Origin of the sequence: Caballeronia telluris (assembly GCF_001544495.1) — a bacterium.
In the GTDB taxonomy this organism is placed as follows: domain Bacteria; phylum Pseudomonadota; class Gammaproteobacteria; order Burkholderiales; family Burkholderiaceae; genus Caballeronia; species Caballeronia telluris.
In genome coordinates, this window is the sequence record NZ_FCNZ02000001.1 from 1 (window position 1) to 57671 (window position 57671).

General features: G+C 64.2%; 46 protein-coding genes and 5 pseudogenes (1 of these 51 running past the window's edge). 17 read left to right on the top strand and 34 right to left on the bottom strand.

Annotation, left to right across the window (positions count from 1 at the left end):
* Both AWB66_RS00005 and AWB66_RS00010 read right to left on the bottom strand, forming a co-directional pair.
* A pseudogene (locus AWB66_RS00005) lies at nt 1-171 on the bottom strand (alcohol dehydrogenase catalytic domain-containing protein); the annotation flags it as partial.
* A gap of 317 nt (nt 172-488) precedes the next feature.
* Nucleotides 489-2036 carry an EAL domain-containing protein gene (locus tag AWB66_RS00010; protein ID WP_087628219.1) on the bottom strand — a complete coding sequence of 516 codons (1548 nt, stop codon included), beginning with the start codon at nt 2034-2036 and terminating at the stop codon, nt 489-491.
* A 345-nt stretch (nt 2037-2381) separates the two neighbouring features.
* Here AWB66_RS00010 and AWB66_RS00020 point away from each other — a divergent pair, with 345 nt between their 5' ends.
* Both AWB66_RS00020 and AWB66_RS33920 read left to right on the top strand, forming a co-directional pair.
* Nucleotides 2382-2642 (top strand): hypothetical protein, encoded by a 261-nt coding sequence (locus AWB66_RS00020; protein WP_087628221.1) that lies wholly within the window; start codon nt 2382-2384, stop codon nt 2640-2642.
* 15 nt (nt 2643-2657) lie between these two features.
* A complete protein-coding gene (locus AWB66_RS33920; RefSeq protein ID WP_200818915.1) occupies nt 2658-2933 on the top strand; it encodes a hypothetical protein in 276 nt (91 codons plus the stop codon).
* On the opposite strand, the gene AWB66_RS00025 is transcribed toward AWB66_RS33920, so the two are convergent.
* The 13 genes and pseudogenes from AWB66_RS00025 to AWB66_RS00080 form a co-directional block, all read right to left on the bottom strand.
* On the bottom strand, nt 2862-3134 hold the full coding sequence (locus tag AWB66_RS00025; protein ID WP_087628222.1) for a UBP-type zinc finger domain-containing protein: 273 nt from the start codon (nt 3132-3134) through the stop codon (nt 2862-2864). The two genes, AWB66_RS33920 and AWB66_RS00025, sit on opposite strands and share 72 nt — an antisense overlap.
* A gap of 56 nt (nt 3135-3190) precedes the next feature.
* Entirely contained in the window at nt 3191-4600 is a 1410-nt protein-coding gene (locus AWB66_RS00030) for an NAD(P)/FAD-dependent oxidoreductase (RefSeq protein WP_327353196.1), read from the bottom strand.
* Nucleotides 4601-4736: 136 nt separating this feature from the next.
* Nucleotides 4737-4979, bottom strand: coding sequence for a hypothetical protein (locus AWB66_RS00035; protein ID WP_087628224.1), 243 nt, complete (start codon nt 4977-4979; stop codon nt 4737-4739).
* A 147-nt stretch (nt 4980-5126) separates the two neighbouring features.
* The gene (locus AWB66_RS00040) at nt 5127-6272 is read right to left on the bottom strand and encodes a glutathione-independent formaldehyde dehydrogenase (RefSeq protein ID WP_087628747.1); all 1146 of its coding nucleotides are present in this window, start codon (nt 6270-6272) and stop codon (nt 5127-5129) included.
* Nucleotides 6273-6346: 74 nt separating this feature from the next.
* A complete protein-coding gene (locus tag AWB66_RS00045; RefSeq protein WP_200818894.1) occupies nt 6347-7561 on the bottom strand; it encodes an alkene reductase in 1215 nt (404 codons plus the stop codon).
* A gap of 117 nt (nt 7562-7678) precedes the next feature.
* Complete coding sequence (locus tag AWB66_RS00050; protein ID WP_087628225.1) at nt 7679-10504, bottom strand: ATP-dependent Clp protease ATP-binding subunit; 2826 nt, start codon at nt 10502-10504, stop codon at nt 7679-7681.
* 282 nt (nt 10505-10786) lie between these two features.
* Nucleotides 10787-11392, bottom strand: coding sequence for an Hsp20/alpha crystallin family protein (locus tag AWB66_RS00055; RefSeq protein ID WP_087628226.1), 606 nt, complete (start codon nt 11390-11392; stop codon nt 10787-10789).
* 78 nt (nt 11393-11470) lie between these two features.
* Nucleotides 11471-11893 carry a PRC-barrel domain-containing protein gene (locus tag AWB66_RS00060; RefSeq protein ID WP_087628227.1) on the bottom strand — a complete coding sequence of 141 codons (423 nt, stop codon included), beginning with the start codon at nt 11891-11893 and terminating at the stop codon, nt 11471-11473.
* A 52-nt stretch (nt 11894-11945) separates the two neighbouring features.
* Nucleotides 11946-12521: an HdeD family acid-resistance protein gene (locus tag AWB66_RS00065; RefSeq protein ID WP_087628228.1), complete on the bottom strand. Its 576-nt coding sequence runs from the start codon at nt 12519-12521 to the stop codon at nt 11946-11948.
* Nucleotides 12522-12695: 174 nt separating this feature from the next.
* Nucleotides 12696-13541 carry a helix-turn-helix domain-containing protein gene (locus AWB66_RS00070; RefSeq protein ID WP_087628229.1) on the bottom strand — a complete coding sequence of 282 codons (846 nt, stop codon included), beginning with the start codon at nt 13539-13541 and terminating at the stop codon, nt 12696-12698.
* A 306-nt stretch (nt 13542-13847) separates the two neighbouring features.
* Nucleotides 13848-13976: pseudogene (locus tag AWB66_RS34165) on the bottom strand (phosphate-starvation-inducible PsiE family protein); the annotation flags it as partial.
* A gap of 358 nt (nt 13977-14334) precedes the next feature.
* A pseudogene (locus AWB66_RS34170) lies at nt 14335-14466 on the bottom strand (CoA ester lyase); the annotation flags it as partial.
* Nucleotides 14463-14606, bottom strand: a pseudogene (locus tag AWB66_RS00080) (MmgE/PrpD family protein); the annotation flags it as partial. The pseudogenes AWB66_RS34170 and AWB66_RS00080, both read right to left, overlap by 4 nt.
* A gap of 497 nt (nt 14607-15103) precedes the next feature.
* Here AWB66_RS00080 and AWB66_RS00085 point away from each other — a divergent pair.
* Complete coding sequence (locus AWB66_RS00085) at nt 15104-16657, top strand: DHA2 family efflux MFS transporter permease subunit (RefSeq protein WP_087628231.1); 1554 nt, start codon at nt 15104-15106, stop codon at nt 16655-16657.
* 45 nt (nt 16658-16702) lie between these two features.
* Here the strand turns inward: AWB66_RS00085 and AWB66_RS00090 are convergent, their stop codons facing one another.
* Both AWB66_RS00090 and AWB66_RS00095 read right to left on the bottom strand, forming a co-directional pair.
* Entirely contained in the window at nt 16703-20410 is a 3708-nt protein-coding gene (locus AWB66_RS00090; protein ID WP_087628232.1) for a DUF748 domain-containing protein, read from the bottom strand.
* Between the two features lie 147 nt (nt 20411-20557).
* Nucleotides 20558-22045 (bottom strand): DUF1254 domain-containing protein, encoded by a 1488-nt coding sequence (locus AWB66_RS00095; RefSeq protein WP_087628233.1) that lies wholly within the window; start codon nt 22043-22045, stop codon nt 20558-20560.
* A gap of 266 nt (nt 22046-22311) precedes the next feature.
* Between AWB66_RS00095 and AWB66_RS00100 the strand changes: the two genes are divergently transcribed.
* Both AWB66_RS00100 and AWB66_RS00105 read left to right on the top strand, forming a co-directional pair.
* On the top strand, nt 22312-22962 hold the full coding sequence (locus tag AWB66_RS00100) for an FMN-binding negative transcriptional regulator (protein ID WP_087628234.1): 651 nt from the start codon (nt 22312-22314) through the stop codon (nt 22960-22962).
* Nucleotides 22963-23057: 95 nt separating this feature from the next.
* Nucleotides 23058-25310, top strand: a complete 2253-nt coding sequence (locus AWB66_RS00105) for a heavy metal translocating P-type ATPase (protein WP_235020932.1) — start codon at nt 23058-23060, stop codon at nt 25308-25310.
* On the opposite strand, the gene AWB66_RS00110 is transcribed toward AWB66_RS00105, so the two are convergent.
* Together AWB66_RS00110 and AWB66_RS00115 are read right to left on the bottom strand one after the other, a co-directional pair.
* A complete protein-coding gene (locus AWB66_RS00110) occupies nt 25250-25744 on the bottom strand; it encodes a thioesterase family protein (RefSeq protein WP_087628235.1) in 495 nt (164 codons plus the stop codon). The genes AWB66_RS00105 and AWB66_RS00110 overlap by 61 nt on opposite strands.
* Nucleotides 25745-25757: 13 nt before the next feature.
* Nucleotides 25758-26008: pseudogene (locus AWB66_RS00115) on the bottom strand (L-carnitine dehydrogenase); the annotation flags it as partial.
* 145 nt (nt 26009-26153) lie between these two features.
* On the opposite strand from AWB66_RS00115, the gene purU reads away from it, so the two are divergent.
* Complete coding sequence (gene purU / locus AWB66_RS00120; protein ID WP_087628236.1) at nt 26154-27035, top strand: formyltetrahydrofolate deformylase; 882 nt, start codon at nt 26154-26156, stop codon at nt 27033-27035.
* Between the two features lie 60 nt (nt 27036-27095).
* Here purU and AWB66_RS00125 read toward each other — a convergent pair whose 3' ends face one another.
* From AWB66_RS00125 to AWB66_RS00170, 10 genes are all read right to left on the bottom strand, one after another.
* Nucleotides 27096-27953, bottom strand: coding sequence for a glycine betaine ABC transporter substrate-binding protein (locus AWB66_RS00125; protein ID WP_087628237.1), 858 nt, complete (start codon nt 27951-27953; stop codon nt 27096-27098).
* A gap of 123 nt (nt 27954-28076) precedes the next feature.
* Entirely contained in the window at nt 28077-29264 is a 1188-nt protein-coding gene (locus AWB66_RS00130) for an FAD-binding oxidoreductase (RefSeq protein WP_407642237.1), read from the bottom strand.
* Nucleotides 29265-29298: 34 nt separating this feature from the next.
* Nucleotides 29299-30594, bottom strand: a complete 1296-nt coding sequence (locus tag AWB66_RS00135) for an aromatic ring-hydroxylating oxygenase subunit alpha (protein ID WP_087628238.1) — start codon at nt 30592-30594, stop codon at nt 29299-29301.
* Nucleotides 30595-30665: 71 nt separating this feature from the next.
* Complete coding sequence (locus AWB66_RS00140; RefSeq protein WP_087628239.1) at nt 30666-31424, bottom strand: drug:proton antiporter; 759 nt, start codon at nt 31422-31424, stop codon at nt 30666-30668.
* Nucleotides 31421-32584, bottom strand: a complete 1164-nt coding sequence (locus AWB66_RS00145) for an electron transfer flavoprotein subunit alpha/FixB family protein (protein ID WP_087628240.1) — start codon at nt 32582-32584, stop codon at nt 31421-31423. The genes AWB66_RS00140 and AWB66_RS00145 overlap by 4 nt, the downstream gene beginning before the upstream one ends.
* Nucleotides 32585-32587: 3 nt before the next feature.
* On the bottom strand, nt 32588-34504 hold the full coding sequence (locus AWB66_RS00150) for a (Fe-S)-binding protein (protein WP_087628241.1): 1917 nt from the start codon (nt 34502-34504) through the stop codon (nt 32588-32590).
* A 2-nt stretch (nt 34505-34506) separates the two neighbouring features.
* The gene (locus tag AWB66_RS00155; RefSeq protein ID WP_087628242.1) at nt 34507-36570 is read right to left on the bottom strand and encodes an NADH:flavin oxidoreductase; all 2064 of its coding nucleotides are present in this window, start codon (nt 36568-36570) and stop codon (nt 34507-34509) included.
* Nucleotides 36571-36604: 34 nt separating this feature from the next.
* Nucleotides 36605-37141, bottom strand: coding sequence for a DUF5943 domain-containing protein (locus AWB66_RS00160; RefSeq protein ID WP_087628243.1), 537 nt, complete (start codon nt 37139-37141; stop codon nt 36605-36607).
* A 27-nt stretch (nt 37142-37168) separates the two neighbouring features.
* Complete coding sequence (locus AWB66_RS00165; protein WP_087628244.1) at nt 37169-38140, bottom strand: dipeptidase; 972 nt, start codon at nt 38138-38140, stop codon at nt 37169-37171.
* 19 nt (nt 38141-38159) lie between these two features.
* On the bottom strand, nt 38160-39434 hold the full coding sequence (locus AWB66_RS00170; RefSeq protein ID WP_087628245.1) for a serine hydroxymethyltransferase: 1275 nt from the start codon (nt 39432-39434) through the stop codon (nt 38160-38162).
* Nucleotides 39435-39847: 413 nt separating this feature from the next.
* On the opposite strand from AWB66_RS00170, the gene AWB66_RS00175 reads away from it, so the two are divergent.
* Nucleotides 39848-40843, top strand: a complete 996-nt coding sequence (locus AWB66_RS00175; RefSeq protein WP_087628246.1) for a GlxA family transcriptional regulator — start codon at nt 39848-39850, stop codon at nt 40841-40843.
* A gap of 34 nt (nt 40844-40877) precedes the next feature.
* On the opposite strand, the gene AWB66_RS00180 is transcribed toward AWB66_RS00175, so the two are convergent.
* Nucleotides 40878-42077: a glycosyltransferase gene (locus AWB66_RS00180; RefSeq protein WP_087628247.1), complete on the bottom strand. Its 1200-nt coding sequence runs from the start codon at nt 42075-42077 to the stop codon at nt 40878-40880.
* A 443-nt stretch (nt 42078-42520) separates the two neighbouring features.
* On the opposite strand from AWB66_RS00180, the gene ispH reads away from it, so the two are divergent.
* The 3 genes from ispH (at nt 42521) to AWB66_RS00195 (ending at nt 45094) form a co-directional block, all read left to right on the top strand.
* The gene (gene ispH / locus AWB66_RS00185; RefSeq protein WP_087628248.1) at nt 42521-43483 is read left to right on the top strand and encodes a 4-hydroxy-3-methylbut-2-enyl diphosphate reductase; all 963 of its coding nucleotides are present in this window, start codon (nt 42521-42523) and stop codon (nt 43481-43483) included.
* An 11-nt stretch (nt 43484-43494) separates the two neighbouring features.
* On the top strand, nt 43495-44649 hold the full coding sequence (gene hpnH / locus AWB66_RS00190; RefSeq protein ID WP_087628249.1) for an adenosyl-hopene transferase HpnH: 1155 nt from the start codon (nt 43495-43497) through the stop codon (nt 44647-44649).
* A 193-nt stretch (nt 44650-44842) separates the two neighbouring features.
* Nucleotides 44843-45094, top strand: coding sequence for a hypothetical protein (locus AWB66_RS00195; RefSeq protein WP_125469624.1), 252 nt, complete (start codon nt 44843-44845; stop codon nt 45092-45094).
* Between the two features lie 86 nt (nt 45095-45180).
* Here AWB66_RS00195 and AWB66_RS00200 read toward each other — a convergent pair whose 3' ends face one another.
* Together AWB66_RS00200 and AWB66_RS00205 are read right to left on the bottom strand one after the other, a co-directional pair.
* Nucleotides 45181-45375: a YbdD/YjiX family protein gene (locus AWB66_RS00200; protein WP_087628751.1), complete on the bottom strand. Its 195-nt coding sequence runs from the start codon at nt 45373-45375 to the stop codon at nt 45181-45183.
* A gap of 72 nt (nt 45376-45447) precedes the next feature.
* Nucleotides 45448-47538, bottom strand: coding sequence for a carbon starvation CstA family protein (locus AWB66_RS00205; protein ID WP_087628251.1), 2091 nt, complete (start codon nt 47536-47538; stop codon nt 45448-45450).
* Nucleotides 47539-47723: 185 nt separating this feature from the next.
* Here AWB66_RS00205 and AWB66_RS00210 point away from each other — a divergent pair, with 185 nt between their 5' ends.
* Together AWB66_RS00210 and AWB66_RS00215 are read left to right on the top strand one after the other, a co-directional pair.
* Entirely contained in the window at nt 47724-49145 is a 1422-nt protein-coding gene (locus AWB66_RS00210) for a cache domain-containing protein (RefSeq protein ID WP_087628252.1), read from the top strand.
* Entirely contained in the window at nt 49135-49773 is a 639-nt protein-coding gene (locus tag AWB66_RS00215; protein WP_087628253.1) for a response regulator, read from the top strand. The genes AWB66_RS00210 and AWB66_RS00215 overlap by 11 nt, the downstream gene beginning before the upstream one ends.
* Nucleotides 49774-49786: 13 nt before the next feature.
* Here AWB66_RS00215 and AWB66_RS00220 read toward each other — a convergent pair whose 3' ends face one another.
* Nucleotides 49787-50401 carry an MlaC/ttg2D family ABC transporter substrate-binding protein gene (locus AWB66_RS00220; protein ID WP_087628254.1) on the bottom strand — a complete coding sequence of 205 codons (615 nt, stop codon included), beginning with the start codon at nt 50399-50401 and terminating at the stop codon, nt 49787-49789.
* 262 nt (nt 50402-50663) lie between these two features.
* On the opposite strand from AWB66_RS00220, the gene hpnN reads away from it, so the two are divergent.
* A complete protein-coding gene (gene hpnN / locus AWB66_RS00225; RefSeq protein ID WP_087628255.1) occupies nt 50664-53324 on the top strand; it encodes a hopanoid transporter HpnN in 2661 nt (886 codons plus the stop codon).
* Nucleotides 53321-54256 (top strand): MlaA family lipoprotein, encoded by a 936-nt coding sequence (locus AWB66_RS00230; protein ID WP_087628256.1) that lies wholly within the window; start codon nt 53321-53323, stop codon nt 54254-54256. Before hpnN ends, AWB66_RS00230 begins: the two co-directional genes overlap by 4 nt.
* Nucleotides 54257-54361: 105 nt before the next feature.
* Here the strand turns inward: AWB66_RS00230 and AWB66_RS00235 are convergent, their stop codons facing one another.
* Nucleotides 54362-54838, bottom strand: a complete 477-nt coding sequence (locus AWB66_RS00235; RefSeq protein ID WP_087628257.1) for an acyl-CoA thioesterase — start codon at nt 54836-54838, stop codon at nt 54362-54364.
* A 250-nt stretch (nt 54839-55088) separates the two neighbouring features.
* Here AWB66_RS00235 and fae point away from each other — a divergent pair, with 250 nt between their 5' ends.
* The 3 genes in view from fae to AWB66_RS00250 are tightly spaced (at most 50 nt apart) and all read left to right on the top strand, a layout consistent with a single transcriptional unit that may run on beyond the window.
* Complete coding sequence (gene fae / locus AWB66_RS00240; RefSeq protein WP_087628258.1) at nt 55089-55616, top strand: formaldehyde-activating enzyme; 528 nt, start codon at nt 55089-55091, stop codon at nt 55614-55616.
* Nucleotides 55617-55666: 50 nt separating this feature from the next.
* On the top strand, nt 55667-56704 hold the full coding sequence (locus AWB66_RS00245; protein ID WP_087628259.1) for an aldo/keto reductase: 1038 nt from the start codon (nt 55667-55669) through the stop codon (nt 56702-56704).
* Nucleotides 56701-57671: the 5' portion of an NAD-dependent succinate-semialdehyde dehydrogenase gene (locus tag AWB66_RS00250; RefSeq protein ID WP_087628260.1), read on the top strand. Its footprint extends 466 nt past the window's final position; only the first 971 of its 1437 coding nucleotides appear in the window; its start codon is at nt 56701-56703; the stop codon falls past the right edge of the window. The genes AWB66_RS00245 and AWB66_RS00250 overlap by 4 nt, the downstream gene beginning before the upstream one ends.

The window sequence follows — 57671 nt, forward strand, 5'->3', positions numbered from 1 at the left end:
GATGTCGCCGGCTTCCATGCCGGGCATAAAGCCGTCGTAGAGATGTAGATCCGAGCCGCAGATCGCGCACGACGTGATTTTGACGATCGCGTCGCGCGGATGCTCAATAGTGGGGTCCGGCACCGTATCGCATCGAATGTCCTTCTTGCCATGCCATCTGAGCGCTTTCATGTTGCCTCCAGGTCGCCGATAAGGGGAGCTTGGCCGGCAAGCGCAACAGCGCGGCTCTTGCACGGCATCCGTTCTGCCAGCAATGGACGTACCGCATGAAGCCGATGCGCAGTGCTTGCGAGGCATGGCGCGCGCACGCGACCCCTTCGGCTGGTGAGCGATGACGCACGGTTTCTTGGAGTCGAGCGAGCGTCGGCGCCGGTCCAGACAAGTGAAGGGCGATGTACTGAATGCTCTTGATGTACTAATCTTCGCGATGGAACGTCCGCTCTGTTACCCTCGTTTTCGGGGCGCAAGGGTTCGCCATAGACTCGCCACTAGGCAGTCGCCTCGTGTTGGCACAGTGGCGCAATCTGTCCGGCTGCCACGGGCCGCTGATAAAGGTACCCTTGTGCGAATGGCACTCCCGCTGCCAGCAACCTGGCGTGCTGGGATTCCGTCTCAACCCCTTCCGCGATGACCTGTAACCCGTAGTGCTTCGCGACTGAGACGATGCCCCTAAGGAGTTCGGCGTCACCCGTGTCGACCTGATTCACGAACTGACGGTCAATCTTTACATAGTCGAACTGGAAGCGACCAAGCAGATCCAGATTGCTGTGCTCGGTACCAAAGTCGTCGATCGCAAAACTGACTCCTATGGCCTTGAGTGCGTTGAAGACGGCTGCCGTGTGTGCGCTCTTGCCAAGCAGAAACCGCTCGGTCAGTTCGAGAACGAGACTGACACCCGTTGGCAGCTGGGCGGTCAGGGCTTCGACCTGGGCGACGAAGCCCTTGCGTTGCAGGTCGCGAGCTGCAACATTGACTGCGATGCGCAGGGGCATCGCGGGCGGTCGCTGGCCCATCTCGGCAACTGCTGTTTCCATCACGAATTGCGTAACCGGCCCAAGCAACTCGCTCGCTTCCACTTCCCCCATGAATGAGGCCGGATTTATCGCGCCCCATTTTGGGTGTTGCCACCTCAGCAACGCCTCGACGCCAACCACTGCGCGGCTGGCAGTCTCGATAATCGGCTGGTACACAACATGGAATTCGTTGCGCCGAAGCGCCTGACCCACTGCATTCAGCAGCAGTCGCCGCGGGGCAAAAGTGAGCAGGTAGGTCGCTGCGATCAGGCCGTCAAGCAGCAGGCCGACAGCCAGGCCCGCGATTCGGTACTTCCAGCGCATGCCTGAAATGAAACCATCGGAGGACGACACCAGGATGGCGAACGGCCAATTACGCGATGCCGCGCGCGTCGCGTATGCAGCGAGCGGCGTCGAAGCTGGCATGAAGGCTCCACGGGCATCGATACGCCCCGTATCCCTCACCGATATCGACGCAATCTGCGCGCCGTATCGGACACCGTGCGCAAGCGCATCGGCGAGATATTCACCTTCGACAATCGACAGCACACCCTTACCGGGGGCCGTCCGATTAAAAATGACAAGCACCGGGACCCCTGGTTGGTACCGTGTCTGGGCGAGAAGACCGATGCTGTCGCCACTGCTCACCGAGAGCGGATAATCCGACAGGGGAAGGTCGATGGGTCCAAGGGCGGAAGAGCAATAAAGACGGTCGCCGGATACCAGCGTGACGGCGCGGACATACCGCAGATAGGTTTCCAGATTGGCCAGCGGCGCCGCGACCTGGCTGCACGGTTTACCGGCGAGCGCAGCAAGGCCATTCCGACGTCGCGAACTGACGCTGTCCAGAATCCGGTCGACCGATTCAACCAAATCGTCACCGATCAATTGCTCATGGTCGGCTATCTGTACCTTCGCCTGGTGTTCGCTGAAAAGGATGGCCGCGAGCATGACCGCCGCGCCGCAGACGACGCACAGGAGCAACGACAGGCGCGCTGACGTTCGGTAAAGCCGCTTAGGCATAGGCATCACCCGGCTTGTCACCCAGCACTAAGTCGCCAAACTCCGCCAGCCGTCGCACTACTTGCCTGCTCGCGCGCTGCTGCATTTCGCCATCCCTAAAAACGCACTGGTCCGCGCGCCCTGTTTTGGGCTGGCCTGCAGCAGGTTGTGCCGTGTTCACGTGATTTTCTCTACCGACCTCTAAGCCCAAACCGGTCTTACGCCGAGTTCGAACATCCTGCCCATGTTTTGTTCACAAGTAAACGGTTACTATCGGCACTGGAAGCGTTTACTTAAATAAGGTAAACCCTATCGATACGCGAATAGGATTACCTCTTTTGTCAAATATAAACAGGAGGCAAAACGATGAACGAGATTGACGGTCTGGGCACGCTGACCCGGCAGCTTGAGGAAGCATCCCGCGCCTTCCAGGCGCTGGGCGGGGAACTCGCGCACGTCACCGTCGTGCGGGGCGACCAAGCGAGTGTGCAGGCGGCCATCGTGCAGATTGAAGCGACCATCGATCAGAAGGCCTCGCCCTATCAGGGCAATGAACTGGTGGAATCGATGGTTCAGCAGCTCAAAAAGCGGTATCGCGACGAGATTATCCGGCGCGGTCGTGACTGACCGATGAAGCGCGACATGGACCTGATCCGGGCATCGATGCTGAAGCGAGAGAGGATGTCTGTTCCACTGACCGGACTTAAGGTGATTGATGGTCAAGAGCCCTCGGTGCAAGCCGACGGCTACACTGCCCAAATCGCTATCACCTGTTGCTGCTCGAATGTCGAGCACGGCCACGTCGGGGGCCGATCTGGCGACCCGCTTCACGCGGGCGTCGTGTTGTCACGATTCAAGTTCGCCTACGACGATCTCGTCGCGATAGCACCAGATCCACGTTTCGCCGGGTTCGATTGACCGCACCAGCGGATGGCCGGTCGCGTGAAAATGCTTGCTTGCATGCCGGTTGGGCGACGAATCGCAACAGCCGACGTGTCCGCAAGAAAGACAAAGCCTCAAATGGACCCACGGCTGGCGAAGCTTGATGCATTCCTCGCAATAGTCGATGGGCGTGTGGAGAATGCGGGCCTCGCCTAAATGCGCGCAACCAGGGGTCATGATCGTACTCCTCGTATAGGTGCGCGCAGACGTGCGGATCAAGGTTGCGCTTACGCTCACGCGCTATTTAAATAGCGATGCACCAGCGCGACCGCCATAGCCCCCTCGCCGACTGCCGACGCAACACGCTTGATCGACGCGTGACGCACGTCGCCCGCTGCGAACACGCCAGGCACAGAGGTCTCCAGATGTAGCGGCGCGCGCTCAAGCGGCCATCTCAGGTTCGACCGATATTCCTGCAGGTCGGGACCGGTTACAAGATAGCCGCCTTCATCGCGGACAATACCAACCTCCTGCGCCCATTCGGTCTGGGGCACGCCACCAATGCAGACGAATAGCCAATTCGTCTTTACCGTCCGTCGCCGACCGGTGTGCACATCGGTCAGCGTGATTTCCTGCAACATGTCACTGCCTGCGAGCGCGGTAACTTCAGTGCTCGTGCAAATTTCAATGTTCGGCGCCGACGTGATGCGATCCACCAGGTATTGGGACAGCGTGTTCTTAAGCGATGCGCCGCGCACGAGCATATAGACGCGGTTGGCGGACTGCGAAAAATGCATGGCGGCCTGTCCCGCCGAATTGCCGCCGCCCACCACATAGACGTCTTCGCCTTGGATCAGCACCGCCTCACTCGCGCCGGCGCCGTAATAAAGGCCCGCGCCGAAAAAGCGCTCTTCACCTTCCACGCCGAGCGTGCGATATGCCACGCCGGTCGCGCAGATCGACGTGCGCGCCGTAATACGTGTGCCATCCTCGAGATACACGATGCCCTGGCCGGGCGGAAATTCCGCGCGCACGCCGGCGCGCGCCATCAGGATGTCCGCGCCGAACTTAACGGCCTGGATGCGCGCGCGTTCTGCCAGCTCCGCGCCGCTCACGCCCTGTGGAAAGCCCAGATAGTTCTCGATTTTAGAACTGCTGCCTGCCTGGCCGCCCACTGCCCAACGCTCCACCAGTACGGTGTGCAGCCCCTCCGATGCTCCGTACACCGCCGCGCTCAATCCCGCCGGTCCTGCGCCGTAGATCGCCAGATCGTAGGCCTCGCGGGATGGACTCGCAAACCAGCCCAGCTTCTCGGTAATTTGCCGGATGGTGGGACATTCGAGCCGCGTGCCGTCGTGAAAGACGCAGACCGGCAAGCGCGAATCGGAAAGATGCTGTACGTGCGCCAGTTCCTCCGCTTCTTTATCGCTGCTAAGTTCGATCCATTCAAACGGTATGTCGCAGCGATGCAGGAAGTCGCGTATCGCGTAGCCGTTGGCGCTGCGCATGCGTCCATAGATCCTGACCATGAAGATCCGCCTTTGAGGACGTTCAGGAGTGTCTTTCGTTTCATGCATTACACGAGCAGGCAGCCCGCCGCTAAATAACAGCGGTTGGCTATATCCTTGCATCGTAAAAGCATCGTAGCGCGGCGTCTTTCGCGATCCTGCCGGGATTTGTCGGCTTGCTGCTGAAGGTTCCATCCCATCAGTCGTGCGCCTTCCGGCTTATCGGCATGACGGACACTCATCTTCGCCTGCCCCGCGTCGGAGCGCTTCTGTTCTGCCCGTACCACAATCTCGTTGCTCGATGTTCAAAGATGGATTTACATGAGCCTCTTCAATCCGGAAGCGCGAACTCAGTACGCATGTCTTCGATCACTTTCTGGACGTGATGTACGCAATCTGCGCCGAGGTCATTAAGCGGCACTATGTTCCAGTTACGGCCGGAAGCGTCGGGCGGATGTCGCTCTGGTAGCGGTATGCGCACGCGCAAAGCCCCCGGCACGTCAGCGGCCATGTTCGCCAAACGGTTCTCCAATTCGTCGCGAATCTGCTCAGCGGTTTGAACGGTCTTCGACATTCGTCTGCCTCCCTCGCTCGCGCGTCAGGATAGTGACTGAACAGGCGGCTCGCACGGGTCCGGTAAAAAGCGGCGACCGGGTCGATGAAACCGGTCTTTGAACCCAGGTTGCCGGCGGTATCCACATCAAGCTCATGAGAAATGCTCTCATCCTCCAGGCTTCAGGATTACTTTCGTCCAGCCTTGGTCACGCGAGTCGAAGTGCTGGTAGGCCTCCGGCGCCTTGCTCAGTTCGATCTCATGTGAAACGATAAACGAGGGCTTCGCCCTACCGGCATGAATCAGGTCGCGCAGCTGGCGGTTATAGGCTTTGACATTGCACTGCCCGGTGGCGATATGCTGGCCCTTAAACCAGCACATCCCCCAGTCGAACACGATCTCACCTTTCTTAGCCAGGTCATCGGATGCGCCGGGATCCTGCGGCGTGAATACGCCGACCACACCAATGCCGCCGGTGAACTTCACCGATTGGACGAGATTGTTCATGGTCAGATTCGGAATCTCCTGTCCGGCGGGATCATGGCATTGGTAGCCGACGCACTCGCAGCCGACATCGGCGCCCAGGCCATGGGTAAGCTCCATGACGCGATCGACCGGATTGCACTTCGAATCGTCGATGGCGACCGCGCCTATTGATTCCGCCAGCTGGAGCCGGTCGGGATGGCGATCGACGACCATCACATTGCAGGCGCCCTTGATCATCGCTGCATGCGCGGCCATCAGCCCCACGGGACCCGAGCCGTAAATGACGACGGCATCGCCCGGCCGCATGCCAGCAAGCTCGGTGGCATGCCAGCCGGTCGGAAAGATATCGGCAACCATCACATAGTCGCTCTGCTTTTCCTCGGCATCGGGAGGCAGCTTCAGGCAGTTGAAATCGGCCCAGGGAACGCGCAGGTATTCCGCCTGTCCGCCCTGATAAGGTCCCATGTCGGCGAAGCCGAAGGCGGCGCCTGCCATGCCCGGCTGAGGATTGGCGGTCAGGCAGAATGCGGTTAGTCCCTTTTCGCAATTCCGGCAATGGCCACAGCTGATATTGAATGGCATGCAGACCCAGTCCCCGACTTTAAGGCGCTCAACGGCCGGCCCCACTTCCTTGATCTGGCCGAGGTTCTCGTGTCCGAAAACCCTCCCTGTCTCGAAGTCGGTCCTGCCTTCGAACATATGCAGATCCGAACCGCAGATATTGGTGCTTCTGATCTGCACGATCGCATCAGTCGGCCGCTCGATCTTGGGATCAGGCACGTTTTCCACGCTGACATCGCGCGGCCCTCTATAGACGACAGCTTTCATCGCTTCCTCCAGTTTTACATGCGTGCCTGCCCGAATCGCCGCCTGACGCCAGCAAGCGCGGCAGTCAGCGACGGTCATCTCCAACGCCCATCGATGACGGACCGTGGCGTCTCCCCGCGCTCCTGCGCGAGCGATGGATAGTCGGTATAGCCGCGCTCGCCGCCTCCGTAGAACGTGGACGGATCCGGCGAATTGAGCGGAGCGTGCAACCGCAGGCGTTCCGGCAGGTCGGGATTGGCGATGAACAAGCGTCCGAACGCGATCAGGTCTGCGTTGCCGTCCTCAAGCCATTTCTCCGCACTGCCGCCGTCGAACCCGCCCGCGACCATCAATACACCACGATAGGTGCGGCGTATCATCTCGCTCATGCGTTTCGCGCGCTGTATGAAAGCGACATCCTCACCGGTCGCCGCTAGCGCGGGATTGACGATGTGCAAATAGGCCAGCCGGTATCGATTGAGCTTCTCGATAACGTAAGAAAAGGTCGCCTCGGGATCGTCGTCGTGCATGTCGTTGAAGGCGCCAAGAGGAGAGAGCCGTACCCCGACCTTTTCCGGCCCCCACACTTCGCAAACCGTTTCGATCACCTCGAATAGCAGCTTGGCCCGACGCTCGCTCGATCCGCCGTATTCGTCCGGGCGGCGGTTCGTGCCGGACGACAGAAACTGGTCGAGCAGATATCCGTTCGCTCCGTGCACTTCGACGCCGTCCATGCCGGCAGCCTTTGCGTTGCGCGCACCCCTGAAGTATTGGCGCACGAGATACGGCATCTCTTCGACCTGCAGCGCGCGAGGCGTGATGCAGGGAGCAACGACACCTTCGCCGCGCTCGTTCTCGATGAACGCCTCCGCTTTCGGCTGGACCGCGGAGGGCGCAACGGGCAACATTTCATCGGGCTGCAAGGAGGGGTGCGATATGCGTCCGACGTGCCAGAGTTGCATGAACATCAAACCGCCCGCCTCGTGCACGGCGTCCGCCACGAGCCGCCAGCCTTCGACTTGTTCGCGACTATGGATCCCAGGCGTCCACGCATAGCCCTGTCCTTGCATCGACACCTGCGTCGCCTCACTGATGATGAGCGCGGCCGCCGCGCGCTGCGCGTAATAACAGGCGTTGAGCTGCGATGGTATGTTGCCTGGTCGGCTCGCGCGCGAACGCGTAAGCGGCGCCATCACGACACGATGACGCAGGTTGTGCGGTCCCACCTTTAGGGGTTCGAAGAGCTTACGCAGCGGCGTTGGTCCGTCGTGTTGCCGGGCTTCCCCGGGCGCGATTTCCGTATCAGGCATAAATTCGCTCCTTCTGTTCTTGACGCGGCCCGAAAAGCGCTGCCATAGACGCATCGAAGCGTCGGCGTCAAATCACACCGGCAAGCCGCACAAGCGGTATCGCCTTAAAGCCTTCCATCACGCATGCGCCGGTTTCTGCTTCGCATGGCGTGCCGCTTGCGCATCGGCGGACTGCTTCTGCACACGCACGGCATTCGCACCCGAGTCGTAGGTCATTGTGACCGTGTCACCGTCGCGAACGTCGCCCCGCAGCAGCGCATCGGCGAGTTGCGATTCCACTTCCGCCCGGATCTTGCGCTTGAGCATGCGTGCGCCGAACTCGGGGTCATAGCCGATCTCCGCGAGATGATTACGCAATGAATCGTCGAACGACAACTCGATGTTTTGCCCGGCCGCAGTGCGCTGCACGCGCGCGAGTTGCAGATCGACGATGCGGCGAATCTGCTCCTTGCCGAGCGCATGGAACACGACGACTTCATCAACCCGGTTCAGGAACTCGGGCCTGAAGTGATGCCGCAGTACTTCCATCAAACGGTCGCGCAGCGCCGGGTAGTCGAGCTGCTTCTTGTCGGAGCGCACGTTGTCCTGGATCATCTGCGAACCGATATTGCTCGTCGCGATGATGATCGTGTTCGTGAAATCGACGAGACGGCCCTTGCCGTCGGTGAGGCGGCCTTCGTCGAAAAGCTGCAGCAGGATGTTGTGCACCTCCGAATGCGCCTTTTCGATCTCGTCGAGCAGCACCACGCTATACGGGCGGCGCCGCACCCGCTCGGTCAACTGGCCGCCTTCCTCATAGCCGACATAGCCCGGAGGCGCGCCCACCAGCCGCGCTACGGTATGCCGCTCGGAGTACTCGCTCATGTCGATTCGCACCAGCGCGTTCTCGTCGCCGAACACCGAGGCGGCGAGCGCTTTGGCGAGTTCGGTCTTGCCCACGCCGGTCGGTCCGAGAAAAAGGAAGCTCGCGGTCGGCTTGCCGCCTTCGGTGAGGCCGGCGCGTGACAGTCGGACCGCCTTCGCGACGGCGCTGACCGCCTCGTCCTGGCCGACCACACGTTCCTTCAGGCGGTCTTCGAGACGCAGCAGCTTCTCGCGGTCCTCAGCGGTGAGTTCGGACACCGGCACGCCGGTGAGCGACGCCACGATCTGCGCGATGTCCTCCGCCGTCACCTCTTGAGAACTGGTGCCGCGTTCCTTCTTCCACGCTTCGGTCGCATCGCTCAGGCGCTTCTGTTCGGAGACGAGCTTGTCTTCCAGTTCCTTCGCCTTGTCGAACCGCTTGGCGGCGCTTGCCGAGTCCTGTTCCTGGCGCGTGCGGCGGATGGTCGCCTCGATGTCGCGCAGTTGCGTCGGCCGGGAATTCGACGAGATGCGCACGCGAGCGGCCGCCTGGTCGAGCAGGTCGATGGCCTTGTCCGGCAGGAAGCGCGCGGCGATATAGCGGTCCGACAGCTTCGCCGCCGCCGCGATGGCTTCCTCGGTGATCTTGACCTTGTGATGCGCTTCAAGCCGGTCACGCAGTCCACGCAGGATTTCGATGGTTTCCGCGACGCTCGGCTCGGGTACGTTCACCGGCTGGAAGCGCCGCTCAAGCGCGGAGTCCTTTTCGATGTACTTCTGGTATTCGTTGAGCGTCGTGGCGCCCACCAGATGCAGTTCGCCACGCGCGAGCGCCGGCTTGAAGATGTTGCCGATATCGAGCCCGCCTTCGCCGCCGCCCTGACCGGCACCGACGATCGTATGCAGTTCATCGATGAAGACGATCAACCGGTCCTGGTTCTCGACGATCTCATCGAGCACCTGCTTCACGCGCTCTTCGAACTCGCCGCGATACTTTGCCCCCGCCACCACGCTGTTGATATTCAACTCGACGACGCGCTTGCCGCGCAGCACTTCTGGCACCTGGTCCTGGGCGATCCGCTGCGCGAGACCTTCGACGATCGCCGTTTTGCCGACGCCCGGTTCGCCGATCAGCACCGGATTGTTCTTGCGCCGACGCGCAAGGACTTCGATAGTCGTTTCGATTTCCTTGTCGCGGCCAATCACCGGATCGAGCTTGCCGCGCCGTGCAAGATCGCTCAGATCGCGCGCGTACTTGTCGAGCGTCGGCGTGGTGGAGCGGCCCTCGACGGTGCCTTCCTCGGCGCCCTTGCCGACCACCTTGACCGTCCTCTGCCGTAGCGCATGCGACGATAGCCCGTACTTGCGCAACAGCTCGCCCGCGAAGCCGTCTTCCTCTTCCACGAGCCCGATCAGGATGTGCTCCGGTCCGACGTAGCTGTGGCCGAGTTCCCGCGACGCGGTGAGCGCATTTTCAAGCGCGCTTTTCGCGCGCGGCGATACGCCGATGCGTTCCTCGTCCGTCTTTTCGGCGCGGGTGCCGCGCGGTGCGTTCTGATCGATGTTCTTCTTGATCTCTTCAGGATCGAGCTTGAATTCGCGCAGAATCTCCTGCACCACGTTGTTGTCGGCGAGTGCGAGCAGCAGATGCTCGGTATCGACTTCCGACTTGCCGAACTCGACCGCCTTTTGCGCGGCCGCCTGCAAGCGCTCCAGGCCGCTCTCGCTCAGGAACGTCTGCAGGTCGACCGCTTCGCGCGCTCGCCGATGCCGACGCGGCCGGCCGCCGGGACGCCGCTCGCGTTCGCCCCCCGCCTCGCCGCCGCCCCCGCCTTCTCCAGCACTCGCGCGCGTCTCGTCGGCCTCGCCGAGAGGCTGCCAGCCGCCGCGCCTGCCTTCGAGCGGCGACCACATGTCGTCGAAGAGACTTTCGAAGAGGCCGCCGTGAAAGAGCGATTCGAGCGGCGAGAGGCTGCGCTGGTTGCGGGCCATGAACTGCATGTAGTGCTCGTCGCACAGGGTCAACTGACGGCGCTGGCCGTTCTCGGTGATCGTGATCTGCGAGGTCGCCGGTTTGCCGCAAATGCTGCAAGTAGCCATGATGTCCTCCGTGGGGAGCAGGGGATGGTTGAAGGCGAGGGATCTTGAGGGTCGTGCTCCGCAGCGCGAACCGCAGCTTCACGCGATACTTGTCGCCCATGCGTCTCGCATCCTTCTCGTCACGGGCCACAGCCTGACGAGATTCGTTGCGAAGCACCGCAGGTGCCGCTTGAAACGATGCTCGCCCAGTTCCGCGATCCTGTCTTCGACGGCTTCACGCACGATACCGCCGAGGCGACGAAAGCTGACGAGCTGTCCACGATGTCTCTGTACGCAGTCGCGCTATTTGATCTCGAGGCGGCGCTTCGCCGCGGGTTCATTGGCCGCTTTGGGTAGCCGCACGGTGAGTACGCCGTTCTCGAACTTCGCTTCGGCGCGTTCGAGATCGACGCCGGAGGGAAGCGGAATCGCGCGCTGGAACTGTCCGAACGCCCGCTCCACTCGGTAGCAGCCCTTCTCGTCGCTCTTCGATTCGATGCGCTTGTCGCCGGTCAGCACCAGCATGTCCTCGACGACTTCGAGCTCTACGTCCTCACGCGACAGACCTGGCAACTCGGCCACGATCCGCAGTGCGTCGCCGTCGTCGACCACGTCGAGGCGCGGCTGGAAGCGGCTGGGACTGAAGTCGCCGAACCAGTTGCCGAGCGGTCCCATCCCGCCGAACGGATCGCGTATCAGATCGGTGAGAAGATGCAGGGGATCGGGCAGTGGCCAGCGCGCCGCTTCGAACGATGCCGGCCATGCGGACGCGGCCGCATCCGGGGTCGACGGCGCGGGGGCTTGCTGTGAGGCGGCGGGCGTGGCGTTCAGCTTCGCGCCCGCGCTTTTTTCTTCGGGGCTCTTGCGCAGGAAACGGAAGGGATTCCACTTATCGAGGTCCAATAGCATTGCTATGCTCCTTGTCTCAATGAGCCGCCAAAGCAGCCCGAATCTTAGTGAGTCGTGCCCCGGCGTTCGCGGCCGATGTCAGCCCTTGGCATATTCGAACTCCGGCAGTTTTTTCAGTGCGTCCTTGTTTGCGCCGACCAAGATTGCCTTCGGCGCCATCTGCTTGAACTGTTGAATGGGGATGGCGACGCGGTGCGCCGCCATCCCGAGAAAGCCGCCCACGTCGATAATCGCGGCCGACAGCGAGCCATTGGGTGCGACAATCAGGTCGTCGACGCGGCCTATCTTTTCGTTCTTTTCGTTGTAGACGTCCGTATGGATGATCTTCGATGCGCGCCAGCCCGTTGCGACCAGTTGCGCTTCGGTGACGGTCACGCCGAGCGTCGCCTTGCCGGCGACGGGCGCATCCTGCGCGGTTGCGTCGCCGCCCGCTAAGCCACCAGCGCATAGCGCAAGCAAGAGTGTCGACAGCCTTGCGGCCGATGTGAGGTTAGTCTTCATGGCGTTCTCCAGAATGCCCAACGGGATACAGGACACCGCGCGCAGGACGCGCTCACGAGTGCAGCGGCGTGTTTTGCTTGTCGCGAAGGACGGCGCTGCGCCAGTTCCGTGCGCCGAGGCCAAGGACGAGCAGAAGCGCGCCGGTCACGATCGCGTAGGTGCCGATCATCCAGACGAGGGCGAGCGCTCCAGCACCCGGAACGACCAGCACGACGATGCCGAACAACACCGACAAGATGCCGATGAAGAACAGCAGCCACTGTGTGCGGCCGCGCCTTTTCAGCCGGACCCAGGCGATGAGGTCGAGCACTCCGGTGACGATGGCGTTCGCGCCCATCACGGCGATCAGCACGAAGGCCGTGACGCCCGGCGCCGCGACGGCAATCAGGCCCGCAGCGATCGTGCACAGGCCGAGCAGCAAGGGGATCCACCAGTCGGTGTGCATCGAACGATGTCGGATCGCCGCGCTGACCGCCGCGACGCCGCCGATGAGTGCATACGCTGCGAACATCGCAACCAGAAGCAGCAGCGTGAGGCCAGGCCAGAGGAGCGCCAGGAGGCCGAATAGGATTCCCGCGGCGCCACGCAGCGCGAGCATCCACCATGCGCGTCCGAGCAGTTCGTCCATCGTTGGGTTCCTCGGTCGGATTGCCGGTATCCGGCTAATACACCGCGCGCAATTCTTAGGCGGCGCATATTCGTTAAGCCTACATCCGCAACCCACGCGCTTCTTTCGGGTTCTTGCCCAGAGGTGTCGGAATTCTGCGCTTGTCGGCTGCCCGCGGATCGATTCTTGAGAGCATCACCGGCTCGTCGGGAGTTGATGCGCAAGGCGGAAAGCGCGGGGCGTGCAACCCGTATATCGATGAAACACCTCGGTAAAGTGCTGCTGAGTCTGAAAGCCCGCGCGTGCAGCGACATCGATCAGCGGGAGGCTCCCTTCCGAAAGCATCGACTGCGCTAACCTCAACCTTTCGGTTGTCAGGTAGAAGTGCGGCGGATGCCCGGTCGCGTTTTTGAAAGCTCGCGCAAAATGCGACGCGCTCATGTGCAGAAGCGCGGCGAGGTGCTCGATCTGGATGTTCTCCGCAATGTGCTCATGTATGAAACGTTCCACGACGCTTAGCTTGGTCTGGGAAAGACTCGTACCCGCGCCGCCCATATCGGCGTTGCGCCCGTACCTGCAGGCAAGATGAAGTGCGATCACGTCGGCGTACGAGGCGAGGCACACGGGGTCGAATCTATTTCCGGAGCGCAACACAGTAAGCGTGCCGGCCGCTTCGCGCAGGAAAGGATCCCACGCCTTGAACCAGCACGGGATATTGCAAGCCGTTCTGCCGAGCGCCTTCCGAGCGGTGTCCCGCAGCCTGGCCGAATCGAGCGCGATGACAAGACCGCGCGGATCGTCGTCGTGCTCCAGTTCGATGCGAGCCCACGCCGGCACGATTGCGATGAACGGCGCACTGACGCTCATTTGCTGGCGGGCGCGCGCGCTGGCGCCAACGGTGCTCGCATGCGCGGTGGTCCGGTCGGCCGGGATGACACAGCAGATCCACTGCGCCGACCTCACGGCCCCGTCCGTGCGCGACGCGCCGATCGAGTGGCAGCGAAGACATTGCAACTGTGAAAAACGAGGAAGTTGCTCCATGGTGCGCGGTTCTCCAAGGAGGCGGGGCTCTAAGTGGTGACGGTCGAATATTAGCGTTCAGTTTCCGTCTACGCTAAGTTGGCTTTGTTATATGCATGTGAGCAGGCCCTGCATCGTCGTCGCCACAAATTCGGCTTAGGCCCGATGCACACGGCGCAGCGGCCAAGGCATCGAAAAGGAGCGGGTACATAAGGAACGGGTTACGGACGTTACGTAGCTCGCGGGCGTTAAGCGGGATCGCCCGCCGCCGCGCGACGATCGAGCAAGAACCCGTAAGTGATCAGTGATCGGAGCGAAAGTACGTAGTCAGACGGGATCGTCGCGCTGTCGCATCAGCCAGTAGACGCTGCCCGGCGCGACCAACGCGGCCGCGAGCGCGGCAATGCGAGCCGGGTCCGTGGCTGGATCGAGAATGATGAATTTCGTTCGATATGCCGCTCGATCAACTGCGCGCTATATGACACATCCGTGAATAACTCAGAGCGATTGCAGGACCGGCCGAGGCCGATGACGACGATGCCGGTACAACACTGCGTCCGCGTCTGGCGCCGTAGCGTCGCTTCGCCGTTTCGTTAGCTATCCTATCGTTGCGCAATTTTGTCTGGTGTTCCAAGCCTAGTCGTCAAGCCTTAACGGCGCGGCCATGCCTGATACAAATACCCCCTGCGAACTATCTTGCGCGCGTTAAAAAGCGGAGTGCCTCGAGTTTAGGCATTATCGCGTTTCGCCCCTTTCATCGCTCTCAAATCAAATCGATGAGCCAGTCGCCGGTCGTGTGATCGCCCGGCCTTCCTCAGTGCGCGCCCACAATTCGTCGCGCCTTCAAGATCACGGGCATATCGGCCATCTTTCCGTCTATAGCCACCACCGCACCGCCGCTTGCGTCCAACGCCCGCAGAACGCGTTCGGCCCAAGCCTGCTCGGCCGTGCGCCCTTGCCTCCCAGCGTCGATCCAAGCCAGTCGACATACAGGTTCACCGTGCGCTCCACGACGTGCTGCGGAATATCATCGAAATGAATGGATGCCGCGAAGGTAGCGAGCGTCCGGCTCGGATGATCGGTCATCATGGTGATCGCGTGAGAGGGTTAGATGGTGCCGGCTTCGCGTAACGCCTGGATCTGCGAGCTTTCGTAGCCGAGCTCGCGCAGGATGGCGTCGGTGTGTTCGCCCAGCGGCGGCAGGCCGAAGCCTGCGCTCCTTCGTGCAGCGTGGCGCGGTCCTTCTTCTGCGCCTCGGACGCGTGATCGCGCCGGTACTCGTTCCTGTAGTCCCGGTCCTTCGGTCCTGCCCCATTGCGTCCTCCGTGCTGTGAATGAGCAGTCCGTCAAGCCATCGACTGAACGGGCAATCCGTCATATTTCAGAAAGCAGGATCGGACCTGATCTGTCCCGACGTAAAAATGACAGCATGGGATGAACGATCCATCACGTCCTTTACGCGGACGGGTTATGCTTTTCCCTCGTCGCGCCGTGCGGGGAGTGGTGGGTGAACGGATTCCCCCACGTCAACAAAGCTGCTCCCCAGGCTGTTCCCCTCGGCCATACCGACATAGGGAAAATCCGTGCAAACGCAAGCCACACCACCGCCCCCGCTCCAAGGCGGCCAGCTCGTCCTCGCGACCTTCGCGGTGGCGCTCGCCACCTTCATGAACGTGCTGGACTCGTCGATTGCCAACGTCGCGATTCCGACGATCTCCGGCAACCTCGGCGTATCGGTCAACGAAGGCACCTGGGTCATCACCGTGTTCGCGGCGTCCAACGCCGTCTCCATTCCGCTCACCGGCTGGCTCACGCAGCGCATCGGCCAGATCAAGCTCTTTGTCGGCGCCATTCTCCTGTTCGTGATTTCGTCGTGGCTGTGCGGGCTCGCGCCGAACCTGCCGGTGCTGCTCGTCGCGCGCGTGCTGCAAGGCGCGGTCGCCGGGCCGCTGATTCCGCTTTCGCAGGCAATCCTGCTCGGTTCGTATCCGAAGGAGAAGTCGTCGATGGCGCTCTCGCTCTGGGCGATGACCGCGACGGTCGGCCCGATCGCGGGTCCGGCGCTCGGCGGCTGGATCACCGACAGCTATTCGTGGTCGTGGATCTTCTACATCAACATCCCGGTCGGCCTCTTCGCTGCGGCGGTGACGTGGATCATCTACCGCACGCGAGAATCGCCGACGAAGAAGGCCCCCATCGACACGGTCGGGCTCGCGCTGCTCGTCGCGTGGGTGGCGTCGCTTCAGGTCATGCTCGACAAGGGCCGCGACCTTGACTGGTTTTCATCGCCGGTGATCGTCGCGCTTGGGATCGTCGCGGTGATCGCGTTTGCGTTCTTCGTCGTATGGGAATTGACGGACGAAAATCCGGTCGTCGATTTGCGGCTCTTCGCCGGGCGCAATTTCTTTGGCGGGACGGTGGCGATTTCGGTCGCGTATGGCGTCTTTTTCGGCAATCTCGTGCTGTTGCCGCAATGGATGCAACAGTATCTGAATTACCGCTCGGTGGACGCGGGCCTCGTCACGGCGCCGCTCGGCATCTTCGCGGTGATCCTCGCGCCGGTGATGGGCAAGGTGCTGCCGCGCAGCGACGCGCGCGTGATCGCGACGATGGCGTTCGTCGGCTTTGCCATCGTGTTCTATATGCGTTCGAAGTACGTGATCGAGATCGACACGTGGCATCTCGTCTTGCCGACGCTCTTGCAAGGCATTCCGATGGCGCTCTTCTTCGTGCCGCTCACGTCGATCGTGCTGTCGGGCTTGCCGCCTTCCAAGATTCCGGCGGCAGCCGGGCTGTCGAATTTCGCGCGGGTGTTTTGCGGCGCGGTGGGCACGTCGCTGTTCGGCAATGCGTGGGACAACCGGATCGCGCTGCACCACGAACGGCTCACCGAGCAGGCGAATGTCTATAACCCGACGTTCCTGCAATCGCTCGGCACATCGCAAACCGTGCTCAACGTGAACGACGCGCAGGCGCGCGGCGTGTTCAACTTCAACGTCAGCACGCAAGCGGCGATGATGGGGCTCAACGACATTTTCTTTGCCTCGGCGGTGATCTTCCTCGCGATCATTCCGCTGATCTGGATTACCAAGCGCGCCAAAGGCGGAGGCGGCGGCGCGGCGGCCGGCGCGCACTGAAAGCGGCTGTCGCCCGTACCGGCGCATACGGGCGACGGCGCAACCCTATGACTTCAATCCGAAGTCCACTCGCGTGGCAGCGCCCTTGTCCTTGATGCCGTCGGTGTCCATCTTCGGCGCGACGACGAAGATCCGCTTGCTGTCGATCTTGCCGTCGAAGTATTCCTGCACCGCCGCCGCGCGGCTCTGCGCGAGCGCCCTGAGCGCGGCGTCGTCGACCGGCGCATTTTCGGCGAGCGCCTTCTTCATTTCCTCGTCCGGCAGCGTCTTGGTTAGCCCGATCATGTTGCGCGGCTTCTTGAAGTCCGCCGACTTGTAAACCTTCGCCAGATACTTGCTGTATTCGTCGCCCGACACTTTCATCGTCGACGGATCGACGCTCGCGCCGCCGCTCGCCTGATCGCGCAGCTTCGCGATCCGCACCTGCCGCTCGACATACGCGGCCCGCAGCGCCGGACCGTCGACCGCCGGGTCCACGCGCGCCGACAGATCGAGCCTGATCGAAGGCTTGTCGGCGAGCGCCTTTGCGATCGTGTCGAGCTTTTTCTTCGTGGCGTCGGTCAGGTCGTCCGAGCCGGGATCGAATTCGACGTAACCCAGTTCCTCGCCATTGCCGCCGAACGCGTGCGCGAGCAGCGTGAACGGCGCGGTCACGGCTTTCTGCACGAGATTGACGATGGCCTGCCAGACGAGCCCGCCGATCGAAAACTCGGGGTTCGACAGCGACCCGGAAATCGGAATGTTCACGTCGATTTCGCCGCGCGAGTTCTTCAGCAGCGACACCGCAAGGCGCACCGGCAGTTTGGTGGCGCTCGGGTTGTCGACGTGATCGCCGAACGTCAGCTGGTCGATGAACAGGTGATTGTTCGCGGTGAGCTGATCGTCCGCGAGCATGTAGTGCAGATCGACGTTCAGCTTGCCTTTCGTGATCGGATAACCCGCATATTTCGACGAATACGGTGTGAGGTTGGTCAACTCGACATCGTGCGCGCTCGCCGTCAAATCGAGCGACGGCTTCTTGATGAGCGGATTCACCTGTCCCTTGATCGACACCGGCCCGTTCGCGGCCAGCTTCGCGGCGACATCGACCGGCGCGGGCGTGGTCGAGTGCGTGCCAAATGCGCCAATCGTCCCGGTGATGCCCACCAGGTTCGCGGTGTAATTCGGCTTGATGAAGTTGTCGGTGTAGGTGACGCGCCCGTTCTGCAACACGAGCTGCCCGAAGCGCAGGTTCACCGGACTCTCGGGGCCGCTCGCGGCGGTCACGGTCTGCGGCGCGCTGGCCGGCGCCGGCGCCGAGGCTTCGGCGGGCGCGTCCTTCTCGCGCGTGACGGATTGCGCGGGCCCGCTGCGGCTCGCGACCACGTCGCGCAGGTTCAGCTTGCCCTGCGCGTTGAGAATCACGCGCCCGTAGAAGTTCGCGAACACGACGCGCGCCGCCTCGACGTCCGTGCCCCGCTCGCTGTAGTCGGCCTTGACGTTCGCGAGGCCGAGCAGTTTCCAGCCGGCGAACGGGTCGGAGCTCGCCTTGTCGATCATGCGCACGTTGGCGAGCGACACGTCGCCCTTGTACGACGCCTTCAGGTCGCGCCCGCTGCCCGCCATCGCGACGTCGCCGTTCGCGTTCACGAGCGCGCTTGTGATCGCGACGTTGAGCTTGTCGCCGAAATACGGCACGAACGCGGCGGCATCGACCTGATTGCCATCGACGTGCAGCGCCACTTTCAGCGGATTCACCGTCACCGTGCCGCCCACGCCGAGCGCGCCCTTGCCGTTCAACGTGAGCTTGCCGTCGACGGCGAGCGGCTTCGAGAGGTCCTCGCTCGCTTGCCTCACGTTCACGTTCAGCGGCGCGACATGCAGCTTGACGGGCTGCGTCGTGGTTTCGTCGGTGAAGTTCGCGCTCGAATCGGCGAGCGCGATCTGGCCGATCTGATAGCGCCACGCCGGCCCCGCCGCCTGCGCTTTCTGGATCTTGCGCGTGGCGCTCGGCTCGGGCGCCGCCTCGTGCGGGCCGCCGAGCGCAGCGAGGTCGATCGTGCCGTCCTTCCTGCGCGTGGCGTCGACGGAAAGGCCGCTCAACTGCACGCTGTCGATGGCGGCCGTGCGCGCGCCGACATCGACTTTCTGGATCTTCGCGACCGCCGACGCCAGCGCGACCGGCGCCGCATTCGACTTCGGCACGAGTTTGAGCGACTTGAGCGTCACGTCGCCCGCGCCGATCTGGATGGCGGGTTCCGGCTTCGACCAGTCGACGGAAAGCGGCAGGTTCGCGCCGAGCGACCCGTCGGTGACGCGCGCGGCCAGCGCGTTGTCGATGTACGGCTGGAACGGCGGCAACGCGATGGCATCGACGGCGAGTTTCAGGTCGGCGGTCTTCGCGGCGAGCGTGAAGCTGCCCGACGCATCGAGCGTGCCGCCCTTGCCGAGCGCCGTCTTGAGCGTGTAGCGCGCGGGCGTCTTCGCGAGCGTCGAGAAATCGTCGACGGTGACTTGCAGGTTCGACAGCGTGTCCTGCGTGCGCTCTGCCAGCAGACGGTCGTCCAGCGCGATCCGCCCGCCGTCGATTGCAAGATGCTTCACCGCGAGATCGAGCGGCGGCGCGGCCTGCTCCGGCGTCTTCGCGTCCTTCGGCGCCGGCGCTTCCGGTTTGGCGGGCGGCGCGAGCTTCGCGAAGTTGAACGCGCCCGACTTGTCGCGCTCGACCGACACTTGCGGCTGCGAAATGCGCAGGTCGTCGATCCGGTACAGGTTGCGCAGCGGCTCCGCATTGGCGATCTTCACGTGCAGCGCGCGCGCCGCCACGAGCGGCGCGTTCTGCCTGTCGGTCACGGCGAGATCGGCGAGGTCGGCGGTGCCGTCGATGTGGATCGCGGGCGCGCCATCCGCAATCGAAAAGCGCACGTTCAGGTCGGTCGAAAGCTGGCCGCTCTTCACCGCCACCGGCAGCGAGGCGGGCGCGTAGGAGGCGACCTTCGGCACGTCGAGCCCGTCGAGCGTCACCGCGACTTCCGACTCCCGCGACTGCGCGAACGGCTTGGTGCGGCCCTTGATGGAAAGCGGCGAGCCGTCGATGTGCGCCTGTAGCGAAGGCGTCACGAAAATATCGGTGGCGGACGGCAGCGTGGCGATGAACGGAATGCCAAGCGCCCAGCGGTCGATCACGTGACGCGCGTTCAGCAGCCGGTCGTCGAAATCGATGCGGCCGTTCTCCAGCCGGATGTTCGACACCGAGAAGCGCGCCGGACCTTTCGACGGTTCGGGCGACGGCGTCGAGAACTTCGCGATCAGGTCGGAGAAATTGAAACGCTCGGCGTCGTAGCGCACGAGGACGAAACGCGGCGAGTCGATCTTCACTTCGTCGACGATGGGCGCGAGCCGGAACACCGACGACCACGACGTGCGCACGATGAGCCGCTCGATGTCGATGAAGTTCGCGGCGTTGGCGACGCTGGAAGCTTCGCCCTTCAAGTTCGCCGCCGACTCGCCGATATGCACGCGGTCCGCCTCGAATTCGAGCGTGTAGGGATTGAGCGCGATGCGCCCGATCGTCACCGGACGGTCGAGTTGCGTGCTCAGTTGCTGCTCGGCGACGTGCCGGATGAGCGGCGGCGCCGCGAAGAATCCGAGGAGCCCGATGACGGCGAGCGCTATCAGCAGGCCGATGCAGATGCGCCGGGTGCGGCGCGCGCCGGCGACGCCGCGCAGGGTTTGTCCGGCCGATGCCAGCGAAGACTTGGTGACGCTTGCCATGCGATGCGTTGCGCGCGGCTCGGTGCAGGCTAAGCACGCGCCGCGCGGTCAGGGAATTGTGATGCCCGAGTATACGACGATGCAGAGTGCAAACGTTGCACTAAAAGGTCGATCGGCGCGCCGCGTTCGTGACGCGACGCAGCCTTCTTACTGCCGCTCGATGACGGGCGGCGCCCAGCTTCCGTCGCTGGCCTGCGGCTTCGGCGCATAAAGGCGCATCACGAGCTGGAAGTCGCCGCCGGGCGCCGGCAGCCAGTTCGACGCGCGCGCCTTGCCCGGCGAACGCTCCGACACGATCACGTCGACCGAGCCGTCGCGGTTCTTCTTCAGCTTGTCGCGATCCGAAATCGACAGGCGCGGCAGTTTCGAATCGGCGAGCGCGCCGTCCTTCGTGTAGGCGGTGAGCGTCCAGAAACCGCGCACGGGCGGCACCTGGTTCGGCGCGATATGCAGCACGTAGGTGTTCGCGCCGTTCAGCGGATGATCGTCGCTGTCGACGCGCGCGACGGGTCGCACTTCGCTGTCCTTCGTCGGCGTCCACGGCTGGTTGCGCGCGAGAAACGCACGCAGCGTGTAGTCGGAGCCGTAGTTGCCGGCGCCGTCGCCGAACCAGGTCCAGCCGTGCTTCGAAAGCGCGTTCGACGGCACCGTCGCAAGGCGCTCGCGGGCGTCGGCGAGGCCGGTGGCGAGCAACTCGGCGTCGCTCTTGCGGAACTGCACCGGCTCGCCGGGCACCACGCCGAGCTCGCCGAGCTGGTTCATTTCGTGAGCGTCGTCGGGGGCGGGCGGGTTGTCGTCGAGCGCGCGCGCGAGCCGCGCGAAGAACGCGTTGGCATCGAGCGACGCCGCCTGCTCGGCCGGCGACATCTGCGCGGGAGACGCCATCGTGCGCTCCACGGCGCCCGTCGGCCACGCGCCCGCCGTCGCGGGCGTGGCGAGCGCGGCGTCCGCCGCCGCGTCGTTCGCCGTGCTCTTCGCGCTCTTCACGCCGCCGCCCGTGCCCTGCACCGTCTCGATCTGCATCGCAGTCTGCAGCTTGCGCGCTTCGCGCACGTCGCGCGGACCGTTCACCCGCACGCGAATCGACAGCCAGACGTAACGTGTCGGCGAATCGACGCGCAACGCGCCCGTCGGCAATACGCCTTTCCACCCGGCCGGGACGAACGCTATCGTTTGCGCTTTCGGAAACGGCATGCGCTCGGCGCTCGAATAGAGCGTGTTGGTCCAGGCGTCGAATGCGCGGGCGTCGTAGTAGCGGGCGCGCGCGGCCGGCAGCGACACCAGCACCGGCCCGCTCGCGACATCGAGCCAGGCGCTCGAATCGATCGTATCGACGCTCGGGAAACCGCGCGCGCCGACCGGCGGCAGCGCGGTGGCGTGGCGCAGTGTGTTGAGCGGCGCCTGGCCGGGCCGGCTGGCGTCGCCGCCCGCCGCCCGCTCGCGCGCGAGGTCGGTAGCGACGAGCGGGAAACCGAACGTGTAGGCGTCCGCGACCTGATCCTTCAGCCAGCCGCCGCTCGCCTTCGGCTGCTGCGTTTTCGTGGCGCACCCCGCCATGAGGGCCGCGGCGCCGAGAACGGCAGCCGCGCAGACAACCGAATGCAACGGGAATGCCCAGCGTCGATTGGTTTTCATTCGAGTTCGATCCGGTTCTTCTACTGTGTGTCCATGCGACGCGGTCCGCCGTGGCCCTTGCCCCGCCTCGACGCCGCGCGGTGTTTCCACGCATCTTTACATCTCGGAATCCGGGTTTTATCTTATCTTTTCAGGATAGGCAAGGAGCGCGTGGCATCGCGCGCGCCGGCGGCGTGCGAAGGCTCGACAATGGCGGCGCCCGCCTTTCGGCGCCAGCCCGCATCGCGTACCATCGACGCCTGTCCATTCCCCATTCTGAGCCGACGATGTACCTGCCCGCCTACTTCGAAGAAACGCGCCCGGAGGCGCTCCACGCGCTGATCGCGGCGCATCCGCTCGGGGCGCTCGTCACGTCCGGGCCGAACGGTCTCGACGCGAATCACGTCCCGTTCGAATTCGACGCGAGCAAGGACCCGGGCGCGCCCGGCACGTTGCGCGCGCACGTCGCGCGGGCGAATCCGGTGTGGCGCGAAGTCGGGCCGCAGTCGGACGTGCTCGTGATTTTCCAGGGACCGACGGGCTATATCTCGCCGAACTGGTATCCGAGCAAGCACGAGGCGCACCGGCAGGTTCCGACTTACAACTATCTCGTCGTGCACGCGCACGGCCGGATCACCGTGCGCGACGACGAAGCGTTCGTGCGCGGCCTCGTCGCGCGCCTCACGCGCAAGATGGAAGCCGGCCAGCCCGTGCCCTGGAAAATGGGCGACGCGCCCGCCGATTTCATCGACCAGATGTTGGGAGCGATCGTCGGGATCGAGATCGAGGTGACGCGGTTCGTCGGCAAGGCGAAGCTCTCGCAGAACAAGAGCGACGCCGACCGGCGCGGCGCGGCCGACGGCCTGCGCACGCGCGGCGACTCGCACACCGACGCGCTCGCCAGCGCGATGCTCGCCGCCCCGCCGCATATCAAATGACCTCGCTTGACCTTCCAAGCATGGGAAGGTCGATACTGTATCTGTCGGGGTTCGTCGTTACAGGAATTGCCCCAGTCAGACCGGAGTGGGTTGTCATGTCCAGTGCAGAAGCATCGTCGAAAACGGCGGAATTCGCCGTCGGAGGAATGACGTGCGCGTCGTGCGTGGCGCGCGTCGAGAAGGTTTTGACGCGCGTGCCGGGCGTCGAGCGCGTGTCCGTCAATCTCGCCACCGAGAAGGCGACCGTCCACGCGAGCGCGACCGTGAGCGACGAACAGCTCGTCGCCGCGATCACCAAGGCCGGCTACGAAGCCACGCCGATCCGGCCCGAAGCGCCGCCCGCCGCGCCGTCGCCGACGCGCAACGGCGAACTCGCCGCCGTGATCGTCTCGGCGCTCATCACGCTGCCGCTCGTCCTGCCGATGTTCGGCACCGCGTTCGAACTCAATATGTGGGTTCAGCTGGCGTTCGCGAGCGTCGTGCAGTTCGTGCTCGGCGCGCGCTTCTACGTCGGCGCGTGGCACGCGGTGCGGGCGAAGGCGGGCAACATGGATTTGCTCGTCGCGCTCGGCACGTCGGCGGCGTGGGGACTGAGCGTCTACCAGATGTTCGCGCATCCCGGCGACGCGATGCACCTCTACTTCGAGGCGTCGGCGGTCGTCATCACGCTGGTGCGCTTCGGCAAGTGGCTGGAGGCGAACGCCAAGCGCCAGACCACCGACGCGATCCGCGCGCTGAACGCGCTGCGCCCGGAGCGCGCGCGCGTGCGCGACGCGTCGGGCGAGCGCGAAATTGCGCTCGCCGAGGTGCGCATCGGCGACGTCGCCATCGTGCGGCCGGGCGAGCGCGTGCCGGTGGACGGCATCGTGCGCGAGGGCCGCACGCACATCGACGAGTCGCTGATTACGGGCGAAAGCCTGCCCGTCGCGAAGGAACCGGGCGCGCGCGCGACCGCCGGTTCGATCAACGGCGAAGGCGTGATCGCGATCGAGACGACGGCGATCGGCGCGGAAACGACGCTCGCGCGCATCATCCGGCTCGTCGAATCCGCGCAGGCAGAGAAGGCGCCGATCCAGCGGCTCGTCGATCGCGTGTCGGCGGTGTTCGTCCCGGCGATTCTCGCGATCGCGCTCGTCACGTTGACGGGCTGGCTCGTGCACGGCGCGCACGCCGAGACCGCGCTCTTGAACGCGGTCGCCGTGCTGGTGATCGCGTGCCCGTGCGCGCTCGGCCTCGCGACGCCGACCGCGATCATGGCGGGCACGGGCGTCGCGGCGCGGCACGGCGTGCTCATCAAGGACGCCGAGGCGCTCGAACGCGCGCACCGGATCAAGGTCGTCGCCTTCGACAAAACGGGCACGCTGACGGTCGGACGTCCGACGGTGACGGCGTTCGAAACCGCGCCGGGCGTCGATCGCACGCAGGCGCTCGGGTTCGCGGCCGCCGTGCAGCGCACGAGCGATCATCCGCTCGCGCGGGCGGTCGTCGCGGCGGCCGACGCGGCGCGCGCGCCGCATTTCGAAGCGAGCGAAGCGCGGGCGGCCGCGGGACGCGGCGTCGAAGCGAGTGTCGCCTCCGATGGCGTGACGAAGCTGGCGATCGGCAGCTCACGCTGGCTCGACGAGCTGAACGCGGACGTGCCGCAGGCGCTCGCCGCGCGGGCGCGCGAACTGGAAGCGCAGGGCAATACCGTGTCGTGGCTGATCGCGATGGACGGCCCGCGCGCGCTCGCCCTGATCGCTTTCGGCGATACGATCAAGCCGACCGCCCGCGCCGCGGTGGAGCGGCTGGCATCGCTGGGCGTGAGAAGCGTGCTCGTCACCGGCGACAACGCGGGCAGCGCGGCGAGCGTCGCGGCGGCGCTCGGCATCGCGCCCGAGGACGTTCACGCGCAGGTCCTGCCCGACGACAAGGCGCGCGTGATCGCGCAACTCAAGACGACGACGGACGGCGTGGTCGCGATGGCGGGCGACGGCATCAACGACGCCCCGGCGCTCGCCGCCGCCGACATCGGCATCGCGATGGCGAGCGGCACGGACGTCGCGATCGAAGCCGCCGGCATCACGCTGATGCGCGGCGATCCGGCGCTCGTCGCGGATGCCATCGACATTTCGCGCCGCACGTACCGGAAGATCCAGCAGAACCTTTTTTGGGCGTTCGTCTATAACCTGATCGGCATTCCGCTCGCGGCGTTCGGACTGCTCGATCCGATGTTCGCGGGCGCCGCGATGGCGTTCTCCAGCGTGAGCGTCGTGACGAATGCGTTGTTGTTGCGGACGTGGCACGCTCAGGCGGGATCGGCCGCCGCCGACGACCGCGCGGGCAGCCCGATCACGCGTCCCGCGTAACGTGCGGCGGGCGCGTCGCTGCATAGCGCGGCGATGCGTCCGGCGACGTCTTCATCGAACGCGGCCGACTTCGGTTCGCTGCTCGAATCGATGTGCAGCAGCATTTGCTCGCTTGCCGACACCGGCTCGCTTGTCTCGCCTTCGAACATCTCCATGTACAGATGAACGCGTTTCGCATCGCGCGCGAGCACCTGCGCGTCGATGCGAAGCGGCGCGCCCTCCTTCATCTCGCGCAGGAAGTTCACGTGCGCTTCCAGCGTGTAGATGGTGCGATGACGGGCGCGGCGCGTGGCGTCGTCGAGCCCGATGCGGTCCATGAACGCATCCGTCGCGAGGCTGTAGATCAGCATGTAGAACGCATCGCGCAAATGACCGTTGTAGTCGACCCATTCGGGCCGGACCGTATCGCGGTAGATCGTGAATGCAGCGGCCATTTCTCCCCCTTCTTCAGTCTTCGATTCCATCACGCGCTTTCGCGGCGGCGATTGCATCGATCACGCCCGAGATGCAGTCGTCGCGATAGCGCTCCAGTTCCTTGATGCTGCGGCCGCCCGTTTGCCGCGACGAGCCGTCCCGACCACGCGGTCGATCAGTGCGTCGGTGAATTGTGGCGCGACCCGTTTGGTCCAGGGCAATTCGAGCGCGGGGCCGAACTGCTGAATGAAGTGTCGCATGCCGGGTTCGCCGCCCGCCAGCGTGCAGGGCGGCGTCGAATGAGCGCCTGACGCTTCCGTTCCAGTGCGACGGCGTTTAGCTTCTATCCGGACGCGGCCGCGGTTTGCTCTACTTCGATCATGCAGTGCCGCGTCCGCGGCCTGGCCCAAACATCGAAGTGGAGAGCGCATGTCCGCCGATTCAGTTTCCCGTCCGCATCAACTGGTATTGACCGTCGCCTGTCCGAGCGCGGCGGGCCAGGTTGCCGCCGTCGTCGGCTTTCTAGACCGGCATCAGTGCTATATCGACGAACTGACCGTCTTCGACGACGACCTGAGCGAACGCTTCTTCGTGCGCTGCGTGTTTCATGGCGTCGAGCGCGACGAGACGTTGCAGATCGAGGCGCTCAAGCGCGAATTCGAATCGATCGCGGCGCGCTTCCACATGATCTGGGCGATACACGACGTCGCCGCGCGGCCGAAGGTGCTGATCATGGTGTCGAAGCTGGAACACTGCCTCGCCGACCTCCTGTTCCGCTGGCGCATGGGCGAGCTGAAGATGGACATCGTCGGTATCGCGTCGAACCACCGGGACCTGGAGCCGCTCGCGGTGCAACACGGCCTGCCGTTCCATCATCTGCCGATCACGGCGGACACCAAGCCGCAACAGGAAGCGCGCGTTCTCGACCTGTTCGAGACCTGCGGCGCGGAACTGATGATCCTCGCGCGCTACATGCAGATTCTGTCCGGCGACACGAGCCGCAAGCTCGCGGGCCGCGCGATCAACATCCACCACTCGTTCCTGCCCGGCTTCAAGGGCGCGAAGCCTTATCACCAGGCGCATGCGCGCGGCGTGAAGCTGATCGGCGCGACGGCGCACTTCGTCACCGACGATCTCGACGAAGGTCCGATCATCGAACAGGAAGTGGAGCGCGTCGATCATTCGTATAGCCCAGAGCGGCTGCTCGCGACCGGACGCGACGTGGAATGCATCACGCTTGCGCGCGCGGTGAAGGCCTTCATCGAGCGGCGCGTGTTCATCAACGGCGACCGCACGGTCGTGCTGCAATAACGCAAAACGCCGCTTGGGTATCAAGCGGCGTTTCGTTGACTGACTCGTCGAAAGGTCGGGTTACTTCACCCAGCTATCCACCCGATCCCCATGCGCGCCGATCCACGCATCGGCGGCGGCGGTCGGCTTCTCGCCGTTCTGCGTCGCAAGCATCACGCTGTCGATCTCGCCCGGCTTCCACTGGAATTTCTTCAGGAACGCGACGACCGGCGGCGCCTTCTTTTCCAGTTCCGGATTCACGACGCTGTCTACGTGCTCCGCTTCACCGAACACCTTCTTCGGATCGTCGAGGAACTTGAGCTTGTACTTCGCGAACATCCAGTGCGGTTTCCAGCCGGTCACGATGATCGGCTTGCTCGCCGCTTCCGAGCGCGCCAGTTCGGCCGTCATCGCGCTGCCCGAGCTCGACATCAACTGATAGTCGAGCTTGTAGGCCTTGATCGCCTCGCTCGTCTTCTGCATCACGCCCGCGCCCGCGTCGATGCCGACGATGCGCGAACCGAACTCGGCCTTCTTCGCCTGCAGGTCGTCGAGGCTCTTTACATCGACGTTCTCAGGCACGATCAGGCCAATCCTCGCATCGTTGAAGTTGGGGCCGAGGTCGACGACCTTGTCCTTGAAGCTGTTCCAGTAAGCACCGTGTGTGATCGGCAGCCACGCAGACAGCGTCGCGTCGAGGTCGCCGCGCGCCACGCCCTGCCACATCACGCCCGCCGCGACCGGCACCAGTTGCACCTGGTACCCGAGGCGCTTCTCGATGATGCGCGCGGCCACGTTGGATGTCGCGACGCTGTCGTCCCAGCCTTCCACGTAGCCGATCTTGATGGTCGGTTTCGTATCGGCGGAAACCCCTACGCTCGTTGCAGCCAGCGCCGCGCTCAAAGTACTCAGTACCAGCAGTTTTTTGATCAGTCTCATCGTCGTTCTCCCGTTCGCGGTTCAAGCCGTTGAGCATTCAGAATCGCCAGCCAGAATTGCGCTGTAACGTTTATTTCCGACATCGAGTTGTCCTGATGCGACGTCGGCTGTTTTCCCTGCGTCCTATTTGTCGACGACGAGATCGGATAACGGCTTGCTGCAACAGAGCAGCACCATCCCCTGATCGATTTCGCGCTGACGGATGCCACCTGCGTGCTTCATGTCGACGGCGCCCGACACGAGCTTGACCTTGCACGTGCCGCACATGCCCTGCGTGCATGAAGCGGCAAGCCTCACGCCCGCCTTTTTCGCCGCATCGAGCACGTGCTGTCCGCCGCCGCATTCGATCTCGCGATTGCTCTTCGCGAAGCTCACCTTGAACTTCGTTTCGACTTCAGCAGGCGCCGGCGCGAAGCCGACCGATTCCTCTGTCAAATGCCCGTTGCCCTGCAACGCATCGGCGACATGAGCGGTAGTGAGTTGCGCGGCGACTTCGGAAACTGTCTCGAACGAGAAGCTCTCTTCGTGATAGTGCTTGCGATCGAAACCGCCTTCGTCGAGCAGATCGCGCACCGCCTTCATGTACGGCGCGGGACCGCAGGTAAAGATCTCGCGTTCGAGAAAATCCGGCGCGATCAGCTTGAGGAGCGGCAGCGTCAGAAAGCCCGTGATTCCCGGCCAGTTCGTGCGCGCGCCGATCCGTTCGCAGACGAACGCCGTACGGAAGTTCGCCTGATTGGACGCGATCAGATCCAGTTCGCGCGCGAAGATGATGTCGTCGGGCGTGCGCGCGCTGTGCACGAACACGATGTCGCTATCTTCGCCGAGTTCATGGTGTGCGCGGCTCATCGACATCAGCGGCGTGACGCCCGATCCCGCCGAGAGGAACAGGAACTTGCGCGCCGGATGCCGCGCGCAGGTGAATTCGCCGGACGGCCCGAGCACGCGCACGCTTGCTCCGGGCTGAAGATTGTCGTGCAGCCAGTTCGAGACCTTGCCGCCCGGCACGCGCTTGACCGTGATCGAAATCGTATGCGGACGGGTGGGCGGTGAAGAAATCGTGTAGCAGCGATTGATCGTCGCGCCGTCGATGTCGAGTTCGAGCGTGATGAACTGCCCCGGCTCGAAGACGAACGCGCGTTCGCCGGGCGCGCGGAAGAAAAAGCTCTTCACGTCGTGCGTTTCCTGCCGGACGTGACAGCAGACGAGCGTGTCGTCGGTGTCGCTGTCCCAGCGCGCGGGCAGCGTGCCCCAGAATTGCGGCTGGGTCACGCGGCTCGTCGCCTCGAAGATCGCCTGATCGCGCATCATGTGTTTCTCCTGCTTCTCGTTTCAGGCGGCGCCTTTAGCGCATGAAGGATACGACTTTCTCACCATGCGATGTCGGCGCGGCGCGGGGCGCATCGGCGTAGTCGGCGAGACGCGCGATGTACCACTCGCAAAACTTCTCGACGAGACCTTCCGTGAACGGCGAATACGGGCCCGGTTCATAGGCGCTGCTCGTCGCACCACGATGCGAGTACTCGACGAGCGTGCGGTCCTGGTCGTTCGTCGCGCGCCACACGGCCGTGAGGTTATTCACGTCGTAGTCGATGCCCTCGCGCGCGTCCTTGTGCACGAGCCACTTCGTGCGCACGAGCGTTCTTCCTGCAGAAAGCGGAATCACGTAGAACGTCACAATGTGATCGCTCATGAAGTGATGCCACGAGTTCGGCTGCGTCCAGAACGACAGGCCGCCGAGGTCCGCCTGTTCGAAGCCGCCGAGCAGCTTCTTCGATGCGACCTTCGCGTCGAGCGTCTGCGATTCGCCGTCGCGGTCGAGCGGCAGGCGCTGCGTGCGAAAGCCGGTGACGAGATCGGCGAGCCGTTCGATTTCCGCCGACGGCAGGTTCATCGCTTCCCACTGCGCGGTGTGGCGCGCGACGGTCTCTTCGAACGCGGCCATGCCTTCTTCGTTGGCCGGCGTGCGCTGATAGCCGAAGCCGTATTCATAGAGAGAAACGGTCAACTCGGGATGGTTCGCGACGCAGTGATAGCACTCGCGGTTGTTCTCCATCGTGAGCTTCCAGTTGCCTTCCTCGACGATGTCGATCGATGCGGCGATCTTCGTGTCCTTGAGACCGTGCGGGAGCATGTACGGCTCCATCGCGGCGCGCATCACGCTGAAGTCGGCGGGCGGCTCGTCGGCCAGGCAGATGAAGATGAGGCCCGCCAGATTCTCCACATGAACGCGTTTCAGACTGTGCTTGCAACGGTCGAACTGCTCGCCCATGTGCTCGGCGAACATCAGGTCGCCATTGAGGTTGTAGGTCCAGCTGTGATATGGGCAGACGATGTTGCCGAGCGAGCCTTTGTCCGAATTGCACAGGCGTGCGCCGCGATGCCGGCAGACGTTGTGGAATGCACGGATCTGCATGTCGTCGTCGCGCACGATCAGCACCGAATCGTTGCCGATCTCGACCGTCACGTAGTCGCCCGGCTCGGGCACGTCCGGTTCCACCGCGACCTGAATCCAGTGCTTGCGGAAAATCGCGTCGAGATCGAGCGCGTGAATATCTTCGCTCGTGTAGAACGGCGCTTCGAGCGTGTAGCCCTTTTTGCGGCGTTCGATCATTGCGCGAACGTCTGCCGAAACTTTCATCGTGTGCTCCGTTGTGCCTGAGTGACCCGCCCGAGCGATCGCGCCGGCAGGTTGTCTGCGATCGAAAAAAATCAGTAATCCACGAGTTGATGCTCGCGCAAATACGCCAGGATCACTTGTGCTTTTTCGACGGAACTCCCTTCAATTACGACGCTGCCGCCGCGGCTCTCGGTCGTCGTCGCGGAAAGCATGCGCGCGTGGCCGGAGCGCTTTTCGGCGGCGACGAGCCTGACCGGTTTCGCGGTCGCGGGACGCAGCGTCCAGTGCGCCGATTCGGCGTCGGCCGGCGCGCGTGTCAGTACGGGCGCGACCGTGCCTTCCCGCAGGCGCGCATAGGCATAGCGCGGCGCGGCGTTCGCCATCGGATGCACGGCGACGAGCGCGGGCAGCGACGCCTCCACGCGGCGGCGCAAGCCCTTAGGCATGAACTGCCGCACTTCGACGGCCGCGTCCTTGACCGTCACATCGACCGCAGAGCCGACGAGCGCCACGCCAAGCGCATCGGCGAGGCGATAGGGCAGCATGCCGCTGTCGAATGCGCCTTCGGCGCGCGTGCCGGTCATCACGAGGTCGTAGCCTTTCAGGCGCGTGGCGAGCGCCGCGATGGCGTCGCCTTCGACGTCGAGCACTTCGACGCGCGCCGCGCCCAGCGCCAGATATTCCCGCAGCGCGGGACTCGACGGATCGCCTGCATGCAGCACGTCGAGCGTCGCGCGGCGCTCCTTGGCGATCGAAAGCGCGATGGTCAGCGCAGCGGCGTCGTTGCGGCTGTAGCGCGGGGTGCCGCTCACCGGATGTCGTCCGATGGAAACCAGTACGGCGATCTTCATGCCAGTGCTCCTTCCGCGACGGGCTTCGTGTTCAGCAACGCCGCGCCCGTGCCCTTCGATCCGCGCGCGGCGGACGCCGCCTCGGTCAGCGCCGCGATGGTTTCCTGCGTGTCCGCGACGATCGTCAGGTTGGCGCGCTTGGCAATCGGCGAACTGGCGTCGAGGTTCACGGCGATCACATGGCGGCAATCCTTGATGCCCTGCAAGTGCTGCACCGCGCCCGAGATGCCGAACGCGATATAGACGCTCGCATCGACGGTCTTGCCGGTCGCGCCGATCTGCTTGTCGCGCGTGAACTTGCCGTCGTCGACGGCGACGCGGCTTGCGCCGATCGCGGCGCCGAGCGTGCGGGCGAGACGCTCGAACGCGGGCACGTCCGACACGCCATTACCGGCCGACACGATGAAGTCCGCCTCTTCCAGCGCGACCTGCGCGGCGTCGATCTCTTCGATGCCGAGATCGCGGTACGCGCCCTTCGACGCCGCCACACCGATGCTTTCGACCCGCTCGCCCGCGCCGACGAACGGCAGCTTCGGATCGACGGCGTTGGCGCCAAGCAGGATCACTTCGGGCAGCGCGCGCGTCGCGAACGCCTTGCCGCCTTGCGCATACGTCGCGACATGCTTCGCATCGATCTCGACGACGTGCGTCGCGACGCTCGCGTTCGCGCGCGCCGCGTATCGGCGGCCGAGGTCGCCGTCGCCGGTTGCGTTGTCCGGCAGGAACACGTGCGCCGGCGAAAACGCGGCGACGTAAGCGGCCAGCGCGTTCAGTTCGTCTTCGGGCGCGAAGCCGCGCCGGTCGAACGCGGGCAACGTGATGAGCTTGTCCGCGCCGAGCGCGGCCGCGTCATCGTTGAACTCGCCGAACGCGAGCAGCACGACCTCCGTGTGCGCGTCCGCGATCAACGCGGCGGCGGCGAGCGTCTGGCGGGCGTGATCGTCGAGCGCGCCACGGTCCGTGTGCGCCGCGACCAGCAGCGTGCGTTCTGCAACGGCCGTCGTGCGACGCTGCTTCGCCTGCTCGCGATGACCGCCGTGAAGCGCGGCCGCCGTGTCGAGCATGCCGCCGCCGATCGCGCCGAGCGTGATGCGCCTGAGTCCTGCGGCCGTGATCGTGAATGGCCGGCGCGGGTCGATTCGTTTGATGGTGTCGTTCATCGCTTACTCCAGCGCGGCCGCAACGAGTTCCGCCACGTCGAGCACTTCCGGACGCGGACCCACGACGCCTTCGAGCATCGCCGTGCAGTTCGGGCAGCCGACCGCGACGATCTCCGCGTCGATGGCGCGCGCGTCGGCGATACGGATATCGGGAATGCGCTGCTTGCCGGGGATGTCGGTGAGCGGCGCGCCGCCGCCACCGCCGCAGCAGCGGCCGCGCATGCCATGCCGCTCCATCTCGACCACCTTGATGCCGATGGTCTTCAGCAGCTTGCGCGGCGCTTCCGTCTCGCCGTTGTAGCGGCCGAGATAGCACGGATCGTGATACGTGATCTTCTTCTCGGCGAGCGCGGCGGCGGCACGCGGCGAGAGCTTGCCGCTCGCGACGATCTCCGCGATCAGCGACGTGTGATGCTGCACTTCATAGGAGCCGCCGAGCGCGCGATACTCGTTGCGCAGGCTGTGCATCACGTGCGGATCGGCGGTCACGATCTTGCCGAACGAGTACTGCGCGAGCGTGCCGATCAACTGCTTCGCGAGCTGCTGGAAGGTGGCTTCGTCGCCGAGACGGCGGGCCGTATCGCCCGTGTCGGTCTCCACGCCGCCGAGCACCGCGTAGTCGATTCCCGCCTGGTTCAATATCTTGACGAGCGCGCGCAGCGTGCGCTGATAGCGCATGTCGAACGCGCCTTCGCCCGCGATCAGCAGCACATCGACGTGGCGTCCCGGCTGCGCGACCTGCACCTGCAAGTCCACCGCCCAGTCATAGCGCGCGCCGATGTCATAGCCGTTGGCGCTGCCCGTCTCTCTCAGGTTCGCCAGCGTGACCGGTCCCTTGCCCGGCACGATGCCTTCGACTAGCGTCTGGTTGCGACGCATATCGACGATCGCATCGACGTGCTCGATCAGCATCGGGCACTCCTGCACGCACGCGCGGCAAGTGGTGCAGGACCAGATCGTGTCCGCTTCGATCAGGCTTGAAATCAACGGCTTGCCCGGCGCGCCCGCATGACGGCCGACCGGAATGCCGGGCGTCGGGCTGCCTGCGTAGGCCGCATCCGTTCCGCCGACCATGCCCGTCACGAGATCCTGAATCAGCTTCTTCGGATTGAGCGGTTGCCCCGCTGCGAACGCGGGGCACGCGGCTTCGCACTTGCCGCATTGCACGCACGCGTCGAAACTCAACAACTGGTTCCAGCGAAACTCCACCGGCTTGCCGACGCCGTACTCTTTCGCATCGAGAACGGGCATCTTGAGCGCGGTCGGCGGCACGACGTCGTTTGCATGGTCCTTGTTCGTGAACCGCTCCTGACGTGGATGAAACGCGAGATGCAGGAGACCCGCCATCGCGTGCTTCATCGGACCGCCGCGCGCCGCGCCGAAGGTCATCGCGAAGGCGCCGGCCGCGATCAGCAACGCGATGATGACCGCGAGCGCACCTGACATCGCGCCCGCCGGCAGCGCCACGAACAGCGCGAGACCGAGCGCGAACGAACCGAGCAAGAGCGGCAGGCTGTCCCACGGACCGCGCGACAGCCGCGCAGGCACGGCTTTCGCGCCATGCCGCCTGCGCCACACGAACACGGCGCCCACCAGCATGATCAACGCGGCGAGGAAGATCGCCTTGTCGAGCCACGGCGAATAGATCGCGAGACCGTAGTTCAGGAACACGAGCGCCATCGCGAGGATCGCGCCGCCCGCAGTCGCGACGTGCGTCTTCGCGATATACGGATCGCGCGCGACCACATGATGCAGGTCGACGAAATAGCGCTTCGGGATCGACAGCAAATTGGCCCAGCCGTAAGCGCCCGCAGCGGTCGCGCGCCCTTCGCGCCAGTATGCCGCGCGCTTCATCACGGCGAACGCGAGACCGGCCACCGAAACCCACAGCAAGACGGTGATGACAAACACGGGGCTCATCGTCAAAAGTCCTTGCAAAGACGCAGCGCGTCGTAGATCGCGCCATGGATGTTGTGCATGGAGATGCAGTCGCCGACACGAAACAGCAGGAAGCGGCCATTGCCCAGTTCTTCCGACAGCGAGGGCTGTGGCTCGGACGCGAAGAGCTTGTGCACGTCGACTTGTCCGCGATTCACCGACTCGGGCTTGAGCTTCCAGTAGAGTTCGTCGTTGGGCGTGCTGCCGTTCTCGATCACCACCTGATCGACCGCGCGCTCTTCCTGCTCCTCCGTGTACTCGTTGCGAAGCACGGCGATCTTCTTGCCGTCTTCCTCGTACACCTTGTCGAGCCAGTAGTTCGGCGTGTGCACCACGCCTTGCGCATAGAGGCGTCGATAGAAAATGGGGAACGTGGTGCCGCCGACGTCGTCCGCGACCTTCACGTCCGGCGTCACGATCTCGACGTTCGATCCCCGGCTCGACATGAAGTCCGCGACGCCCGCGCCGGCATGCGTGCTGACGCCGTCGTAGACGAGCACGTTCTTGCCCGGCTCGACCTTGCCCGAGAGCACGTCCCACGCACTCACGGCGAGCCCTTCCTCCACGCCCCACGCGGCAACCTGCTGCGTGAACGCCGAGCCGCCCGTCGCCAGCACGACGATGTCCGGCTTCTCGGCCATGATCGTCTTGTCGTCGGCGGCGACGCCCAGACGTCGATCGACACCCAGGCGCTTCGTCTCCATGTCGAACCAGCGCACGATGCCCGCCATCTGCTCGCGCTGCGGCGCCTTCGCGGCGATCATGATCTGACCGCCGACGTAATCGTTCTTCTCGAACAGCACGACGTCGTGTCCGCGCGACTTCGCCACGCGCGCCGCTTCGAGTCCCGCCGGGCCCGCGCCGACCACGACCACCTTGCGCTTAGGACCGCGCGTCTTTTCGATCACATGCGGCATCGTCGCTTCGCGCGAAGTCGCGGCGTTCTGCACGCACAGCACGTCGAGCCCGTTGTACTGGCGGTCGATGCAATAGTTCGCACCGACACATTGCTTGATTTCATCTTCGCGACCATCGCGAATCTTGATGACCATGTGCGGATCGGCGATCTGCGCACGCGTCATGCCGACCAGATCGATCATGCCGCTCGCGAGCAGACGCTCCGCCTGACCCGCATCGCGAATGCTCTGCGCATGCATCACCGGCAGCTTCACCACCGACTTGATGCCGGCCGCGAGATGCACGAACGGCTCGGGCGGCAGCGCCATCGGCGGCATGCAGTTCGCGAGCGTGTTGTGCGTGTCCGCGCCCGATCCGATCACGCCGACGTAGTCGATCAAACCCGACTCCGACATCGCCTGCGCGATCTCTTTCAACTGTTCGTGATCGAGCCCGTCTTCGTGGAATTCGTCGCCGCACATGCGCAGGCCGACGCAGAAGTCCGCGCCCACCGCTTCGCGCACGGCCTTCAACACTTCCGTGCCGAAGCGCAGGCGGTTTTCGAGCGAGCCGCCCCATTCGTCGGTGCGAAAGTTCGTGCGCGGGCTCCAGAACTGGTCGATCAGATGCTGGTGCGCCGCCGAAATCTCGATGCCGTCCATGCCCGCATCCTTCACGCGTTTCGCGGCGGCCGCGAAGTCCGCGATGATGCGGCGAATCTCTTCCACTTCGATGATCTTCGCGTTGCCGCGATGCACCGGCTCACGCACGCCCGAGGGCGACATCAGATGCGGCCAGCTCTCGCCATGCCACGCCGAGCGTCGGCCCATGTGCGTTGCCTGGATCATGATCTTCGCGCCGTGGCGATGCATCGCTTCGGCAAGACGCGCAAGCGGATCGATGATCTTGTCGGTCGAGAGATTGACCGACTTCCACCAGCCTTGCGGACTGTCGATCGAGACCGGGCTCGACCCGCCGCAGACGGCCAGCCCCACGCCGCCCTTCGCCTTCTCTTCGTAGTAGCGGATATAACGGTCGCCCGGCAGACCGCCCGGCTCCGCGTAGACCTCCGCGTGAGCCGTGCTGACGATGCGATTGCGCAGGGTCAGCTTGTTCAGCGTGAGAGGCTTGAAAAGGTTCGGGTAACGCATCGCGATCGACCTCGAAATGATTGTGCGTGGATGCTCAGGCGGCCAGCGGCGACACTTCGAACACGCAGTGATCGTGTCCTTCGGCGGCGCACTGCGTTTCGATCGAATGCGAGCGCGGACCTTGCTTCGCTTCGGGCGCGGCCGTGTCGTTCACCCAGTCCATCGCGCCCGCAAACCAGCCTGCGAACATGTAGCAAAGCTTGCCTTCCTTGCCCGGCTGCGCGAGCACGAACGACGAGTTGTGCAGTTCGATGCGCGCACGCGAGCCCGAAGGATCGGCGTCGGTGATCGTGAAGAGGCCCCAGCCGCGTTGCGACAGGCGCTTCAGATAGTGTTCGAACACAGCCATGCCGCTGATGCCGTGCTTATCGGCTTCCTTGGCGCACCAGTGATACGCGGACTTGTACCCTGCCTTGTAGAGGATCTCGGCGTAGGCATCGCGGCCGAGCGCTTCTTCCACCGCCGTGTGGTTGTTCGTGAAGAAGTGGCGCGGCACGTAGAGCATCGGCAGCGCGTCGGTGGTCCACACGCCGGTGTTGGGATCGACGTCGATGGGCAGTTGCGGTTGCATCGTGAGGTTCCTTTTTATAAGCGTCGATCAGACGTTCCAGACTTCGCCGAACACACGCATCCAGTTCTCGCCCATGACTTTCTTGATCCGCGACTCGCTCCAGCCCGCTCGTTCCATCGCGGCGGTCAGGTTCGGGAATTCGCCGATCGTGCGGATGCCTTCCGGATTCACGACCTTGTCGAAGTTCGTCAGGCGGCGATAGCGGCCCTTGTCGTGCGTGATCCAGTCGAAGAACTCGGTGGAATAGCCTTGCGTGAAGTCGGTGCCGATGCCCACCTTGTCCTCGCCGATCAGATCGACCACGTACTCGATCGCTTCGAGATAATCGTCGACGTTCGCATCGGCGCCGCGCTTCAGGAACGGCGCGAACATCGTCACGCCGACGAAGCCGTTGGCGTCGGCGATTTCCTTGAGCTGCTCATCGCTCTTGTTGCGCGGATGTTCCTTCAGGCCCGACGGGCAGCAGTGCGAATACGTGACCGTCTTCTTCGAGCACGCGATGGCATCCGAAGACGTCTTGGCGCCGACGTGCGAGAGATCGACCAGAATGCCGACGCGGTTCATCTCCTGAATCACTTCGCGGCCATAGCCCGACAAGCCGCCGTCCGCTTCATAGCAACCGGTGCCGACGAGGTTCTGCGTGTTGTAGCAAAGCTGCACCACGTTCACGCCGAGTTCCTTGAACACTTCGATGTAGCCGAGGTTGTCCTCGAACGCATACGAGTTCTGGAAGCCGAAGATAATGCCGGTCTTGTTTTCCTTCTTCGCGCGCACGATGTCGTCGGTCGTGCGCACGAGCGTCAGGATCTCGCTGTATTCGCGGATCTGCTGCTTCATTTCCGCGATGTTGTCGATGGTCTTCTGGAAGTCTTCCCACACCGACACTGTGCAGTTGACAGCGGTCACGCCGCCCTTTCGCATGTCCTCGAACACCGAGCGCTCGAACTTCGAGATGTTCAGTCCGTCGATGATGATGCTGTTTTCGTGCAGGTTGCTCATCTGAATGCTCCAGGCGTACTCAGTAGATGGGGAAGCGTTCACACAGCGCGAAGATCTCGCGGCGCACGCGTTGTTCGGTGGCGGCATGACCTTGCGGGTTGTCGCGCAACGAATCGAACACTTCCACGATCAGGCGTCCGATCTCGCGAAACTCGTTGACGCCGAAGCCGCGCGTCGTGCCCGCCGGCGTGCCGAGGCGAATGCCCGAGGTGACGGTCGGCTTCTCGGTATCGAACGGAATGCCGTTCTTGTTGCAGGTGATGCCCGCGCGCTCCAGCGCCTGCTCGACCTGGTTGCCCTTCAGGCCCTTCGGACGCAGGTCGACGAGCAGCAGATGGTTGTCGGTGCCGCCCGTCACGAGATCGACGCCGCCTTGCTTGAGCACATCGCCGAGCGCCTGTGCGTTGGCGAGCACGTTGTCTATGTAAGTCTTGAAGTCCGGCCGCAGCGCTTCGCCGAACGCAACGGCCTTGCCCGCGATCACGTGCATCAGCGGGCCGCCTTGCAGGCCGGGGAAGACGGCGGAGTTGATCTTCTTCGCGATGTCTTCGTCGTTGGTCAAGACAAAGCCGCCGCGCGGGCCGCGCAAGGTCTTGTGCGTCGTGGACGTCACGACGTGCGCGTGATCGACCGGATTGTCGTGGCGGCCCGCTGCGATGATGCCGGCGATGTGCGCCATATCGACCATGAGCTTTGCGCCGACGCTGTCCGCGATCGAACGCAGGCGCGCGAAGTCGAGCTTGCGCGGATACGCGGAGAAACCCGCGATCAGCAGCGACGGCTTGTGCTGTTGCGCCAGTTCCTCGATTTGTTCGTAGTCGATCAGCATCGACTCGCGATTCACGCCGTACTGGACCGCGTTGAACCACTTGCCCGAGAGCGCGGGCTTCGCGCCGTGCGTGAGGTGGCCGCCCGCGTCGAGCGACATGCCGAGCACCGTGTCGCCCGGCTTGGCGAGCGCGAGCATGACCGCGCCGTTGGCTTGCGCGCCGGAATGCGGCTGCACGTTCGCGAACTTCGCATTGAAGAGCTGCTTGATGCGCTCGATGGCGAGCGCTTCGATTTCGTCGACGAATTCGCAGCCGCCGTAATAGCGCTTGCCCGGGTAGCCTTCGGCATACTTGTTGGTCAGCACCGAACCCTGTGCTTCGAGCACCGCACGCGACACGATGTTTTCCGACGCGATCAGTTCGACTTGCGACTGCTGGCGCTCGAGTTCTTTCAGTACGGCGCCGCGCACGAGGGCATCGCGCGTTGCCAGCGACTCTTCGAAGAAGGGATTCGGATTCGACATGGGGGGTCCGTGGATCAAGGAATTGGAACGGTTCCGAGGCGCCGCGGCCCGGCCCGGCGGGCCGTCCGTTCCTGCGCTTCGATGCGTCTATTCTTGACTCACGTCCTTCGTGTCAATTTACGAATTCAGACGCGTTCTTGGCCTTTTCCGACATTCACGTCTATTTTCGACAAGTGGCGTCGCGCGATTTGAGGTAGCCGGTCTGCGTATTGCACTGCCTTAGGGCGCGAAGGCTTGTCCGGCGGACACTTCAACGCGTTCGCGGTGCGGCCTTAGCGCCGCCGTGGGGCATGACGCACGCCGCGCTCAGGGTTTAGCCTGATGGCATGGTAGTTGCACAAGAAATCAAAATGAATAAGCCGCCGCTCCCCACGCCGGCCTCAAACTACAGATTCCAAGGAATCACCGCTCCCATGTCCCCCGATCGCACGGCGTCGCTGTCGCACTTCGCATTCATGCCGCTTCCCAACTTCACGATGATCGCGTTCACCAACGCGATCGAAGTATTACGCATGGCGAACTATCTGACGGGACAGCCGCTTTACCGCTGGTCGATCGTCAGTCCCGATGGCGGACCCGTCACGGCGAGCAACGGCTTGTCGGTCGATACGGGACCGGTCGAATGCGTCGGGCAGCCGGACATCGTGTTCGTGGTCGGCGGTATCGACGTGCAGCGCGAAACCACGCCGACGCATCTCGCGGCGTTGCGCCGCTTCGCGCGGCTCGGCAGCGTGCTCGGAAGCCTTTGCACCGGAACGTATGCGCTCGCGCGCGCCGGTCTGCTTGCGGGCTATGCGTGCGCGATCCATTGGGAGAACATGTCCGCGCTCAAGGAAGAGTTTCCGGACACGCGATTTCTCAAGGAGCTGTTCGTCGTCGATCGGGACCGTGTGACGTGTACGGGCGGCGTCGCGCCGCTCGACATGATGCTGAACCTGATTGCCGCGCGTGTCGGCACCGCGCGCGTGACGCAGATCGCGGAGCAGTTCATCGTCGAGCATGTGCGGGATACGAGCGCGCAGCAGCGCATGCCGCTCGTGGCGCGTTTGGGATCGGCGAACAAGTCGCTCTTCGAGGTGATCTCGCTGATGGAGAACAACATCGAAGAGCCGTTGTCGCGCGAAGAACTCGCGCGGCTTGCGGGGATGTCGCAGAGGCAATTGCAGCGGCTCTTTCGCGAGCATCTCGGCATGACGCCGACGCATTATTATCTGACGCTAAGGTTGAGGCGCGCGCGGGAGTTGCTGCTTCAGACCGATATGTCGATCATGCACATCACGATGGCTTGCGGATTTCAGTCCGCGTGTCACTTTTCCAAGAGCTATCGCGATGCGTTCGGGACGGCGCCCACGCGGGAACGTCGCAAACAGGTGCCATCGCTGGCCGTGGTGCCGGCGATGGTGGCTTGAGGCTGGACTGCGCGGCTCACGTCCAAGCGATCCGCTACAACCCCTTCCCCGGCGCCTGCACGCGCGCCTTCCACTGTCCGCCTTTGCCCCGCCAGAACCTCACGGCCGACCCAACGGTCGCGCTCACGTAGAACAGCGCGACAAGCGGCAGAACCGGCGCCCACAACAACGACCGGCGGTAGTACCGCAACATCGGCGCATACGCGATGCACATCAGCGCCCACGCCGCGCAGGCCGGCCACGCCCGAGGCCCGAGCCACAACGCCAGCACCGGCGGCACGATATAGATCAGCACCATCCCGAGCACGGTCCCCGCGAGCAGCCACGGCGAATACCGCAACTGCGTGAACGCCGTGCGCGCAATCATGTTCCAGATCTGGCGCCAGTCGTCGTAGGGACGCAGCGACTCGCTACGCTCCGCAAGATCGAGCCGGATCGGCCGCGTCTCGCCGCGCCCGTCGCGATGCTTCAGACGCGCGGCAAGACTGCAATCGTCGATCAGTTCCGCACGGATCGATTCGATCCCGCCCGCCTCTTCCAGCGCGACACGCCGCACCATCATGCAGCCACCGGCGGCACCGGCCGTCGGCTTCTTCACGTCGCTCACCCACGAAAACGGATACAGCTTCGCGAAGAAAAACACGAACGCCGGAATCAGCGCCTTCTCCCACAGCGAATCACAACGCAGCCGCACCATCAGCGACACCAGATCGCGGTCCTCCAGGATCGCCCGCGCGACGAGCTGCGTCGCGGCTTCGGCGGGATGATGGATGTCGGCGTCGGTCAGGAGCAGGAACTCCGCGGGCAGGCCGAGCTTGCCGATCGCGCCGATACCCTGCGACTGCGCCCACACCTTGCCCGACCAGCCGGCCGGCAACGGCGCGGCCGTCAGCACCGTCAGCCGGTCTTCGAGGTTCAGGTCGCGAGCGGCGGACTGCGCAGCGTCGGCGGTGCCATCGGTGCTGTGGTCATCGACGACGATCACGTGAAACGACCCCGCGTAGTCCTGCTTGAGCAGCGAGCCGACCGCGCGCCCGATCACGTCCGCTTCGTTGCGCGCCGGCACCACGGCGACGAGCGCGGGCCACGCGCCGTGGCGCGCGATCTCCGCGTTTCCCACCGCGTGCAACGTCGTGTCCGAGAGCGGCGCCGCGGGCTGCACGCGCCAGAACCCGCCGCGCGCGAACACGAGCACAAGCCAGATGAGAAACGACAGCCAGGCGATCAGTAACATGAATGGATGAGCCTTCGAAAATGCGCTTGCGCGCAACGGCGGGGAATCGGGCATTGCCCGGCTGCGGGCCGCGCTCGCCAGGCGCAGCGGGGCGCCGAAAACACGGTGCGCATTCGGCCAGAACCGCCAGAATCGACGCGCAGGAGGTAAGAGGAAAACCGGCCAGCGCCGGAACGCCGGACAGTTTACTGGGTTCTGCGATTCGCAGTAATTGATCTATTCCGCGGCTCGCCGCGCCATACGCGCGTAACAAGCATCCAAAAAGCGAACGCGTTAGAATACGCGGTCAACTTCGACGCGAAGTTTGAAAGAATCGTTCCTTTATTACCGATCGTCTTCGTGAGTCCGTCAGCCGCGCCAATCGTCGGACGAGACGGACTCGAAAGGCCGTGCGCGCCGCGCCGGCTCACCCGAAACCCGCGCCAGTCGGAGTTCGCCCGAATATGCGTATCATCCTTGCTCAGCCCCGCGGCTTTTGTGCGGGCGTGGTCCGTGCGATCGAGATCGTCGATCGGGCCCTCGAACGGCACGGCGCGCCTGTCTACGTGCGCCACGAGATCGTTCATAACCGGCACGTCGTCGACAATCTGCGGAACAAAGGCGCGCGATTCGTCGAGGAACTCGACGAAGTGCCGCATGGCGCGGTCGCGATCTTCAGCGCGCACGGCGTCGCGCAGGTCGTCGAGGCAGATGCAGAGGCGCGCGGTCTCGACGTGCTCGACGCCACCTGTCCGCTCGTGACGAAAGTCCATGTACAGGGCCGCCAGTATGTCTCGCAAGGCCGCACGCTGATCCTGATCGGCCACGCCGGGCATCCGGAAGTGGAAGGCACGATCGGCCAGATTCCCGGCAAGGTCGTGCTGGTTCAAAGCGAAGCCGAAGTCGCCACGCTCGACTTGCCGGTCGACACGCCCTGCGCCTACGTGACGCAAACCACGCTCTCGGTGGACGACACGCGCGGCATCATCGACGCGTTGCAGCGCCGCTTCACCGATATCGTCGGCCCGGACACGCGCGACATCTGCTACGCGACGCAAAACCGCCAGGCCGCCGTGCGCGAGCTGTCGACGCACGTGGACGTGCTGCTCGTGGTCGGCGCCACCAATAGTTCCAACTCGAATCGCCTGCGCGAGATCGGTGCCGAGAGCGGCGTGCCGAGCTATCTCGTCGCGGACGGTACGGAAGTGAAGCCGGACTGGTTTGCGAACGCGCAGACCGTCGGCATAACCGCGGGCGCTTCGGCGCCCGAGGAAATGGTCAACCATGTCATCGACGCCTTGCGCGCGCTCGGTCACGTCGACGTATCGACGATGAGCGGCCGCGAAGAAAAGGTCGAATTCAAACTCCCCGCGAAACTGACGCAACCGCTTGCCGCGGTCGATGCGACGGCCGCGCGCGACGATTAAGGAGCACCCAATTGTCTATTCCGATGCTGCAGAAAGTCCGGGTTGGCGCGTACATCGCGCGTCAGCATTTCATGCGCAACAAGCGTTATCCGCTCGCGCTGATGCTCGAACCGCTGTTTCGCTGCAATCTCGCCTGCAACGGCTGCGGCAAGATCGACTATCCGGACCCGATCCTGAACCAGCGTCTGTCGCTGGAAGAATGCCTCGGCGCCGTCGATGAATGCGGCGCGCCGGTCGTGTCGATCGCGGGCGGCGAACCGCTCCTGCACAAGGAAATGCCGCAGGTCGTGAAGGGCATCATCGCGCGCAAGAAGTTCGTGTATCTCTGCACGAACGCGCTCCTGATGGAAAAGAAAATGGACGACTACGAGCCCAGCCCGTACTTCGTGTGGTCCGTCCACCTCGACGGCGACCGCGAGACGCACGACCATTCGGTCTCGCAGGACGGCGTCTACGACAAGGCCGTGAAGGCGATCAAGGAAGCGAAGCGCCGCGGCTTTCGCGTGAACATCAACTGCACGCTCTTCAACGATGCGAACCCGGAGCGCGTCGCCGCGTTCTTCGACACGCTCGGGCCGATGGGCGTCGACGGCATCACGGTATCGCCGGGATACGCCTACGAGCGCGCGCCGGACCAGCAGCACTTCCTGAACCGCGACAAGACGAAGACGCTCTTCCGCGAAATCTTCAAGCGCGGCAACAACGGCAAGAACTGGTCGTTCAGCCAGTCGGGCATGTTCCTCGACTTCCTCGCGGGCAACCAGACGTATCAATGCACGCCGTGGGGCAACCCGGCGCGCACGGTGTTCGGCTGGCAGCGTCCGTGCTATCTGCTCGGCGAAGGGTATGCGAAGACCTTCAAGGAACTGATGGAAACCACGGAGTGGGAAAAGTACGGCACGGGCAACTACGAGAAGTGCGCGGACTGCATGGTCCACAGCGGTTTCGAAGCGACGGCGGTGATGGATACCGTGGCGCATCCGCTGAAGGCGCTCGGCGTGTCACTGCGCGGCCCGCGCACGGAAGGCGCCTACGCGAAGGACCTGCCGATCGACAACCAGCGTCCCGCGGAATTCGTGTTCTCGAAGCACGTCGAGATCAAGCTGGAAGAAATCGGCCGCGCGAGCAAGAACAAGGGCGCGAAGCAGCCGGCGGCGGCGCACTGAGCGTCGTCACCATGCGATGAGTTCGCGGGCAGATGAGGTCGCCGTAACAGGCGGCTTCATCTGCCCGTTGGTTTTGGTGTCGCGGATCGACGCATGCGATGCTTTCGTTTTGATGCTTTTTGTCGATGCGTCCGGGCGCGAGGCGCCGACCGATGTACGATTCGCGGCTCTTCGACAGGATGCACGGGAAGTCATGGCTCAATTCAACATACTGATCAATCTCGGCAAGGCCGATCTCGACGACTACTCGCTGCTCGCCAGGACGTTGCGCAAGCTCGGATTCAGCGAGACGAAGGCCGCGCAGGTGGCGGGCGATTTCCGGCTGCTGCCGGCGAGCTATCGGTATTCGAGCGAGGTCGAAGACATGACCGCCGTGCGCGACAAGGCGCTCAGGTCGGCGAAGAGCGTGTCGGCGAAGGCGGTGGTGCTGGTGTCGGAGGTTTGAGGCGGCCCTCTTCGCGCGCCCCATAAAAAAAGCGCGACGGCTTTCGCCGTCGCGCTTTTTCGTTCCAGACGCGGATAACTACCGCCTCAGCAGCACTTCCCCGCTCCCGACCCATACCGCGCTTCCTGTCTCTCGCGGAAAAATTCCTCGTAGGTCATCACGTGCCGGTCCGGATGCGTCGCCTGCATGTGCGACACGTAATTGTCGTAGTCGGGCAAGCCCACCATCAGGCGCATCGCCTGCCCGAGATACCGTCCTGCCTGTCGAAGATCGGTGAACATGTGTTCTCCCTGTCGGCCAGAGTTAGCGCCCATGCGCTTACTCTGGCCCATGCAACTGGTTGCTGTCGAATCTCAATGCCCCGAGCGGATCGCGGCGCCTGTCGGCGTGCCAGCGGGCATCGCTTCGAACGGCGTTTCGCGCACGGTCGGACGCGTTTCGCGACGCGCGCGCATCACCGCCATCACACCATACACCACGATCGCCACCACCACGAAGATGAACAGCCCGGCGAGCGCGGCGTCGATGTAGTCGTTGAAGATGACCTGCTTCATCTGATCCAGCGACTTCGCCGGTGCGACGATCTTGCCCGCATCAAGCGCCTCGTTCAGCTTCGACGCATGCGCGAGGAAACCGACCTTCGGATTGGCATCGAAAATCTTCTGCCAGCCGGCGGTCATCGTGCAGATGAGAAGCCATACCGTCGGCACGACCGTCACCCACGCGTAACGCTCGCGCTTCATCTTGAACAGCACGACCGTTCCGAGCGTCAGCGCAATGCCCGCGAGCATCTGGTTCGAGATGCCGAAGAGCGGCCACAGCGTATTGATGCCGCCGAGCGGATCGACCACGCCCTGGTACAGGAAGTAACCCCAGGCCGCGACGCACAACGCCGTCGCGATCAGGTTCGCCGGCAGCGACTCCGTGCGGCGCAGCGCCGGATTGAACGTGCCGAGCAGGTCTTGCAGCATGAAGCGGCCCGCGCGCGTGCCGGCATCGACCGCCGTCAGGATGAAGAGCGCCTCGAACAAAATCGCGAAGTGATACCAGAACGCCATCATCGCCGGGCCGCCGATCACCTGATGCAGGATCTGCGCCATGCCGACTGCCAGCGTCGGCGCGCCGCCCGCACGCGCGACGATCGTCGTTTCGCCGACCGCCTTCGCCGTCGACGTCAGCATGTCGGGCGTGAGCATGAAGCCCCAGCCGGTCACCGTCTGCGCGACGGCTTCGGGCGTCGTGCCCAGCACGGCCGCCGGGCTGTTCATCGCGAAGTAGATGCCCGGTTCGATCACCGAAGCGGCCACCAGCGCCATGATCGCGACGAACGATTCCATCAGCATCGCGCCGTAGCCGATGAAGCGCATGTTGACTTCGTTGTCGATCAGCTTGGGCGTCGTGCCCGACGAAATCAGCGCGTGGAAGCCGGACACCGCGCCGCACGCGATCGTGATGAAAAGGAACGGGAACAGGCTGCCCGCCCAGACGGGGCCGGTGCCGTCGACGAATTTCGTGAACTGCGGCATCTTCAGTTCGGGCGCGACGATCAGGATGCCGATCGCGAGGCCGAGAATCGTGCCGATCTTGAGGAACGTCGAGAGGTAATCGCGCGGCGCGAGCAGCAGCCACACCGGCAGCACCGAAGCGACGAAACCGTAGCCGATCAGAATCCACGTGAGTTGCGTGCCGGTGAACGTGAAGAACGGCGCGAGCGTCGCCGATTCCGCGACATGCTGGCCGTACACGATCGCGAACATCAGGCCGAAGAAGCCGATGATCGACACCTCACCGATCCGGCCCGGCCGGATATAGCGCGTATAGATGCCCATGAAAATCGCGATTGGAATCGTCGCCGCGACGGTGAACGTGCCCCACGGCGAACCGGTCAGCGCCTTCACGACGATCAGCGCGAGCACCGCGAGAATGATCACCATGATGAGGAACGCGCCGAACAGCGCGATCACGCCGGGCACGAGACCCAGTTCCATCTTGACGAGGTCGCCGAGCGAACGGCCGTCGCGGCGCGTCGAGATAAAGAGCACGACGAAATCCTGCACCGCGCCCGCAAACACGACGCCCGCGAGAATCCAGAGCATGCCGGGCGTGTAGCCCATCTGGGCGGCCAGCACCGGACCGACGAGCGGCCCCGCGCCGGCAATCGCCGCGAAATGGTGGCCGAACAGCACGTATTTGTTGGTCGGAACGTAGTCGAGGCCGTCGTTGTGACGAACGGCCGGCGTCATGCGCAGGCCGTCGAGTTGCAGGACCTTGCTTGCGATGAAGCGCGAATAGAAGCGGTAAGCGATCAGATACACGCAGACCGCGGCGATCACGACCCAGAGCGCGCTGATGCGCTCGCCATGCGCGAGTGCAATGGTGCCGAAAGAGAACGCGCCGAGCAGCGCGATCGCAATCCAGACCAGGAATCCGGAAGCCCGATTCATGGTGTCTCCTGTCTTTTAGTTTGAAGTACCCGCCGTATCCGATTGACAAAGCGGACGTATTGCGCCAATCGCGCCATGGGCGTGTAGTATTCGCCTTCGCCGCAGCCCTTACAAGCGGACAACTACGTAAGTCAACTACGTAAAACTACGTAGAAAGACGGGACGCGCCGTCCATCAAGCTCGACATGAATCTCAAAGCCAAGATCTTTCTGCTCGCGATCGTGCCGTTCGCGCTCGCGATCGGCGGCATCCAGTATGGCGTGCGCCAGCAGGCCACGACCCTCGCGCAGTCGCAACACGCGACGATGCAGTCCGCGTATATGTCGAGCAAGGAAATCGAATTGCGGCATTACGTGGAAATCGCGAAGAGCGCGATCGCGCCGTTTTACGACGCACCCGCCGGGACGCCCGCCGAAGAAGAACGGCGCCAGAAGCAGGCGCTCGACGCGCTGCAGCAACTCGATTTCGGCGCCGACGGCTATTTTTTCGCGTACACGATGCACGGGACTTCGCTGATGCATCCGCGCCAGCCCGATCTGGTCGGCCGCGATCTGTGGGACATGCGCGATCCGGCGGGCGCGCTCACCATCCAGAAGCTCGTCACCGAAGCATCGCGCGGCGGCGGCTACGTGCGCTACGTGTGGCGCCGGCCGTCGACGGGCAAACTCGCGCCGAAGCTCGGCTACGTCGTGCCGCTCGAACGCTGGGGCTGGATGATCGGCACGGGCATTTATCTGGAGGATGTCGAGACGACGCTCGCGCGCATCGACGAACAGGCGGCCGCGCATATCGAGCGCACCGTGATGTGGATCTTCACGATCGCGCTGGCGGCGCTCGGCGTGATCGCGGCGTGCGGCGCCGTGCTCAACATCAGCGAGCATCGCAGCGCCGACGCCAAACTCAAGCACCTCGCGCGGCAGGTGGTCGATTCGCAGGAACAGGAACGCGCGCGCCTTTCGCGCGAACTGCACGACGGCATCAGCCAGATGCTCGTGTCGGTCAAATTGCTGCTGGAGTCGGCGCTCGCGCACTTCGAGAACGGCGAAACGCGCGTGCCCGCCGCCGAAGCGGCGCTCGCGACGAGCCTCGGCCGCCTCGCCGACACGCTGCGCGAGGTGCGTCAAATCTCGCACGCGCTGCGCCCCGCGATGCTCGACGACCTCGGCCTCGCCGCCGCGCTCCAGCAGCTCGCCCGCGAACTGGGCGAACAGGGCGCGCTCGACGTGCGCTTCGAATCGGTGACGCACACGCCCGCGAGCGCGGCGCCCGCGTTGCCCGATGCAGTCAATACGGTGCTGTTTCGCATCGCGCAGGAAGCGCTCACGAACATCGTCCGGCACGCGCGGGCGACGCGCGCCCTGCTCACGCTCGACCTCGCGCCGGACGCGGTCACGCTCACGATCGCGGACAATGGCGAAGGATTCGACGTCGACGCCGCGCTCGTCGATCCGCAGAGCGGCGTCGGCCTGCGCAATATGCGCGAGCGGCTCGATGCGCTCGGCGCGACGCTGTCGATCACGTCGCAGCTCGGGCGCACGGTGATCGCCGCGAAGGTGCCGCTGCCGCTCGCCGTTCCCACCCTGCAAGGATTGACCGATGACCACTGATCCCGCGCGCCTCGTGCTGATCGACGACCATCCGCTCGTGCGCGACGGCCTGCGCGCCCGGCTGGAAGCGGCGCCGCATCTCACCGTGATCGGCGAGGCGGGCAACGCGGCCGAGGCGCTCGCGCTCGCCGCCGACGAAGCCAATCCGCCCGATCTCGCGCTAATGGACGTCGGCATGGCCGGGATGAGCGGAATCGAACTGGCGGCGCTGTTTCACGAGCGTTTTCCGGCGATTCGCGTGCTGATGCTGTCGATGCACGACAACGCGGAATACGTGACGCAGGCGGTGCGGGCGGGCGCGAGCGGCTATGTGCTGAAGGATTCGCCGGCGACGGAAATCCTCCAGGCGATCGACGCCGTGCTCGCCGGCAAGACGTTCTTTAGCACGGACCTCGCGATGCGGATGATCCAGGCGCGCTACGCCGAGACGCCGCTCGAACGCCTGACGCCGCGCGAGCGCGACATTCTCGATGCGCTCGCCGAAGGGTTGTCGAGCAAGCAGATTGCGCAGCAGCATGGGTTGTCGGTGCGCACGGTGGAAACGCACCGGCTGAACCTGAAGCGCAAGCTCGACATCGACGGTCAGGCGGAACTGATCAAGTTCGCGGTGGAACACCGCCGGACCTGAACGCCGATGCGCCTCATTCGGAACGCGCGTTGTGCTCGGTCAGGAACTTGATGAGGCCATCCACGCCGCCTTTCGACAACTGGCCCGCGAACTGCTGCTGATAGACCTGAACGAGCCACGCGCCCATCATGTCGATGTCGTAGATTTTCCAGCCCTGCGCGCCCTTGGCGAGGCGGTAGCGCACCGGGTTGTCGCCGCCCGTGGAAATCACGTGGGATTCGACGACGACATCCTTCGCGTTCGCGTCGACTTTGGGGCTATCGAAGACGAACTTGACGTCCTGATCGCGCAATTGCGCGAGCGACGAAGCGTAGGTGCGCACGAAAAGCTTCTGGAACTGCTCGTAGAGCTGCTTTTGCTGCTCGGGCGTAGCGGTGCTCCAGGCTTTGCCGACGGCGATGCGCGTCATGCGCTCGAAATCGGTAGCGGGCACGAAGCGCGTCTCGACGAGTTGCGTGATCTTCGCCATGTCGCCGCCGCGGGCTTGCGGGTCGGCCTTCATCGCGTTGACCGTGCCTTCGACGGCGGTTTTCACGACCCCGTCGGGGCTCGCCTGGGCGAAGGCCTCGCCCGAAAAGAACAGCGAGGCGGCAAGGAAAGCGAAGCAAATAGACAGATAGCGTTTCATGGAACCCGTTCTCTATATGGAAAGTTGAACGCGCGGGCTTGATGGGTTTTCAGCGCGGCGCGGCTTGCGGCAAACCGGAATGCGGCACGGCTGCAAGCCAGTATATCGACTCGCCCGCGCGCCGACAGTTCACCGGAGCGCTTCCGGCCCCGCCCGGTATACTTGCGCGGTTCCCGGCTGGGCGCGCTCGCGGGTTTCCGAACGCGCAGATTTGTCCAGCACAGCCCGCACTTTACAAGCAGCACCAACGGTACCCGTCTTCATGCTGACGTCCCACCTCACCCGCCTCGTCACGATCTCCATTCGCCGGCCGGCGTGGATCATCGTCGTATCGCTGCTCTTCGCCGTGCTGAGTTCGATCTACGTCGTCCATCACTTCAAGATCAGCACCGACGTCAGCCAATTGATCGAAACGGAGCCGGAATGGGCCGCGCGCAGTCACGCGATCGAGCAAGCGTTCCCGCAGCGCGGTTCGACGCTGCTCATCGTCGTCGAGGCCGAAGCGCCCGAATTCGCCGACGCCGCCGCGAACGAACTCGCCGGCGCGCTCGCGAAGCATCCGGACCGCTTCAAGTCGGTGTCGCAGCCTTCGGGCGGCGACTTCTTCGAGCACAACGGCCTGCTTTATCTGTCGACCGACAAGGTCGCGCAAACCACGCAGCAGCTTGGCGCGGCGCGGCCGCTCATCAATGCGCTAGCCCACGACCCGTCGCTCACCGGACTCGCGCAGACGCTCAACACCAGCCTGAACCTGCCGCTGCAACTCGGACAGGTGACGCTCGGGCAGATGTCGAAGCTGCTGAACCAGAGCGCGACCGTGCTCGACCGCGTGCTCGCGAACCAGCCGGCCGCGTTTTCGTGGCGCAATCTCGCGGATTCATCGGCTTCCGCGCAGCCGGCTCGCGCGTTCGTGACCGTGCAGCCGATGCTCGATTACAACGCGCTCGAAGCCGGTGCCCGCGCCTCCGACGCGATCCGCGCCACCGCGAACGAACTCGGCCTCGCGCAGAAATACGGCGCGGCGGTCCGGCTGACGGGCGCCCAGCCGCTCGCCGACGAAGAATTCGCCTCGGTCAAGGACGGCGCCGTGCTGAACGGCGTGGCGACCTTCATCGTCGTGCTGGTGATCCTGTGGCTCGCGCTGCGCTCGGGAAAAATGATCGTCGCGGTGTTCATCACGGTGTTCGTCGGGCTCGCGATCACGGCCGCGCTCGGTCTCCTGATGGTTCACGCGCTCAACATGATCTCCGTCGCGTTCATGGTGCTGTTCGTCGGGCTCGGCGTCGATTTCGGCATCCAGTTCGGCGTGCGGTATCGCGAGGAACGCCACCGGCATCGACGGCTCGACGTCGCGCTCGCCGAAACCGCGCGGCACGTCGCCGTGCCGCTGACGCTCGCGGCGGCCGCCACCGCGGCGAGCTTCTTCTCGTTCCTGCCGACCGCCTATCGCGGCGTGTCGGAACTCGGGCTGATCGCGGGCGTGGGGATGATCGTCGCGTTCGTGACCAACATGACGCTGCTGCCGGCGCTTCTGAAAGTGTTCGCGCCGCCCGGCGAGCCGAATGCGCCGGGCTTTCCGGCGCTCGCGCCCGTCGACGAATATCTCGACCGCAATCGCAAGCCCGTGCTGATCGGCACGCTGATCCTCGTGATCGGCGCGTTGCCGCTGCTTCTGAACCTGCGCTTCGACTTCAATCCGCTGCATCTGAAGGACCCGCACACCGAGTCGATGGCGACGCTGATCGCGCTGAAGGACGCGCCCGAGGCGTCGGTCAACGATGTCGCCGTGCTCGCGCCGTCGCTCGCGGACGCGAAGAAAATCGCCGAGAAACTCGAAAAGCTGCCCGAAGTCGGGCGCGTGACGACGCTCGACTCGCTGATTCCCGCCGATCAGCCGAAAAAGCTCGAACTGATCCGCGCGGCCGCCGCGCAACTGCTCCCCGCGCTGAACCAGCCGGTCGCGGCGCCGGTCACGGATGCGGTGCGGGTTGCCGCGTTGAAGCGCCTGTCGAACCAGTTGTCGCTCGCCGCCGACGAGCATCCCGGCCCCGGCGATGAACAGGCAAAGCATCTGTCCAGCACGCTCGCGAAGCTCGCGCAGGCCGACGCCGCCACGCGCGAGCGCGCCGAGCACGCGATGGCCGAACCGCTGCGGCTCGCGCTCGCGCAATTGCGCTCGCTCCTGCAGCCGACGGAAATCACCCGCGCGACGCTGCCGCACTCGCTCGCCGACAACTTCGTGACGCCGGACGGCCAGGCGCTCGTCGAGGTGTCGCCGAAAGTGCCGCCGGGCGTCGACCAGAACGACGACCGCCTGCTCGCCCGTTTCGCCGATGCCGTCCAGAAAGCCGAGCCGGACGCCATCGGCGGGCCGATCTCCATCCGCCATTCGGCCGAAACGATCATCAAGGCGTTCCAGCAGGCGGCGGCGCTTTCGCTGCTCGCCATCGCGGTGCTGTTGTGGATCACGCTGCGTCGTCTTGGCGACGTTTTAAGAACTTTGATACCTTTGCTCGTTTCCGCGATCGTCACGCTGGAACTGTGCGTTGTCTTCGACATGCCGCTCAACTTCGCGAACATCATCGCGTTGCCGTTGATGCTCGGAGTCGGCGTGGCGTTCAAGATCTATTTCGTGATGGCGTGGCGCTCCGGCCAGACGCGTCTGTTGCAGTCGAGCCTCACGCACGCCGTGATGTTCAGCGCGGCGACGACGGCGACCGCGTTCGGCAGCCTGTGGTTTTCGCATCATCCGGGAACGTCGAGCATGGGACGGCTGCTCGCGCTGTCGCTCTTCTGCACGCTGATCGGCGCGGTGGTGTTTCAGCCGGTCCTGATGGGCAAGCCGCGCAAGGTGCGCGCGGCGGAGCGCGCCAGTCTGCGGGCCGCCCAACGGCACGATAACTTAAGAGGAATTGAAGAATGAGAAGGGCTTTGGCTGCCGGAACGGTCCGCACGCTCGGGGTGAGCGTCGCCATCGCAGGAGTTCTGGCAACCGCCGGGTGCGCAACCGGCGCGGACCGCCATCCCGGCGATCCGCTCGAACCGATGAACCGCGCGATCTTCGGCTTCAACGACGGCGTCGACAAATACGTCGCGCGCCCGGTCGCGCAGGCCTACGTGAACGTCACGCCGAGCCCGCTGCGCACGGCGGTGAGCAACTTCTTTTCGAATCTCGGCGACATCGGCAATTTCGCGAACAACCTGTTGCAGTTGAAGATCACCGACGCCACGGAGGATTTCGTGCGCTTCGCCTTCAATTCGACGTTCGGCATGGGCGGGCTGATCGACATCGCGTCGCAGGCGGGCTTGCCGAAGCATCACCAGGATTTCGGGCTGACGCTCGGGCATTACGGCGTGCCGTCGGGGCCGTATCTGGTGCTGCCGATTTTCGGGCCGAGTTCGTTCCGCGATGCGACGAACTGGCTCGTCGCCTTTCGGCTCGATCCCGTCACTTATCTGGACCCGCTTCCGCGCAATCTGCTGTTCGGCCTGAACTTCGTGAGCGCGCGGGCCGACCTGATCGGCGCGACCGATATTCTGTCGCAGGCGGCACTCGACAAATACGCGTTCGTGCGCGACGCCTATACGCAACGCCGGCAGTATCTGCTGACGGGCGGCGGCAGCGCGACCCTGCCCGATTACGGCGACGACACGGGCGCCGCCGCGCCGGAAGGCGCGAGCGCGACGGCGGCGCCGGGCGCGTCGGGCGGCGGCAGCAAGGCGCAAGGCTTGCCGACTTACGAGGACCCGGGCGCGGCTGCGCCTTCGACGAAGCCTTCGACCGGTTCGAGTTCGGGCAGCGGCGCGGACGTGCCGCAATACGAAGATCCAGGCGCGACACCGGCTGCGAAATGACGCGATACTGATTCGAAGCGAAAAGCAAAAAAGCAAAAAGCGAAAAGCAAAGGCCCGACTGGCGAGACGCCGGCCGGGCCTTTTGCGTCTCCGGGCCTGGACGGCTCAGTGCATCACTTCGGCCGTTTCGATGCGGCGCGCTTCGTCGTCGGACGCGCTGGGCGCCTCGATCGTACCGTCGCGGTCGCGCCGGTACGCTTCGAACAGCTCGTCGGCGTAGCGGATTTGCGTGCGGCCGTGCGGCGCGGGTTCGCCGTTTTCATCGAGGTTGACGAACACCATCTTCTCGACGGTCAGGATGCTCTTGCGCGTGATCTTGTTGCGCACTTCCGCGCGCAGCGTGAGCGACGTGCGGCCGAAATGCGTCGCCGTCATGCCGAGTTCGATCACGTCGCCCTGCTGCGCCGAACTCACGAAGTTGATCTCCGACATGAACTTGGTGACGACGCGCTGATTACCGAGCTGAAGAATGGCGTAAATGGCGGCTTCTTCGTCGATCCAGCGCAGCAAACTACCGCCGAACAGCGTGCCGTTCGGATTCAGGTCTTCGGGCTTGACCCACTTGCGGGTGTGAAAATTCATTTCGGTACCTCTCTCTGCCATTGAACGCCGACAAGCGTGTTGTCGCACGTCACAAACTAAGGGTTTTCCCTGATTATACAGACATGAGGGTTAACCCGCAGAAAGCAAGTCCGTCCGCGCTCATGGCTTAAGGGGCTTTCCGGACATGACTCTGGCTCATAACGACGCGGAAAAATCATCGATCCAGCCTTCGTCGCCTCTTCTCGCACAATCGGTTCACCTCTTTTTTGAACCGAAACGGAACCGCGCGATGTCAGGAAACGACCAGTCAGCAAAGCTTTTTATCGGCGAGGGCTTCGAAGGCCCCGGCGTCAATCTCGCGCACATCAACGTGCTCGTCGGGCCGCGCAGCGGGCCGGCTGGACAGGCGTTCGCCACGGCGCTCGCCACGCCTTCCGCCGGCCACGCGCCGTTCGTCGTGATTGCGCGCCCCGGCGTGCCGGCCAAGCCGCTCACGCTGTACGTCAACAAAGCGCAGATCGATGGCGAATTTCACGGCAACGCGACCTGGGGCGCATCGCAGGCGGGCATCGCGAAGGCGGTCGTCGAATCGCTGGAAGACGGCACGTTGCCGCCCGAAGCGGAGAACGAATGGGTGGTGGTGTCGGCCAACTGGGTCAACCCGAAAACCGACGATCTCGACGCCGTCTATCGCAACAACTATCTCGCCGCGAAAACCGCCATCAAGGCGGCGATGTTCGGCCTGCCGAAGAAGCACGACGTCTTCGCGGCGGCCCGCGACGTATCGAATCCTTTCTACACGCCCAACGCGCGCTGAAGCGCAACCGGACAACTGGCCGGACCGCGTTCCGGCCTCGGAGACAGCAAATGGAATTTGTTCGCCTGGGCCATTCGGGCCTGAAGGTGTCGCGCTTGTGCCTCGGCACGATGAACATGGGCACGCCGCAGTGGAAGCCCTGGATATTCGACGAACGGCAAAGCGAACCGATCGTGCGTCACGCGCTGGAAGCGGGCGTCAACTTCATCGACCTCGCCGATTTCTACTCCACGGGCGTGGGCGAGGAAGTCGTCGGGCGGATTCTCGGGCGGCTCGCGCGGCGCGAGGAAATCGTCGTGACGACGAAGGTCGGCTATGACATGGGCGCGTATCAGAACGCGGGCGGGCACTCGCGCAAGCACATCATGGACGGCATCGACGGGTCGCTCAAACGCCTCGGCATGGACTACGTCGATATCTACATGCTGCATTACTTCGACGTGAACACGCCGGTCGAGGAAACGATGGCCGCGCTCGACGACATCGTGCGTGCGGGCAAGGCTCGATACATCGGCGTGTCGACGATGTCCACGTGGCAACTGGCGAAGATCATGCAGGTGTGCGAGCGCAACGGCTGGCACAAACCGATCAACATGCAATTGCAACTGAACCTCGCCTACCGCGAGGAAGAGCGCGAAATGATGCCGTATTGCGCGGACCAGGGGCTGGGCGTTTCGGTATTCAGTCCGCTCGCGCGCGGCCTGCTCACGTGCGAAGCCTCGTCCACGCGCAATCAAACCGACTTCTTCACCGCGCAGATGTATGGCGACGCCGCTTCACGGGCGATCGCGGCGTCGGTGGCCCGCGTCGCAGCGCGGCGCGGCGTGAGCCCGGCGCAGATCGCACAGGCTTGGGTGCTGCGCAAGGCAGGCGTGGCGAGCGTGCTGGTCGGCGCGGATTCGCCGGCGCAGTTCGACAGCGCGCTCGCAGCGCTCGGCACCGAACTCGACGCCGACGAAATCTTTGAACTGGAGCGCAATTACACGCCATGCGACCTGATCAACGACTACACGGCGGGACGCCGCATCGCGCGTGATTCGCGCCCGGCACAGGGCATGTTCGCTCACGCACTGGAGCAGGCGGCATGACGCTGGTTCGCAAGGGTCATTACATCGACGGCGCCTGGATCGAAAGCAAGGAAACGTATCCGGTGCGCAATCCGGCGACGGGCGAAATCATCGCGGACGTCGCGAAGGCAGGCGCACAAGAGACGCGGCAAGCCATCGACGCGGCGCAGAAAGCCTTTCCCGCATGGCGCGCGTTGACGGCGAAAGAGCGTGGCGCGCGCGTGAAGCGCTGGGGCGAGTTGATGCTCGCTCGCCGCGATGCGCTCGCCGAACTGCTGACGCGCGAGCAGGGCAAGCCACTTGCCGAAGCCAGGGGCGAAGTGGCCTACGCGGCCAGTTTCTTCGAATGGTTCGCGGAAGAGGCCAAACGCAGCTACGGCGACGTCATTCCCAGCCCGAAGCCTGATTCGAAGATCATCGTCACGCGGGAGCCCGTGGGCGTCGTCGCGGCAATCACGCCGTGGAATTTCCCGCTGGCGATGATTACGCGCAAGGCGGGTCCGGCGCTCGCCGCGGGCTGCACGATGGTGCTGAAGCCATCGGAGGAAACGCCGCTCTCAGCGCTCGCGCTCGCCGTGCTCGCTGAGGAGGCGGGCATTCCGCCGGGCGTTTTCAACGTCGTCTCCGGCGATCCCATCGCGATCGGTGCCACGCTCACGGCTTCGCCGGTGGTCCGCAAGCTCTCGTTCACCGGCTCCACGCGAGTCGGCAAGCTGCTCGCCGCGCAGTCGGCCGAGACGCTCAAAAAGCTTTCGCTCGAACTGGGCGGTAACGCACCGTTCATCGTTTTCGATGATGCCGACCTCGACGCTGCCGTGCAGGGCGCCATGGCATCGAAGTTCCGCAATACGGGGCAGACGTGCGTGTGCGTGAACCGCTTCTACGTGCAGGACGGCATCTACGACGCGTTCACGCGGCGCCTCGCCGAAGCGGTCAATCAACTGCGCGTCGGTGAGGCGCTGAAGGGCGAGGTTGATCAAGGTCCGCT

Coding starts and splice junctions, on each gene's coding strand:
- AWB66_RS00010 (WP_087628219.1), bottom strand. CDS start 2,036: ATGCCTAAGCGGCTTTACCGAACGTCAGCGCGCCTGTCGTTGCTCCTG.
- AWB66_RS00020 (WP_087628221.1), top strand. CDS start 2,382: ATGAACGAGATTGACGGTCTGGGCACGCTGACCCGGCAGCTTGAGGAA.
- AWB66_RS33920 (WP_200818915.1), top strand. CDS start 2,658: ATGGACCTGATCCGGGCATCGATGCTGAAGCGAGAGAGGATGTCTGTT.
- AWB66_RS00025 (WP_087628222.1), bottom strand. CDS start 3,134: ATGACCCCTGGTTGCGCGCATTTAGGCGAGGCCCGCATTCTCCACACG.
- AWB66_RS00030 (WP_327353196.1), bottom strand. CDS start 4,600: ATGGAACCTTCAGCAGCAAGCCGACAAATCCCGGCAGGATCGCGAAAG.
- AWB66_RS00035 (WP_087628224.1), bottom strand. CDS start 4,979: ATGTCGAAGACCGTTCAAACCGCTGAGCAGATTCGCGACGAATTGGAG.
- AWB66_RS00040 (WP_087628747.1), bottom strand. CDS start 6,272: ATGAAAGCTGTCGTCTATAGAGGGCCGCGCGATGTCAGCGTGGAAAAC.
- AWB66_RS00045 (WP_200818894.1), bottom strand. CDS start 7,561: ATGCCTGATACGGAAATCGCGCCCGGGGAAGCCCGGCAACACGACGGA.
- AWB66_RS00050 (WP_087628225.1), bottom strand. CDS start 10,504: ATGGCTACTTGCAGCATTTGCGGCAAACCGGCGACCTCGCAGATCACG.
- AWB66_RS00055 (WP_087628226.1), bottom strand. CDS start 11,392: ATGCTATTGGACCTCGATAAGTGGAATCCCTTCCGTTTCCTGCGCAAG.
- AWB66_RS00060 (WP_087628227.1), bottom strand. CDS start 11,893: ATGAAGACTAACCTCACATCGGCCGCAAGGCTGTCGACACTCTTGCTT.
- AWB66_RS00065 (WP_087628228.1), bottom strand. CDS start 12,521: ATGGACGAACTGCTCGGACGCGCATGGTGGATGCTCGCGCTGCGTGGC.
- AWB66_RS00070 (WP_087628229.1), bottom strand. CDS start 13,541: ATGGAGCAACTTCCTCGTTTTTCACAGTTGCAATGTCTTCGCTGCCAC.
- AWB66_RS00090 (WP_087628232.1), bottom strand. CDS start 20,410: ATGGCAAGCGTCACCAAGTCTTCGCTGGCATCGGCCGGACAAACCCTG.
- AWB66_RS00095 (WP_087628233.1), bottom strand. CDS start 22,045: ATGAAAACCAATCGACGCTGGGCATTCCCGTTGCATTCGGTTGTCTGC.
- AWB66_RS00100 (WP_087628234.1), top strand. CDS start 22,312: ATGTACCTGCCCGCCTACTTCGAAGAAACGCGCCCGGAGGCGCTCCAC.
- AWB66_RS00105 (WP_235020932.1), top strand. CDS start 23,058: ATGTCCAGTGCAGAAGCATCGTCGAAAACGGCGGAATTCGCCGTCGGA.
- AWB66_RS00110 (WP_087628235.1), bottom strand. CDS start 25,744: ATGGCCGCTGCATTCACGATCTACCGCGATACGGTCCGGCCCGAATGG.
- purU (WP_087628236.1), top strand. CDS start 26,154: ATGTCCGCCGATTCAGTTTCCCGTCCGCATCAACTGGTATTGACCGTC.
- AWB66_RS00125 (WP_087628237.1), bottom strand. CDS start 27,953: ATGAGACTGATCAAAAAACTGCTGGTACTGAGTACTTTGAGCGCGGCG.
- AWB66_RS00130 (WP_407642237.1), bottom strand. CDS start 29,264: ATGATGCGCGATCAGGCGATCTTCGAGGCGACGAGCCGCGTGACCCAG.
- AWB66_RS00135 (WP_087628238.1), bottom strand. CDS start 30,594: ATGAAAGTTTCGGCAGACGTTCGCGCAATGATCGAACGCCGCAAAAAG.
- AWB66_RS00140 (WP_087628239.1), bottom strand. CDS start 31,424: ATGAAGATCGCCGTACTGGTTTCCATCGGACGACATCCGGTGAGCGGC.
- AWB66_RS00145 (WP_087628240.1), bottom strand. CDS start 32,584: ATGAACGACACCATCAAACGAATCGACCCGCGCCGGCCATTCACGATC.
- AWB66_RS00150 (WP_087628241.1), bottom strand. CDS start 34,504: ATGAGCCCCGTGTTTGTCATCACCGTCTTGCTGTGGGTTTCGGTGGCC.
- AWB66_RS00155 (WP_087628242.1), bottom strand. CDS start 36,570: ATGCGTTACCCGAACCTTTTCAAGCCTCTCACGCTGAACAAGCTGACC.
- AWB66_RS00160 (WP_087628243.1), bottom strand. CDS start 37,141: ATGCAACCGCAACTGCCCATCGACGTCGATCCCAACACCGGCGTGTGG.
- AWB66_RS00165 (WP_087628244.1), bottom strand. CDS start 38,140: ATGAGCAACCTGCACGAAAACAGCATCATCATCGACGGACTGAACATC.
- AWB66_RS00170 (WP_087628245.1), bottom strand. CDS start 39,434: ATGTCGAATCCGAATCCCTTCTTCGAAGAGTCGCTGGCAACGCGCGAT.
- AWB66_RS00175 (WP_087628246.1), top strand. CDS start 39,848: ATGTCCCCCGATCGCACGGCGTCGCTGTCGCACTTCGCATTCATGCCG.
- AWB66_RS00180 (WP_087628247.1), bottom strand. CDS start 42,077: ATGTTACTGATCGCCTGGCTGTCGTTTCTCATCTGGCTTGTGCTCGTG.
- ispH (WP_087628248.1), top strand. CDS start 42,521: ATGCGTATCATCCTTGCTCAGCCCCGCGGCTTTTGTGCGGGCGTGGTC.
- AWB66_RS00195 (WP_125469624.1), top strand. CDS start 44,843: ATGGCTCAATTCAACATACTGATCAATCTCGGCAAGGCCGATCTCGAC.
- AWB66_RS00200 (WP_087628751.1), bottom strand. CDS start 45,375: ATGTTCACCGATCTTCGACAGGCAGGACGGTATCTCGGGCAGGCGATG.
- AWB66_RS00205 (WP_087628251.1), bottom strand. CDS start 47,538: ATGAATCGGGCTTCCGGATTCCTGGTCTGGATTGCGATCGCGCTGCTC.
- AWB66_RS00210 (WP_087628252.1), top strand. CDS start 47,724: ATGAATCTCAAAGCCAAGATCTTTCTGCTCGCGATCGTGCCGTTCGCG.
- AWB66_RS00215 (WP_087628253.1), top strand. CDS start 49,135: ATGACCACTGATCCCGCGCGCCTCGTGCTGATCGACGACCATCCGCTC.
- AWB66_RS00220 (WP_087628254.1), bottom strand. CDS start 50,401: ATGAAACGCTATCTGTCTATTTGCTTCGCTTTCCTTGCCGCCTCGCTG.
- hpnN (WP_087628255.1), top strand. CDS start 50,664: ATGCTGACGTCCCACCTCACCCGCCTCGTCACGATCTCCATTCGCCGG.
- AWB66_RS00230 (WP_087628256.1), top strand. CDS start 53,321: ATGAGAAGGGCTTTGGCTGCCGGAACGGTCCGCACGCTCGGGGTGAGC.
- AWB66_RS00235 (WP_087628257.1), bottom strand. CDS start 54,838: ATGAATTTTCACACCCGCAAGTGGGTCAAGCCCGAAGACCTGAATCCG.
- fae (WP_087628258.1), top strand. CDS start 55,089: ATGTCAGGAAACGACCAGTCAGCAAAGCTTTTTATCGGCGAGGGCTTC.
- AWB66_RS00245 (WP_087628259.1), top strand. CDS start 55,667: ATGGAATTTGTTCGCCTGGGCCATTCGGGCCTGAAGGTGTCGCGCTTG.